Source organism: Nocardia wallacei (assembly GCF_029869545.1).
Taxonomy (GTDB): Bacteria; Actinomycetota; Actinomycetes; order Mycobacteriales; family Mycobacteriaceae; genus Nocardia; species Nocardia wallacei_A.
The window spans coordinates 1-43,123 of sequence record NZ_JARWQD010000309.1; the positions used below are offsets into that span (position 1 = coordinate 1).

The window sequence follows — 43,123 nt, forward strand, 5'->3', positions numbered from 1 at the left end:
CACCCCCCACCCCCCCCCCCCCCCCCACCCCCCCCCCCCCCCCCCGCCCCCGCCCCGCCCCCCCCGCCCCCCCCCCGGGGATCGGGTGAGGCCGCGGAGAGAGCCTGGGCCCCTAGTCCGGTCTCGAAGGTGCGCCGAACCATGTTGTCAGGGAATGCTCGAGTCCGGTGGGGGTGGTGGTGGAGGCCCAGGCGATGTAGCCGTCGGGGCGGATCAGGATTGCGGAGAGGTTGCGTGGTCGAACGGGTTTGGCGGTGAGCACCCGGACGCGGTCGGTCCATGGTGTCGCGAGCGATCGTAGTTGCGGGGAATCGGTGAGGTCCAGCAGGATCGGGCGGCCGTCGGTGCAGTGTTCGCCCAGCCGGGTGCCGTCGGACAGCTCGATATCGGGGGCGGTGGTACCGACCAGGTCGTGGCCGCCGCCGAGGTCGTAGCGGTGCAGCACGCCGGAGATCTTCTTGTACACCGCCGTCGCGCCGTCGCGGGTCTCCAGCAGTTCGGTGAGGACGGACCGCATCGCCCGGCTGCGCGGATCCGTGCGCATCACCGCCACCTGCGCCCGGGTCCATTCCAGCACCCACTCCCCGACCGGATGCCGTTCGGCGGTATAGGTATCCAGCAGCCCGGGCGGCGCCCAACCGGCCACCACGGCCGCGAGCTTCCAGCCGAGATTCATCGCGTCGCCCATGCCCAGATTCAGGCCCTGGCCGCCGAACGGCGAATGCACGTGGGCGGCGTCCCCGGCCAGCAGCACCCGGCCGCGCCGATACTCGGTGACCTGGCGGGTGTTGTCGGTGAACCGCGTCGCCGACCGCACCGCCGAGATCTCCACCGGCACACCGGATACCGCGCGCAGGCTGGCCTGCAGTTCGGCGGCGGTGATCGGGGCGTCGCGATCGGCGGGCGGCCCGTCGGGCTCGACGGTCAGGAAGCGACCCGGCATCGGCCCGTGGGTGTAGATGCCGGTGTCCGTGGTGTTCCAGCCGGGCCGCAGGGCCTCGGCACCGGTCATCTCCACCACCGCCTGATGCCCGGTGATCAGCGGATCGACGCCGGGGAAGTCGAATCCGGCCAGCTTCCGCACCAGGCTGCGGCCGCCGTCGCAGCCGACCAGCCAGCCCGCGCGGACCACGGTGTCGCCGAGCCAGATCGTCACGCAGTCGCCGTCGTCGGTGAATCCGGTCAGCTCCGCGCCGCGGCGCACGCGGACCCCGAGTTCGGCCGCGCGGTCGGCGAGTATCGTCTCCACGTCCTGCTGCGAGACGAACCACGCCTGGTCCACCGGGCCGACCTCGGCGAAGGCCGGGTCGTCGAGGTCGATATCGGCGCTGCGCAACCAGATCCCGGCGAAGTGGCCGACGACCAGGCGCCCGGCCTGCTCCTCCCCGTGCGCGGCACGGAAGGCGTCGAACTGCGCGATCCTCGATGCGTGCCGCTCGTTCAGCTGTGCCAGCATCCCCCGCCGGTAGAAGGCCTGGGCGGTAGGCACATTGATCGCGCCTGCCTTCACCGTCTGATCCATCTCGGGCAGCCGCTCCACCACGAGCACGTCCACCCCCGCCAGCCGCAGCTCGCACGCCAGCATCAGCCCCACCGGTCCGGCCCCCGCCACCACCACGTCGAATGTCTCGGTCATGCGCCCAGCGTGCCGACGGCCGATTGCACGGGCCTTGCGCCGTCCTTGCGCGCACTGCGCAACGAGCACACCGGCATTCGCCGCACAACCGCAGTGGATGCAAACCGGTCGGACGCATTTCGCCCGTGTTGTTTGCGGCCGGAATTTTCTGGCAGACTCCCCGACGGTTCATCGATTTTTCCCGGCAGCCGGTATTACGGTATGCCCCGAATCCACCCGAGCAGTTCCGGCGGAAGGCGGACACGATGACCGGGTCGTCCCCGTACGAGGTGCCCTCGCTCGCGCAGCGGTACGACGGCGCCGAACCGGTCGACGTCGGCGGTACGGCCGTCTACCCGCTGTATTCCGAACCGCTGGGCCAGGATCCGAGCATCATCACCCTCACCCTGCACGCGGCCGCTCCCCCGGCCGGACTGCTCGGGCTCGGAGTCGGGCTGTCGGTGCTGGGCGGTCACGTGACGCTGCGGGGCCGTCGACTACGCGGTGTCGACGTCTGGACCGACGCCATGACCGGCGGGGTCGCGCTGGAGGTGTGTGCCGCCGGACCGGAGGCGTCGTTCACCCTCACCCCGGTCTGGATGGACGCCGCGGGCGCGGTCGAGTCGTGGACCGGCAACTACGGCATCGTGGTGGACCGCACCGCAGCCGGAAATCCGCTGCTGCGCTGCAGCGCCGGCGTCGGTCCCCTGGATTTCACGAATCTGGTGGTCGAGGTGGCCGCCGTGGCCGCGCCGACGGATCAGAGCCGCTATCGCGGCGCGCTCTACGATCTCGGCGTGGCGATGCACGGGCGCGGCGACGTGGACCAGGCGTGCGCGCTGTGGTCGCAGGCCGCCGGTTTCGGACATGCGGGCGCCGCGTACGACCTCGGGGTGGTGCGGTTCCGGCGGGGCGAATTCGGCGAGGCCGAACGCTGGTGGCGCACCGCCGCCGACCACGGTGACGTGCGGGCCATGGCCGGACTGGCCGAGGTGCTCGACCGTCAGGGCAGCGCGAGCGAGGCGCGGGTGTGGCGCGCGTGCGCCAACGGCCTGTACGAACCGTGACAACGATCAGGCGAGGCCGATTTCCGGCAGCGGCCCGAGCAGCAGGCTGCCACCGGCGATGAGCGCCGCCAGCGCCGCGGCGCCGAACACCAGCACCCACAGCAGCGACGGCAGCCGGGTGAGGTGGGCGAGCTGATCGGCGTCGGAGCCGTCGCCACGCACCCGCACCCGCTGCAGTTCCACCACCGCGCGCATCCCCCCGAACAGCAGGAACCACGCCACCGCGTACCCGAAGATGCCCTGCCACACAACGGTTCCGTACCAGGAGACGCCCAGGGTGACCGCTCCCGTGACGACCACCGCCAGCAGTCCGAAGAGGTTGCGGATGAAGACCAGCAGCACCACCAGCGCGGCCACGCCCAGCCACAGCATCAGGGTCAGGCGACCGGCGCCCAACAGCGCCGCGCATCCCAGTCCCACCGCCGACGGCGCCGGATATCCGGCCAGCGTCGTGAGAATCATGCCCAGCCCGTAGGGTTTTCCGCGCGAGACCGTCACGCCCGAGGTGTCCGAGTGCAGCCGGATCCCGCTCAGCGTCCGCCCGGTGAGCACCGCCACGACCGCATGCCCGACCTCGTGCGCGATCGTGACGACGGTCCGCAGCACCCGCCACACCGGCGGATACATCACCAGCGCCAGCGCCACCGCCCCGGTCGCGACGACCACCCACAGCGGCGGATGCTCCGACACCACACTCAACCGGTCCGTCACCGACGACACCGAACTGGTCCACTCCGACAAATCCACCGCCGCAGACTAGCCGCGCCCCATCCGACCGCGCACCCCCTGCGTGTTCCCGCACGCCCTGCGAGCGCCTGCGGACGGGGCGGGAACACGCTGGGGGTGCGGAAACGGGTCAGCGCGGAGCGAGGGCCTCGGTGGCGGGCTCGTCTTGGAGGTTGTCGATGAACCAGTTGGGGTAGACGGGGGACGGGGGCATGGCGTCGTTCAGTTCGGTGAGTTCCTCGGGGGTCAGGCGGACGGACGCGGCGCCGAGATTGTCCTCGAGCTGGTGCAGTTTGGTGGCGCCGAGCAGCACGCTGGTCACCGCGGGCTGGGCCAGCAGCCAGGCGAGGGCGATCTGGGCGACGCTGGCGCTGTGCTTGTCGGCGATGATCCGCATGCGTTCGATCAGCGCGAAGCCGCGCTCCTTGTCGATGGGCAGCAGATCGAATCCGGACAGGCGGTTGTCCGGGTCCGTCAGCGTCTCCCGCGTGTACTTGCCGGAGAGAAAACCGCTGGCCAGCGGGCTCCACACCGTCATGCCCAGCCCGTAGCGGCGCATCATCGGGATCACGTCGCGCTCCACGTCGCGCCCGACCAGCGAATAGTTCATCTGCCCGTGGGTGAACGCCGCGAAGCCGTTCGCGCGCTGAATCTCCAAGGCCGCCGCCACTTTCCACGCCGACCAGTTGGAGAAGCCGAGATAGCGGGCCTTCCCCGAACGCACCACCTCGTCCAGCGCGGCGAGCGTCTCCTCCAGCGGCGTGAAGGGATCCTCCCGGTGCGCGATGTACACGTCCACCCAGTCGGTGTCCAGCCGCCGCAGGCTCTGATCGATCGACCACAGGATGTGCCGCCGCGACAGGCCGGACCGCGTGATCGGATCGCCGCTACGGAACCCCACCTTGGTCGCGATGACCACATCGTCGCGATGCGGCCGCAGCGCCTGCCCGAGCAGGACCTCCGACTCTCCCCCGGCGTAGCCGTCGGCGGTGTCGAAGAAATTGATCCCCGCCTCCAGTGCCCGCCCGACCAGTTCGCCGGCCAATTCCGCGCCGACCTTCGAAACGGCTTGCATATCGCGGTTGCCCGCGGTGAATGTCATGGCCCCGAACGCCATTCGGGAAACGATGAGACCGGTACTACCGAGCGTGCTGAACTCCATGGGCAAGACATTATCCGGCGCCCGAGGTCGCGGCCACAGATCAGGCGCCGGTCGTGCCGCACCAGCACGGGACCATCAGCGCGGCCGCGGACAGCAGTGTCACCGCGGCCATCCCCGCGATGACGCCCGGCGCCAGGACCGCGCGGCCGGAGCGGAGCCGTGCGGCGAGCGTCCGGCGCACCGAGTCCGAGACGACGCGGCTCGCGGACATCCCTCTGCGAATCGGTAGTGCGATGCGCCGGTTCCGGGTCGAGCCCTTGCCGAAGCGGCGGCGCAGCAGTGCCGTGAGCGCGACGACGAGAGTGGCGATCAACATGGGATGCTCCTCGCTCAGACGGCCGAGGCCGGTTGCGGACGCGGGCCGGTGGTGCCGCGGCGCGCCCGCGGCCGTCCTGGGTCGGCCACCACGCCGAGCCGCACGAGGCTCTCGGCGGTGTCGAGCAGGGTCTGTTCGATCGGCCGCATGGTCCAGCCCAGCTCCCGCCGCGCCTTGTCGGCGCTGACCGCCTCGCGCTTGCCGAGCCGGCTCGCCGCGAGCCGGGCCGTCGCGTCGAACCGGGCCGCCAGCCGCAGCAGCCAGGCGGGGATGGTGCGGGTCGGCACCCGGTACCGCGTCGCTATGATGCGCGCCATCTCGGTCATCGAAACATAGTCTCCCGCAACGATATAGCGGTTGCCCGCCGCCTCCGGGAGTTCCAGCGCCAGCCGATGCGCGACGGCGGCGTCGCGGACGTCGACGGTGGCGAAACCGATCGGCGGCACGGCGGGCATCGCCCGCGCCAGCAGGATGCGCAGCGCCTCCACGGAGGTCCCCACCGCCGCGCGCTGCACCGGGCCCAGGATCATGCCGGGATTGATCGCCACCAGCTCGATCCCGCGTTCGCGCGCGAAGTCCCAGACGGCGCGCTCGGCGAGGGTCTTGCTCTTCTCGTAGGCGTTGCACGCCCGCGGATCCGACCAGTCGGTCTCGGTGCACACCCGCTCGCGGTGCCCCATCCGCACCGCGGCGATCGACGAGGTCACCACCACCCGCCGCACCCCGGCCGCGGCGGCCGCGCGCAGCACCCGCAGCGTGCCGTCCACGGCGGGCCGGACCAGTTCGTCCTCGTCGTCGGGCTCGGTCGCCGGGAACGGCGATGCGGCGTGCACGACGTACCGGCAGTCCGCCGCGGCCTGCGCCCAGCCCGCCTCATCGGTGAGGTCGGCGGTCACGAGTTCGACGGCCGGGAGGTGCGCGGCGAGGTCCGCGGTCGCCGAGCGCACGGTGCCGCGCACCCGATAGCCGTGCGCGAGCAGTTCGGTGGCGATATGTCCGCCGAGGTAACCCGAAACTCCGGTCACCAGAACGCGATCCGACATGACCCGACTCCGATCTAATCATCGTTTAGAATGTAATCACTGTATAGATTGCGGGGCGCTCGAAGTCAACCCGTACGCTCACCCCCATGCCGTCGACGAAGGATCGCTATCACCACGGCGCGCTACGCGAGGAGCTACTGCGCACCTCCCTGCGGCTGATCGAGGCCGAGGGGCTGCCCGCGGTCAGCCTGCGGCGCGTGGCGCGGGAGGCGGGGGTGAGCCCGGGCGCGCCCTACCATCACTTCGCCGACCGCACCGCCCTGCTGGCCGCCCTGTCCACGCGGGGATTCGAACTGCTCCGCGCAGAACTGATCTCGGCCGTCGGCGCCGCCGCGAACCCCAGCGACCGGCTCACCGCGATCGCCGACACCTACATCCGTTTCGCGCGGGAGCAGCCCGCCTACTTCCGGCTGATGTTCCGCCCCGAACTGTCCCGGCCCGAGAAGCATCCGGATACGATGGCGGCCGGTGACGCGGCGTTCACGGTCCTGACCGACGCCGTCGCCGAGGCGACCCGGGCCGGTGTGCTGCCCGCCGCCGAGGCCGACACGCTCGCGATGGCGATCTGGGCTCTGTCGCACGGCCTGGCCGCACTCACGGTCGACGGCCAGCTCACCAAGCGCGCCGCCAAGATGCACACCGACCCGGCGGCCCTCTCCGATCGGATCACCCGGATGTTCACCGGGCTCATCGCCCCGTCGACACCCTGAACAGCGGCTATCGCTCTCACGCCCGGTGGCCGCAGGCGCGCCGGACCCTCTAGGCTGACTGCGACCGCCCCGTCCAGCCGGATCGATCCGGCACGACCCCCGCGAGGAGAACCCGGATGAAATCGCCGCGATGGCCCGCCGCAGGAATCGCCGGATTGGCCGTCGCCACAGCGCTTCTGACCGGCTGCAGCGATGTCGAGCGCGCCATCAACAAGGGCGGGGACACCAAGTGCAGCGACTACGTCAAGCAGGATCAGGACACCAAGCGCGTCACGATCACGAAGTTCGTCAAGCAGCAGACCGGCAGCGAGAACGAGCCGCCGGGCACCCAGGTCGACCTGACGATGACCGCGGTGGAGTTCCTGTGCGGCAATCAGCGCAACGCCGAGACGCCCATCAAGAACGCCGACGTGGCGGGAATCTTCTTCAACAAGTGAGGCGCGGCCGTCAGCGCAGCAGCTCGATCACCGGGGCGAACTTCTCCATGTTCTGTTCGAGCACGGTGAAGTAGTTGATGCCGTAGCGCTTGCGGCGCTCGCGCAGCTGGTCGGCCTGCTGCTGCGGGGAGCCGAGCAGCAGCACCGGGATGTCCTCCAGATTCTCGGCCGCTCCTTCGGGCAGGTGGGCCGCGTAGCGCTCCAGGATCTCCGGGCGTTCGGCGGCGCTGGCGACCCCCTGCAGCAGGAGATTGAACTCCACGCTGTCGGCGCGCTCGCCCAGCAGACCGCGCACGTAGTCGATCCGCTGCAGCGTCGCCTCCGGACCGGCCACCGTGATGTGCCCGCTGGCGGCGGCCGTGCCGCCGGTCAGCGCGATGATGTCGGCGTGTTCGGCGGCCACCCGCAGCAGCCGGTCGCCCCAGCCCGCGATCAGCAGCGTCGGACCGCCCGATTGCGCGGGGCGCGGGCGATATTCGGGATCGGCATAGAGCCGCCGCAGCGTCGCCGCCGCCTCGGCGACCTGGTCGACGCGGCGGCCCGGGCCGGGGAACGGCATCCCGGCGGCCTCGAACTCCGCCTGCACGTATCCGGCGCCCAGGCCCAGCTCGACCCGGCCCTCGCTGAGCAGGTCCACGGTGGCGACGTCGCGCGCCAGCAGCACCGGGTTGTAGAAGGGGACGTTGAGCACGAAGGTGTTCAGCCGCACCCGCTCGGTGGCGTCGGCGGCGACCAGCATCGCCGGGAACGGCGCGGGCAGCCCCAGATGGTCGGCGATGCCGATCACGTCGTAGCCGAGATCCTCTGCCCGGCGGCACTTTTCCGCCCACTCCGCGCGGGACTCGACCGAGATCATGTTCACACCGAACCGGAAGGGAGCGCTCATCGCTCCTGTCTACCAGCCCGGCGGCGACCGGCCCACACGCGTTCGCCGAGAGCGATCACGAGCTGGCGCATTCGGGCCGCGGGATTCCCGCCCGCGGTGCCGCCGCGTGCGCAATCATGGGGAGGGCGCAGGGACTCCCCGGGAGGCGTTGCGATGCCCGAGATTCGCACCCTGACCCAGCGGCGCGCCGCCCTGGAACAGGAATGGGCCCGCTGGGCACCGGCGCATGCGGTGCCGGCCGGGCAGACCGTGCTGCGCAGCGAGGTGGTGCAGTCGTGGCGCCGCTCGCTGCCCACCGTCGATCCGGCCTGCCTCGCCGCACCCGCCGACGACGCCGAGATCGGCTCGCGCTGGACCGCGTCACCGCTGCGCGAGCCGGTCGTCGAGCTGTCGGGCGAATTGCGCAGCATCGCCGACGATTCCGGATTCGTCGCCGCCGTCACCGACGAGCACGGCACCATCCTGTGGTCCTGCGGCGGCCGGGTGATGCGCCGCCGGGCCGAACAGGTCAACTTCGCCCCCGGCGGCCGCTGGGACGAGACCCATATGGGCACCAACGCATTATCGCTGGCGCTGCGCACCGGCGAGCCCAGCATCGTCTTCTCCGCCGAACATCTGGTGGCCGCCCTGCACGGCTGGGTCTGCTATTGCGCGCCGATCCACACCCCCGACGGGCGGCGCCTCGGGGTGCTGGATCTGTCCACCACCTGGGACCGCTCGCATCCACTGGCGATGTCGACCGTGCGGGCGCTGGTGTCGGCGATCGAATCGCGGCTGCCGCGGCAGTCCGGCACCGGACCCGACCGCTGCGAGATCCGGCTGCGGTGCCTCGGCGGCGCGGACCTGACCCGGGCGGGTTGCCCGGTCCGGTTGCGGCCCAGGCAGATCGAGATCCTGGCGCTGCTCGCGCTCGAGCCCGAGGGCTACACGCCGCAGCGGCTGCACGCGGCCGTCTACGGCGACCGCCCGGTGTCGGCGTCCACGCTCAAGGCCGACGTGTCACATCTGCGCAATGCCACCGGCGGCGACATCACCAGCCGCCGCTACATGCTGGCGCGCCCGATCTCCTGCGACGCCGTGGATCTGCTCGCGGCGATCGCGGCCGGTGACCTGCCCGCCGCATTGCGCCTGTATCGGGGGCCGCTGCTGCCCGGCTCGGACACCCCCGGCATCGCACAGTGGCGCGAATATCTGGCGGTGAGCCTGCGCACCGCGGTGCTCGACAGCGAATCACCCACGCACGCCGTGGAATTCGGGGCACGCTGCCCGGACGACGCGCAGATCCACGAGCACGCGCTGCGGCTGCTCGCGCCGTCCGACCCCCGCCGCGCCGTGGTCACCGCCCGCCTGCACGCCGCGCACGGCGGCTGACCGCGCGACCGCCAACCTCCCGCCAACCGCCGCGTTCCATAGTGACGCCGTCACATGGATCAGTCGGCGGGATGCCCGCGGGCGGCGGCCACGCGCAGGGCCCCTCGCTGACGTTGCCGGTAGAACAGGAAGCGAGCATCATGATCTACGCCAAGCCCGGTACCGACGGCAGCGTCGTCCACTTCGCCCGGCGCTACGAGAATTTCATCGGCGGCGACTGGAAGGCACCCGTCGAGGGGCGCTATTTCGAGAATCCCTCCCCCGTCGACGGCGAGACCTTCTGCGAGGTGGCCCGTTCCACGGCCGCCGATATCGACAGCGCGCTCGAGGCCGCGCACGCCGCGGCCGAAACCTGGGGCGCCACCTCGGTCACGCAGCGCGCCAATCTGCTCAACAAGATCGCCGACCGGATCGAGGAGCATCTGGAGCGGCTCGCCGTCGCCGAGACCTGGGAGAACGGCAAGCCGGTCCGCGAATCCCTGGCCGCCGACATCCCGCTGGCCGTCGACCATTTCCGGTATTTCGCGGGCGTCGTCCGGGCCCAGGAGGGTGGCATCTCCGAGGTCGACGCCGATACCGTCGCCTATCACTTCCACGAGCCGCTCGGCGTCGTCGGCCAGATCATCCCGTGGAACTTCCCGATTCTCATGGCGGCCTGGAAACTGGCTCCCGCGCTGGCGGCGGGCAACTGCGTGGTCATCAAACCGGCCGAGCAGACCCCGGCGTCGCTGCTGCTGGTGGTCGAGCTGATCGCCGATCTGCTGCCGCCGGGAGTGGTCAACGTGGTCAACGGATTCGGCGTCGAGGCGGGCAAGCCCCTGGCGTCCAGCCCGCGGGTGGCGAAGGTCGCGTTCACCGGGGAGACCACCACCGGGCGGCTGATCATGCAGTACGCCAGCGAGAACATCATTCCGGTCACCCTGGAACTCGGCGGGAAGAGTCCCAACATCTTCCTGCCCGACGTCGCCGCCGCCGACGACGACTTCCTGGACAAGGCGGTCGAGGGTTTCGTCATGTTCGCGCTCAATCAGGGCGAGGTGTGCACGTGTCCGTCGCGCGCGCTGATCCATTCCTCGATCTACGACGAGTTCCTGTCCCGCTGCCTCGAGCGCACCCGCAATATCAAGGGCGGCAACCCCCTCGACGACAGCACCATGATCGGCGCCCAGGCCAGCAACGACCAGTACGAGAAGATCCTGTCCTACATCGATATCGGCCGTAAGGAAGGCGCGAAGGTGCTGGCCGGGGGTGCGACGCGCAAGGTCGACGGGTTCCCCGGCGGCTACTACATCGAGCCGACGATCTTCGAGGGGCGCAACGACATGCGCATCTTCCAGGAGGAGATCTTCGGACCGGTGGTGGCGGTGACCAGGTACGACACCGTGGACGAGGCGATCACCCTCGCCAATGACACCCTGTACGGACTCGGCGCGGGTGTCTGGACCCGGGATATGAACACCGCCTATCGGATGGGCCGGGCCATCAAGGCGGGGCGGGTGTGGACCAACTGCTTCCACGCCTATCCGGCGCACGCCGCCTTCGGCGGATACAAGAAGTCCGGCATCGGCCGCGAGAACCACCGGATGATGCTCGACCACTACCAGCACACCAAGAATCTGCTGGTGAGCTACGCACCGCAGAAACTCGGGTTCTTCTGATGGCCGAGAAGGTTTCCCGCATCGGTATCACCGACGCGGCGGCCACGCTGCTCGCCGAACTCGGCGAGCGGAACGGTCCGGTGATGTTCCATCAGTCCGGTGGATGCTGTGACGGCAGCTCTCCGATGTGCTACCCCCGCAACGAATTTCGCGTCGGGTCCGCGGACGTGCTGCTCGGTCACCTGCCGGGCGGTACGCCGTTCTGGATGAGCGCCGACCAGTTCGAGTACTGGCGCCACACCCACCTCACCGTGGACGTGGTACCCGGTCGCGGCAGCGGGTTCTCCCTGGAGGCGCCGGACGGGGTGCGTTTCCTGATCCGCTCGCGGCTGCTGTCGGACGCGGAAGTCGAAGCGCTGGAGGCGGATCCGCCGATCACCGGGGCCGACCTGCTGCTGTGATCGGTGGGGATCAGGGACCGGGCGTCAGGGCTCCGCCGTGGTAGCGCACGGACGGATTCCACAGGAAGAAGCTGTCGATCCCGGTGGTCGCCGCGGCGTCGATCTGCGCCCGGACCTCGGCGTCGCCGTAGTTCACGCCCAGGCTGAAGTCCTGCAGCCACGGGATCACGGCGGCGCCGGTGCCCTGGGTCAGGTCGCGGAAGTCCCGCAGCGATCGCTGGACGATGTCGAACGGCTGGGCGTTCGGATCGGCCACCCCGTACTCGCCCGCGCCCCAGTGCGACGGATACACCATCGGCGCAACATAATCCACGTGCGGGGCCATGAGCCGGATGTCCTGGGCGATCTGTTCGGGCCGGTTCACCGCGATGCCGAACACCGCGGCACTCAGGCTCGCGCCCGCATCGCGCACGGGATCGCGGCTCTCGCGCAGGAATTCCGCGATGGAGACGGTCGGTGATTCGGTGATCCCGGCGAAATGCATTCCGCCCAGGGGACCGTCGGGCCGCCGGACATAGTCGTACATCACCCCGTCGAAGCCGAGCCGGGCCGCCTCCGCCGCGAGATCGATGTTGTACCGGCGCACCTCGGGATTGGCGAAGTTGGTGAAGGCGATGGCGCCGTATCCGCTGGCGTAGGGCCCGCCGCCGGGGGCCTGCACCACCCAGTCCGGGCGCCCGGCGCCCCACGCCCAGCCCGCCAGCGTCGGGTCCCGGAATGCCACGATCCGGCCCTCCACGCGTAAACCCATGTCGTGCAGCGTCTTCAGGGCGGCACGGGCGTCGTAGATACCGGCGGCGGCGCCGGTCTCCCGCGCGAGCGGCACCTCGGAGGCGTAGCCGACGACGCCGTCCTCGTCCTTGATGTCGAGTTCCACCGTATTGATCCGCCCCTCGCGGGCCAGCGCCAGGACGCCCTCGCGCAGGCCCTCGTCGGCCCAGCCGTACGCGGTGACATGGACGGCCTTGGTGCGGGGCATGGTGACCCGGGAATCGATCGGCCGCGTGGTCGCGTTGCCCGCGTCGTCCACGGCGACGACCGCGGCGCCCACCGGCGCCCGCGGCAGCGTCACCTCGAATCTGCCCTCGGAATCGGTTGCCACCGAGGTGGCTCCGACGGTGACCCGCTCGGCCCCGACCGCCGTGCCGCGCACGGTGACCGGCTGGCGGTACGAGGGCACCGTGCCCTGCTGCTCCACGGTCAGGTCCGGGGGCCGGGTGTCGACGGTGAACGTCCTCGACACCCCCGGGCCCGTTCGCATCCAGCCCAGCAGTCCGCCCGGCGGAATCTCGGCGGTGAACGTGTGCTCGCCGTCGGGCAGGCCGGTGGGCCGGTATCGCACAGTGTCCCCGGCGATTTCGCCGGAGACCTCCTTGCCGTCCAGCGTGAGCCGCACCGCCTGCGGATCGTGGCCGCGGGCATCCACCGACAGCTCCAGCGAATTCACCGCGGCCGCGCCGATCGGGCCGCCGGGCAGGCCGGTCAGGGGCAGGCCCGAGGGCTCCGAGACCGCCGAACCGATGATCGCGCCGGACACCACCACCACGGTGACGACCACGACCGACAACACGATCAGCCGCGGACGCCCCCGTGTCGGGACTCGCTTCAGCAACGCACACACCAGCTTTCGGTAAACGTCTCCCTAATATCCACACCGGCATGATGTTTCGTGCCGACTTTCCCGGTTTGTACCGAGAATCGTTGGCGGTACGTAATATTGACGTGATGGTGAGCAACCGTGGCACCCTCCTGTCCGCGCTGGCCCTCCTGGTCGCGGCCGCCTGCGGCGCGCCCCAGCAACCCGCCGCCGTCACCGCGCCCGCGCCCCCACCGGCGGCCCCGGCCCCCGATCCGGCGGCCGTCGGGGCGAACGAACTGGGCGCGGTCCCGATCTTGATGTACCACCAGCTGAGCCCGGCGCCCTCCGGCGAGTACGACCAGACGCCCGCGGAGTTCCGCGAGGAGCTCGAGCGCCTGTACCGCGAGGGCTACCGCCCGGTGACCGCCGCGAAATACATTGCGGGAGAGATCGATATCCCCGCGGGCACCCATCCGGTGGTGCTGACCTTCGACGATTCGACCGCCAGCCAGGTGGCCTTCACCCCCGACGGCACGCCCGCGCCCGACACCGCGGTCGGCATCCTCGCCGAATTCGCGGCCCGCCACCCGGACTTCCCCGCCGTCGCGACCTTCTACGTCAACGACGACCTGTTCGGCGACGACCCCCGCGCGCTACCGTGGCTGGCCGCCCACGGCTACGAGATCGGCGCGCACACCGCGAGCCACGCCGACCTCGGCACTCTCGACACCACGGGCGTCCGACGCGAACTCGCGCTCAACGTGCGCACCATCGCGGCCACGGCGCCCGGCACCGCCGTACGCACCATGGCCCTGCCCCTGGGCATCTCACCCGCCGACCCCGCCGCGGCGGTCGCGGGAACCTGGGAGGGGACGTCCTACGCGTTCGACGCGGTCATGCTGGTCGGATCGGAACCGGCCCCCTCCCCCTACGGCTCCGTCGACCCCGCGGCCGTTCCCCGGATCCGCTCGGGCGCAGGGCAGGTCCCCTTCGACTCGGCCTACTGGCTCGACCATCTCGCCGCCCATCCCGACCAGCGATTCACCTCCGACGGCGACCCGCACCGAATCGCCTTCCCCCGCGACCTCTCCGCCGACCTCACGGCCAAGTGGACCGCCCGGGCGCATCCGTTCTGACGGTCTCCCGAGCGAGCGGACGCAGTCGCCGTCAGGCGTTCGCACGTTCGACGGAGCGCTGCAACATCTTCCGTGTCACCGGAAGCCGCATGGCGCGCAGCATCAGGTTGTTCATCCACAGATGCGCCCGGGTGGGCGGCGCGAATTGGCTCGCGCCCCTGCGGGCCAGGGCCTGGCGCTTGCGAATATCGGGACGCAGCATCGTCTCCCATTCGGCCAGGGCGGCCGGAATGTCGTCGTGCTCGTCCAGTGCATCGCCGAGCCGTCCCGCCCCGGCCAGTGCGAGCGCCGCGCCGTATCCGGCGAAGGGCGTCACGCACCAGGCCGCATCGCCGAGCAGCACGACCCGGCCACTGCTCCATCGATCCATGACTATCTGACTCACCGAGTCGAAATACGCAGCGCCAGGCTCGTTTTCGAGCTGCCGCAAGGCATCGGGCACACTGCCCCCGAGATCACCGAACCGTGCGGACAGTGCCGCGGTCGCGCCCCGCGCCAGTTCGGCCGCGGGATCGTCGGCGCGGTAGGTGAAGAAGGCCGAGGATCGCCGCGGCCCCACATTGATCACGGCGGCGGTCCGCCCGAGGCCGATGAATGTCTTCGACGACGCGTCGGGCACTTCCTCCGGAACACGCGACAGCGGGAACGCTCCCACCATGTGCCGCAGGTCCACCAAGTGGTCCGCCTTCGGGCCGAAGGCGATCTCCCGGATGCCGGAGTGCAGCCCGTCGGCTCCGACGAGCAGATCCGCGCGCTCGCGGGTGCCGTCGCTCAACGTGATCTCGACGCCGCCGGAATGCTGGTCGACCGCGCGCACGGTGGTGCCGAACCGGAGGTCGACGGCCGCGTGCACCGCCTCGAACAACACGGTCTCGATATCGCCGCGGAACAGCGACAGCGCCCGCTGCGCCAGCGCGGCGCGCGCGACCTCGGCGGGAATCGTGATTCTGTCGCGTCCGTCCGCGCCGACGATGATCGAGGTGAACCATCCGATATCCCGGGCCGCGAGCGCGGGCAGCACGCCCATGCGTTCGGCGGCGTCGTACCCGTAGCCGAGGAGGTTCACCAGATATCCGCCGCTGCGCCGACCGGGCGCGCGCTCGACCACGAGCACCTCCCACCCCGATCGGTACAGGCGCAGCGCGGTGGCCAGGCCCGCGATGCCCGCACCCGACACCACCACCCGCCTGCCTCGCGTATCGCCTTGTCGCCGTTGGTCCTGCGGATCAGTCACAACCACTCCCGGGTTCGCCGAACAAAGTATGAGCAGACGCTCAAACTCAGTATGAGCATGTGCTCATACTCGCGGCAAGTCGAGGTTCCGGGTGCCCGAGCGCCTAAACTGTCCGATGTGCCCAGAGGTGTCGCGATTCCCGAGATCCGGCAGCAGCTGTTCGCGGCCGCCGAGCGAGTGATCGTCCGCGACGGTCCGGGCAAGCTGAGCGGCCGGGCCGTGACGGCGGAAGCCGGTGTCGCGACGGGATTGCTCTACTCCCACTTCGCCGACCTCGACGGCTTCCTGGCGGCCTTCGCCGTAGACCGCGCCTTCACGATCGCCGCCGACTGCGCGGGGCTGATCGAACGCGCGGGCGAGGGCACCCTCGCCGGGAATGTCTGCGACGCGATCCTGGCGGTCCCCCTGCACACCGTCCTCGCGTCCACGCGGCTGCTCGTCGCGCGCCCGGAACTCCTCGACCAGGTTCAGCAGGTACTCGGCGAGCGTTCCGCGGGGCTCGATGCGCTCGAAAGATCCGTCACCGCATACCTTTCCGCCGAACAGCGCCTGGCGCGGTTACCCGCGGCGGTGCGGCCGGAGGCGCTGGCCGCCGCGCTGGTCGGCATCGTGCACCATCGCGCACTGACCGACCGCGCGACATCCGAGACGCCCGACCGCATCCGCCGCGCGATCACCGCACTGATCGAAGGCATGGACCCCGCACCCCAGCGTTCCAGGCGCTGAGTCGCGCCCGGGACCTGGGACTACTGTCTCACCGCCCGGGCAGGAACCGGATCGCGCGGGCGATGCTCATGAGGAACGGCTGCCACTTGTCCTGCGGGACGCCCCACGGCGCATCGAGGTTCAGCAGGCGCGTCACCACGACGGTCTGCGGCTCGGTGAACTTCAGCAGCCCGTCGGGGCCGTGGCGGCGGCCGACGCCCGAGATGCCCATACCGCCCATCGGGGCGCCCGTGGTGCCCCAGGCGGGCGCGTATCCCTCGTCGACACAGACGGTTCCGGCGTGCAGGCGCTCGGCGATGCGCTCGCCGTCGGCCTTGGTGGCCGCCCACACGCTGGCGTTGAGGCCGTATTCGGTGTCGTTGGCCCGCACGATCGCCTCCTCCACGTCGTCGACGGGGTAGATCGACACCAGCGGGCCGAAGGTCTCGTTGCGGCCGCACTCCATCGCATCGGTCACGTCGGCGAGCACGGTCGGCTCGAAGAACAGCGGGCCGATATCGGGGCGGGCGATGCCACCGGCCAGCACCTTCGCGCCCTTGGAGGTGGCGTCGGCGACGTGCTTGGTGACGGTCTCGAGCTGCGCCTCGGAGATCAGCGAACCGATATCGGCCGAGAAGTCATAGGCCGCACCGAGTTTCGCGGCCTTGACCGCGGCCACGAACTTGTCGGTGAACTCCTCGGCCACGGCCCGTTCGACATACAGCCGCTCGATCGAGATGCACAGCTGGCCCGCGTTCGAGAAGCAGGCCCGCACCGCGGCCTTCGCAGCCTTGTCCAGATCGGCGCCGCGGGTGACGATCATCGGGTTCTTGCCGCCGAGCTCGGCGGAGAAGCCGATGAGGCGTTTGCCGCACTGCTGGGCCAGCGTGCTGCCGGTGGCCGAGGAGCCGGTGAACATCAGGTAGTCGCACGAATCGACGATCGCGGTGCCCACGACGGTGCCCGGGCCGGTCACCACCTGCAGCAGGTCGCGCGGCAGCCCCGCCCGCAGCAGCAGGTCCACATTCGCCAGCGAGGAGTACGGCGTCTGGCTGTCCGGCTTGACGATCACCGCGTTCCCGGCCAGCAGCGCCGGGATCGAGTCGCCGATCGACAGCAGCATCGGATAGTTCCACGGGGCGATCACCCCGACGACACCCTTGGGCTGGGTGCGCACCGACGCGCGGTTGAGGACCGGGAACGCGCCGGGCACGGAGTGCGGGGCGAGCGCGCTCGGGGCGATGCGGGCGAAGTACCGGGCCGCGAACATCAGGCCCATGATCTCTTCCTGCGCCGCCCACCGCGCCTTGCCGGTCTCGGCCTGGATCACGTCCATCAGATACTCGCGCTCGGCCACCACCAGCTCGCGGTAGCGCTCGAGCACCGCGGCGCGCTCCTTCGCCGGTCGCGCGGCCCAGCGCTGCTGCGCGGTGCGAGCCCGGCCGAACGCCGCCTGCACGTCCTCGGCCGTGCCGACCGGCACCTCACCGAGCGCGCGCCCGGTGAACACCTCCGTGATCGTGCGCGTCGCACGCTCGGCGGCGTCGTCGACGGCGGCGAACGCCCGCAGGCGGTCGAATACGGCGGCTTCCGGCACGGGCATCATCGTCTCCTACTTGTCAGTAACCACGCGGTACACACAATCTACCGCGCCCGGCGGGACGCGTGAACCGCCTCGGGACGGAGGGGACGGGCCGCTACCGAACGGCGAGGCGGTGAGGAACTGCGGCAGCAGGGCTGTGAAGACCCGGCCAGTCCAGGAGTCCGGCGACACGCGGGCGCCGGGGATCGAAAACGCGCCGCCCCGAACATGTTCGGCGGAGCAGGCCCGTGATCTGATGTCGGCCATAGAGAATGGGATCCGGCAGGGGCGGCAGGCCGGTGCGAACCCCGGCGCTACCCGGGACGAACAGGAAGGCGACGGTGACCTCTTCCAACGTAGGTGATCTGAACTGGCTGCTCGACGATCTCGTCGACCGCCTCGCCGGCGTGCGCTACGCGGTGGTGCACTCCACCGACGGGCTGCTGCTGGGCCGATCCACCACCATGGGCCGCGAGGACGCCGAGCACTTCGGCGCCATGTCGGCGACGCTGTACGGGCTGGCGCGCAGCGCCGGTAGCCGCTTCGACGGCGGCGGGGTGCGGCAGGCGGTCATCGAACTCGACCGGGCCGTCCTGTTCGTCACCGCCGCCGGCGACAACGCCTGTATCGCCCTGCAGGCCAACGAGAATGCCAACCTCGGTATGGTCGCCTACGAGATGAACCTGACCGTGCGGCGCGTCGGCGGCCACCTGTCCGCCGATGCGCGCGGCGGCCTGCACCGGGCGGAGCCCCGATTGCCATGACGCGGGTGGAGCCGGAGTACGCGGAAAATGTTCGGCTGTGCCGCATTCCACAGTCGGTCGCCGAGGTGTCGGCTACCTTGAGGCTGCCCCTTGCTGTTACGAAGATCCTGAATACCCTGCGCGCAGTACTCGACGGAATCCGAAAGCTGTAGAAACACACCGTGCCTGAAACGATGTCCGCGGCCCCGCTCGCCGCGTCGGTCAAGATCCTCGTCGCCGGCGGCTTCGGCGTCGGCAAGACCACGATGGTGTCCTCGATCAGCGAGATCGAGCCGCTACGCACCGAGGAGCTGATCACCGAACTGTCCACCGGCATCGACGATCTGTCGGGCGTGGAGAGTAAGCAGACCACCACCGTGGCGCTGGATTTCGGCCGCCTGACCATCGACCGGAACCTGGTGCTGTACCTGTTCGGCACGCCCGGACAGGACCGGTTCTGGTTCCTGTGGGACGAATTGTCCCGCGGCGCACTGGGTGCGATCGTCATCGCCGACACCCGCCGATTGGAGAACTCGTTCGCCGCGATCGATTACTTCGAGCGCCGCGGACTGCTGTTCACCGTGGCGGTGAACTGTTTCGACGCCGCCCCGGTCTACACCCCCCAGGAGGTCCGCGAGGCGCTCGACCTGGAGCCACACATCCCGGTGATCCCGTGCGACGCCCGCGACCGCGCCTCCTGCAAAACGGTCCTCATGACCCTGGTGGAGCACCTGATCAAGCGAGCGACCGCAACGCCGGTCTGAACACCTTCGGCGCACAGCGCAATCCGGCACGCGATGCAAGAGTGCACTGCGTGCCGCCCCGTCGGTCCGGGCGCTCACGCCTGCCGGGCGTCCTCGGCCGCGGTGAGGTAGGTGTCCAGGCGGGCGATGCCGCGGACGGCGGTGCGGCTGCGGGTGGACAGGCGGGTGCCCCAGTCGGTGAGCAGGGTGTGCAGGCGATCGGTGTTTCCGGCGCGGCGTAGTTCGCGGACGAAGGCGGCGATCTCCGGCAGGGCGATGCCGCCCTTGCGGAGGTACCAGGCCAGGTGGGCGTCGCGGATATCGGTGTCGCCGTAGATGCGATACCCGGTGGCGCGGTCGCGGCGCGGTTCGACGACGCCCGCCTTCTCCCATTCCCGCAGCGTCGCCGGGTGGACGCCGAGGCGGTGCGCCAGCTGTCCGACGGTGAGCGATTCGGGAGCACGCCGGGTCGGCGGGGCCTCGGTCAGGGCGCCGAGGGTGGCGGCGACCTCCGTGTGGGTCCGGCGCTCGTGCAGGAACTCCGCGTGCAGCTCGTCCAATCGGGTGTAGACGGCGACGAGGTCGCCGCGGTTGGCGCTGCGCATCAGGTCGAGGGCCGCCTGGTGGCCGTATCCGGCGCGCAGGGCAAGGAACGCATGCAGTGCCAGGGCGTGCAGGTCGGTGTAGCGGCGGTAGCCGCTGTCGGTGCGCGCGGCGGGCGGGAGCGCACCGAGATCCTCGTAGTTGCGGACCGCCTGGGTCGAGAGTCCGTGTTCGCGCGCCAGATCGACAGGGCGCAGCGTTCGCCGGTTCGAGGCCGTCACAACACGCACTCGATGCTGCCCTCCCCCCGGCCGGATGTGGTCGCCACCTACCGCTGGCCCGGATCCACTTCGGCGAACGAGCCGACCCAATGATGCGGGGCGCGAGGCGAATTCGGCTCCCCCGGCCTGGTCACGCCGAGCACCCGCCACCCGGCGGCCGCGGCGGCGTCGAGTTCGTCGGGGTGGTCGGACAGGAACAGAATCTGCCCGGCCGGTACCCCGATCATCCCGGCGATCTTCTCGTACGAGCTCGCCTCCCGCTTCGCTCCGGCGTTGGCCAGATCGAACCAGCCGCTGATCAGCGAGGCGAGGTCGCCGTCGCGGGCGAAGGCGAACCAGTCCTGCTGGTTGCGCACCGAGCCCGAGGAGTACACGTACAGCGCGATGCCCGCGGCATGCCAGTCGCGCAGCGCCGGGGGCGCGTCCGGGAAGAACTCGCCGTGCAGGGCGCCGGTGCGGAAGCCCTCCGCACAGATCAGGCCCTGCGCGGTCTTCAGCGGTGCGGCCTTCACATCCGAATCCAGCCAGCCGCGCAGGATTTCGGCGACCTCGGCCGCGTCGGCATCGGGCCGCCCGGACTGCTCGCGGGCGCCCGCCAGGACCGGATCGGCCGCGCCGCCGCGGTTGTCGCGCAGCCACTGCGGAAGCCGTTGCCGCGTATAGCCGTACAGGTCCTCCCGCACGGAGCCGGTCGGGCTGGTGGTGCCCTCGATATCGACGACGACGGCCGCGATCACGCGACGACCAGTTCGTCGAGGGTGGGGAACCGGGAGCCGATCGGGTCGCCGGTGAAGTCGCCGACCCAGCCGTCCTCCTCCTCGAAGAACCGCACGGCCACGAAATCGGGGCGGGTGCCCATATCGAACCAGTGCCTGGTCCCGGCGGGCACCGACACCAGGTCGCCGCCCTCGCACACCACCGCCACGACCTCCGGTTCCAGGTGCAGGTAGAAGCAGCCGCGACCGGCGGCGAAGAAGCGCACCTCGTCCTCGGCATGGCGATGCTCGGACAGGAACTTCCCGCGCGCCGCGTCGGCCTTGTCCTGCCAGTGCGGGTCGCTGTCGTCGGGCTGCAGCCGGGCCAGGTCGATGTGCTTGTACCGGCCGTCGGCATTGAGTTCGCCGATCCGGTCGTCGTAGTGGGCGAGGATGTCCTCGGTGGGGGTGGCGGCGTCCAGTCCCGCCATGGTGGGCCAGCGGTCGAAAACGATGCCGCGCTCGGCCAATTCGTCGCCGATGACCGCGGCGTCGACGGTGCGCAGCCGCACCTCGGCGGGTTCGCTGTCGGCCATGATCTGCAGCAGAGTCATTGCGGTTGCTCCTCGGAACTCGGGTGGGAGGTGGCGATCTCGCGGCGGCCGGTCAGCGTCACCAGCTCGCACATCGCCTCCAGGCATTCCGCGCGGTCGCGGGCCTGCGCGAGGGTGGCGCCCCAGGCGGTGATGCCGTGGCCGGAGATGAACAGCACCGGCGGCGCATCCGGGTGCTCGATCAGGTGGCGCTCGATGTCGGCACCGATGCGCGGAACGTCAGAGTGATTCGAAAATACGGGGATGTCAATGGTTTCCGCCGTGCCCAGGCCCTTGATGAGTTCGTAACCGGTGAACCTGAGCGATTCCCGGGCCCCGACCGACTGCGCGGTCGCATGCGGGGAATGGACGTGCACCACCGCGTCGGCACCGGTGGCCCGGTAGACGGCGGTATGGATCGCGGTCTCGGCCGATGGGCGCCGGGTTCCCGAAACGCGTTGGGAATCGGCGATGTTCACCGTCACTATGTCCGCGGCGGTCAGCTCACCCTTGGACAGGCCGCTGCCCGTGACGATCGCGGTCTCTCCCGCCCGTACCGAGAGGTTCCCGGCGGTTCCGGGCATCCATCCGCGGGCGTACAACCCGCGCGCGGTCGCCGCTATCGGTTCGGCCGGATTCGCCTGCCCGGCTTCCTCGTTCGCTCGAGTGGCGGCCACCACGCCGTTCTCGGTGACCACCGCGGTCACCAGATCGGGCGGGGTGACATCGAAGGCGGGATTGAAGACCTCGGTCCCCTCGGGCGCGGTGGCGATGCCGCCCACGTGGGTGACCTCCGTCGTGGCCCGCTCCTCCACGACGATGTCGGCGCCGGTCGCGGTCGCGAGGTCGCGGGTGGACTCCGGCGCGACGACCACGAACGGGATCCCGTGCCGCCGCGCGGCCACCGCCAGTCCGTAGGTACCGATCTTGTTGGCGACCGAGCCGTCCGCGGTGATGCGATCGGCGCCGACGATCACGCAGTCCACCAGGCCGGTCGCCATGGCCCAGGCGGCCGCGGAATCGATGGTCAGGCGGTGCGGGATCCCCGCCTCGGCCAGCTCCCACGCGGTCAGCCGGGCGCCTTGCAGCAGCGGCCGGGTCTCGTCGACGAGCACGTTCTCGACCGCGTCCCGCTCGGCCAGCACCCGCAGCGCACCGATCGCGGTCCCGAACGCGGTGGTCGCCAGGCGCCCGGTATTGCAATGGGTGAGGATGCGCAGCGGCCGGTCCGGGCACAGTCGCTGCACCAGATCCGCGGCGTGGGTCGCGGCCGCCCGGTTGACCCGGCCGTCCTCCTCCAGCATCGCCAGCGCCTCGTCGAGCACGGCCTGCGGGCCCTGCCGCAGCTTCGCGAGCGCCCGCCGCACACCCCAGGCCAGATTCACCGCGGTCGGCCGGGCCGCCGCGATGCGCGCGGCCTCCAGCTCCACCTTCTCGGGGTCCCCGGGGTAGGCGCGCGCGGCGAGTGCCACGCCGAACGCCCCCGAGACGCCGATCGCCGGGGCGCCGCGCACGGCGAGGGTCGCGATCGCCTCGATGACCTCGTCGACCGTCGTGATCCGGAGCTCCCGCAGTTCGTGCGGCAGCGCCCGCTGATCGATGGTCACCACCGCCCCATCGACCCACGCGATCGAACTCTCAGCCATCCCTGCAACCCTCACGCCTCGGCCCGACAACCTCCACCGAAACCGTATCGAACCACCAGCTCACCGCCCCCACCAGGTTTCGGCTCGACGCGATCCGCTCAGAGCGCCTGGGGCAGCATGATGACCGTGACGGCGAGCGCGAGGGTCGACACGAGCACCCCGGCGACGGCCAGGCCCGTGCCGCTACGCCCGCCGGTGCAGCCGATGATCCCGAGCACGAGTCCGCCCAGTGCGAACGGGAGGCCGAGGAAGGGCCGCACACCGGTCAGATCCATGGGCAGGAACGGGAGCACCAGCCCGAGGAGGCCCAGGGTCACGGCGCCCGCCGCGAGCCCCAGCCCCTGCCGCCGAGCGGTCGGCGGCGGACCGCCCTGCCAGCCCTGCCCGCCAGGGTGGGCCCAAGGTTGCTGCGGCCGAGCAGGATTCGGGCCCGGCGGCGCCGGACTCGAATACCCGGCGCCCGGGCCGGGATTCCACGTCGGATCGGTCGGCTCCGGCGGCGGACCATAAGACATCGATTGACCCCCGAGTTCCACTGTCGTTGCGAGCCACCATAGCCCGCGTCCTCGCGGCGCGAGATCGAATCTCGCGCGGGCGACGTTCTTGACCTCGAGGATTGTTGAGCTTCTAGCGTCGTCGGCAACGAGAGGAGTTCGACGATGACGACATTGGTTACCGGCGCTACCGGGAATACGGGCCGCCATGTGGTGGCAGAGCTGCTGCGCCGAGGTGAGCCGGTCCGGGCGCTGACGCGCAATCCCGTTGCGGCCGCGCAGGTTCTGGCGCCCGAGGCGGAGGTGGTGGTGGGTACCCACACCGAGCCGCACACCCTGTCGGCCGCCCTGGACGGCGTCGACCGCCTGCACATCACGGTGACGGCCGGGCTCGCCGAGGTCGGCCCGGAGCTGGTGCGGCACGCGGTCGACGCGGGCGTGCGGCGCATCACCGTGCTGTGGGGCGGCGCGGTCGGCCCGGTCGAGCAGGCGGTGGCGGACTCGGGCGTGGAATGGACGCGCCTGGAACCGCAGGAGTTCATGTCCAACACGCTGACCTGGGCCGCGTCGATCCGCACCGACGGCATCGTGCGCGAGCCCTACGACTACCCCAGTGCCCTCGTGCACGAGGCCGATATCGCCGCGGTGGCCGCCGTCGCGCTGCTCGACGACGGCCACGCGGGACGCGCGTACAACCTCACCGGCCCGGAATCGCTGACGCCGTCCGAGCGAATCGCCATCTTGTCCAAGACGATCGAACGCGATATCGCCTTCGTCCCGATCACCCACGAACAGGCCGTCGAACGACTGGTGGCCACCGGCGTCTCCCGAGCCGACGCCGACTACGTCATCGGCTGGTACTCCGCCCCCACCGAGGACTCCACCACCCCCGTCGACACCGTCGTGCGCACGACCGGCCACCCCGCCCGCACCTTCACCGACTGGGCCGCCGCCCACGCCGACCACTTCCGCTGACCCTGCCGGTCGGTGGTTGTCACGGGGTGGGCGGCAGGGACTGGGTGATGAGCAGGCGGGCGGCCTTGGAGACGCGGGTGTTGTCGCCGGTGACGAGGCGGTCCTGCAGCAGGCCGCGGATTCCCGAGACCAGCAGTGTGGCGGTCGATTCCGGGTCGGGAAGTTCGGGGTCCAGCCGCCGGAGCACCTCGGTCACCGCGCCGACGAGTTCGCGGACCGTGTCGTCGGCGTAGTCGCGGAAGGGGCTGCCCGGTACCGACGCGACCCCCAGCACCTGCAGCAGCACCCGGGTGCTGCTCACCCAGTCGGTGGTGGTGTTGACGCAGAACGATTCGATCAGCCGCCGTCGCAGCGCGGCGATATCGGGGACATCGGCGAACAGCGCGGCGATATCGGGGCGCTGGGTTTCCAAGGCGGCCACCAGCATCCGCTCCTTGGTGCCGAAGTAGTGGATCAGCATGCGCGAGCTGGTGCCGAGGTAGTCCGCCAGCGGGCGCAGCGACAACTCGGTCAGCCCGTACTCGCCGATATAGGCGATCACTCCGGACAGCAGTTCGGCGCGGCGCGCCTGGTCGAGGGGTCTGGGCACGAATTGACTGTAGCGGTCGCTACAGGTATTCATGACATCATGGGTGTACCAACTGCTACACAAACCGCGCGGAATGTCGTCGTCACCGGCATGGTCGCCACCACGTGCCTGGCCCCCGACCTCGACGGCACCTGGGCCGGGCTGCTCGACGGCGCCAGCGGCATCGGCCCGCTCGACGACGACTTCGTCGCCGAGTACGACCTGCCGGTCCGCATCGGCGGCAAGCTGAAGCAGCGTCCGGGCGAGCACCTCAGCCGCATCGAGCAGCGCCGCCACTCCTACGTGCAGCAGCTGGCACTGGTCCTGGGGCGGCAGGTCTGGGAGGAGGCGGGCAAGCCGGACGTGGACGGCGAGCGCCTCGGCGTGGCCGTGGGCACCGGGCTCGGTGGCGGCGACGCCTTCATCACGGCCGTGGACGCCATGCGCGCGGGCGGCTACCGCAAGGTCCCGCCGCTGACGGTGCCGATGGCCATGCCGAACGGATCCGCGGCCCGGGTCGGTCTCGAATTCGGCGCGAAGGCGGGCGTCTACGCGCCCACGTCGGCGTGCTCGTCAGGCGCCGAGGCCATCGCCCATGCCTGGCGGCTGATCGCCACCGGCGAGGCGGACGTCGTGATCGCCGGTGGCGTGGAGAACTACATCGAGGCCGTCCCGATCGCCAGCTTCGCCATGATGCGGGCGATGAGCACCCGCAACGACGAACCGGCCCGCGCCTCACGGCCTTTCGACCGCGACCGCGACGGATTCGTCTTCGGCGAGGCCGGGGCCCTGCTGGTGCTCGAGTCCGAGGAGTTCGCGCGGGCCCGCCGCGCGCGCACGCACGGCCGGATCCTGGGCGCCGGAATCACCTCCGACGGCTACCACATCACCGGCACCGAACCCGAGGGCGCGGGCGCGGCGCGGGCCATGCGCAAGGCCATCGACGCCGCCGGGCTCACCGCGGCCGATATCGATCACGTCGACGCGCACGCCACGTCGACACCGATCGGTGACGCCTCCGAGGCGAATGCCATTGCGGCCGTTGCCGGTGCCGCCTCGGTGTACGCGCCCAAGTCCGCGCTCGGACATTCCATCGGCGCCGTGGGCGCCCTGGAGGCCATCCTCACCCTGTGCACAGTGCGCGACCAGATCGTGCCGCCCACACTCAATTTCGAGCGCCCGGATCCGCGGACCGAGCTCGATATCGTGCACGGCGAGCCCCGGCGGCAGCGAATCTCGTACGCGCTCAGCAATTCCTTCGGCTTCGGAGGACACAACGTCACGCTCGCATTCGGCGCCGCCTGACCCGTTCGTCCCCAGCTTTGTCCCGAGTATGTGGAATAGCTGTTGTTCACGCTCATCCACCGAAAGTTGTGGATGGAAGCAGTAGCTGTTGATAAACCCGTGCGCCCCATGTGGATACGAGACCGCCGCTACCGGTCACGCATGGGTGCGCTGCAGATTCACCACCCGGCCCATGATGCCGTCGACGCCGAGATCCTCGAGGCAGCCGACGAACCTGCGCTCGGTATGGGCACCGAGTGCGGGCTCGAGCAGCACGGTCCAGTCGCCCTCGCGCTCGGTCGGCCCGTCCACGAGGCGGACATGGCCGACGATGCTGCGGCAGTGCTTCCACACCGTGAGCGCCGGATCCTCGGCGCGCGAGCCGAATCGGGCGCGCGCGTCGAAGGTCACGCTCGTGCGGCTGCCCGATGCGCCGCTGTCGGTGCGGAATTGCATCGCCTGCGCCAATGCAATCACTGCCACAGTGGCCGCGACGGCGAGCGCCGCGACCACGGCGACGATCCGCGGTCTCATGGCCTACCGCACCAGCGGTCCGCGCAACAGCCGGGTGCGGTCCTCGACCGGGGCGAGAAATCCCCGCGGCGGCAGCGCCAACCGATCCAGCCGGGCGGTAATGCTCCGGGTGGCAGCCGGTTTCGCGGTCGCGCGGGCCACTCGCTCCACCACCCAGGCGATTCCGGTCAGCAGCACTCCCCCGGCCAGCAGCACCGGCACGAACACGTTCAGGCACTCCGGCGGGGTCAGCCACGCGAAGCTCACGCGCGCCGGCGGTTCGGCGGCGTGCACGATCCGGGCGGTGCGGCGGCGCTCGGGTTCCGCGGCGATCCGGGATCCCAACGCCCGCAGCCGGTTGGTGATCAGCATCGCGACCAGCGCCACCTCGGCGGCCAGGAACAGCGTCGCCGACATGATCGCGCGATTCCACTCCCACCGATAGAGGTAGACGAAAACGTAGGCGCCGGTGGCGATCACGGTGACCACCGCCAGCAGCACCCCGAACTTGCGCATCATCACCGCACCTCCATCGATTCCGAGACGATCCGCACCGCGCCCGTGCGGCCGTCGAGTTCGACCTCGGCGCCGTCGGGTAGTCGCCGCGTCGCCTCGGGATAGCCGACGACCGCGGGCACGCCGTGTTCGCGGGCGAGGATCGCCAGATGGCTGAGCGGACTGCCGGTTTCGGCGATCAGCCCGGCCAGCCGCGGCACCACCGCCGCGAGTCGCGGGTCCAGGTGCCGGACCACCAGCACCGATCCGGGCGGGGGCCGGTGCCCGATATGCACGACCCCGCGGCCGGTGCCGCCGCCCGCGCCGATGCCGTGGGCGCGCGATCTCACCGTTCGCGTCACCGCGACCGGGACGCCGTCCGCGAAGCGGAATTCCGTGGGTACGGGGGCGGATTCCGGTGCCGCGCGCTCGGCCAGATCCGCGGGCAGCACGCGATGGGTCACGGCCCGGTGCAGTTCGTCGAATCGCAGCGCGGTCACCGCCTCGGCCTCGTCGAGCAGGCCACCGACCGCCAGACGCCGCCCCAGTTCGGCGGCGACCCGGGCGCCGAGTTCTTGAATCCAGCGCGCCCGCAGGCGCAATGCCTCCCGCGCCACCGGCAGGTCGCCGAATTCGCCGTCGGGAATCGGGGATTCGAGCACCTGCTGCGGCAGTGCGCCGGGTGCACCGATGCGTGGCGGGGTCAACGCCAGCACCACCGGATACTCCTCGATCGCCTGCTCGTCGGACAGTCCGGCCGCGCGGGCCTCGGCCACCGCGGCCAACGCCATGGCCGCCGCGGTCGGCCCCGGGCGGCGATCGCGGGTGAGCATGCCCGCCAGCGCCTCGTAGCCGTGCACCGCCCGCAGCGCGGTGCGGGTGTGCTGCAGGATATCCAGCAGTTCCCCGTTGCCGAGCGCCTGCGGCGACGGAACCTCGGCCAGGTCGCCGTCGACCCGTTCGCAGATGCTGCGCGCCAAGTCCGGCAGCGCGGCCGCCAGTCGCCCCACCCGCACGGCCGCCGCCACCCTGCGCGCGCCGGGCCGCGGATCCAGCAGCCGCAGCAGCGAGTGCCGCGGCGGGATCGCCCCCAGCAGTTCGAGATCGGCCACCGCGATACCACCGACGGCGGTCGCCACCTGGGAGGTGCGCAGCCGGCGCGCCGAGACGGTTCCGGTCATGTCCAGCGCCACCCGCAGCCCCTCGGCCAGCGGCGTCAGCCACAGATCCTGCTCCAGCGGGCGCAGCGGGTCCGGAAAGGTCTCGGCGAGGGGGCCCGGGCCGAAGATCGGGCCCTCGCCGGGGCCGTGCAGCGCGGTGATGGGCCGCGCCTGCAGCAGCACCGCGCGGCCGGATTCGTCGACGGCCCATTCGATGTCCAGCGGCGCGCCGAAGATCGATTCGGCGCGGGAGGCCAGCCGGATCACCTTGCGCCGCACCATGACCGGCAGTTCGGGGCCGTCGGCGGTGAGCACCGCGCGCACCTGGCCTCGCCGCGTGAGCGAGGCGGTCCACCCCGCCGCACTGCCGTCCACCACCTCGCTGGGGCCGCCCCGCACCGCCGTCAGCACCATGCGATCGCGGCGGCCGCTCATCGGGTCGGCGGTGAACAGGACTCCGCCCCAGGCCGCGCGGAGGAACGGCTGTACGAGCACCGCCATGGCGGCCCCGGTGGTGCCGTCCGAGGTCGCCGCGACCGCCTCGCCCGAGGCCCGCACCCGGCCGACGGCCTCGGTGAAGGCCGCCCAATCTTCCACGCCGAGAACGGAGGTGAACAGGCCCGCCATGGACTGCTCGGCGCCGTCCTCGGCGACCGACGACGACCGCACCACCAGCGGGCGCCGCCCGCCGACGGTCAGCCGCCGCCATTCGATCTCGGGCAACCGGCCCCCGTCGGGCCACGCGGTGGTGAGGACGAATCCGTCGAGCACGGGCAGTCCGCGGTGGGCGGCCTGGGCCAGGGTTGCGGCCTTGGCGCCCGACAGCGCCGGATGCTGCGCCCGCGGATCACGCAGCGAGACGATGGCGGGCGGATGGGCCACGGCGACCTCCTAAGAGGAGATGATCACTCCACTTAACAATTCTCAGTGTTCACCCGGCGTTCCCGGCTTGTCAAGAATGACCGTTCGTTTTGCGAGACTGTTATGCCACACCGGTGTGCCGGAATAGAACCGGTTTCAGTATTGTCGTGCCATGGCCTTCGTGATCGACGACAGCGTGGACATCGACGCACCCGCCGCGGTGGTGTGGAAGGTGCTCACCGACTTCGCGGCATACGGCGAGTGGAATCCGTTCGTCACCGGATGCCGCACCACCCTGGAGCCCGGCGCTCCGATCGATATGCGGGTGCGGCTGGTCGGTCCGCGCGCGAAGGCGCAGCGGGAATGGATCCGGTCGCACACGCCCGGAACCGAATTCAGCTACGCGATGAAGCCGGTGCCCCTGGGCGCGCTGCACAGCATGCGCTCACACACGCTGACGCCGCTCGACGCCGGTCGCTGCCGCTACGCCTCGCACTTCGAACTCGCCGGATGGTTGCAGCCGGTGGTGACGGCGGCCCTGGGATCCGCGCTGCGGCGTGGGTTCGGCGAGATGACCGAGGCGGTGCGAGGGCGGGCCGAGCGGTCGGCGTGACGGCTACGCCTCGAACGGGACGACGTTTCCGGCCGCGTCGCGTTCCCCGATTCCCGCGACGATCGCGGCCGCCAGGTCGGTGACCGCGATCCAGGTGCGGGGCGGGTCGGCCTCCAGATTGCCGATGGTGTACCAGGTGTCGGTGCCGCGGTAGCGGACCATTCCCCTGCCCGAATCGTCCAGGCAGACATCGAGCTCTCCGGACACCGTCCCTTCCTCCTCGGTCATGACGGCGGCCTTCTCGGCGATCTCGACGACTTCGCTTATTTGAACTCTCCTCGCGCCACGCAGTCGCCCACCGCGGTGCGCAGGGCGGCCTGCTCGTCCGGATCGATCGTCAACGCGTATTTTATCTTGACCTTGACGTATCGATCGAGATAGGCACACCGGAAGGTGCCCGGCGGGAGATAGTCCGACGGATCCTGGTCGCCCTTGGACCGGTTGGCCGACGGGTCGGCGGCCACCAGGTTGATCGCGTCGTTGGCGATGCGACGGCGGGTGTCCTCGTCCTTGCTCGCCGCGCCCGAGCGCCAGGCCTCGGCGAGGGCGACGATGTGCTCGGCGTCGACGCCGGACGGGTCGGTGATCCACTTGTAGTCCTTGACCTGACCCGACTTCCGGTCCAGCACGCCGTATTGATCGCGCCAGCCGCCGTCCTTGCCTACCGTCAGCTTGCAGGTCTTCGGGTCGAGCGTCACCGTGCCGGTGGCGTCGCGCAGCAGCATCACGTCACGGGTTTCGCAGCGTTCGTACCGGGTGAACTCGGCACCGAAACCGTGTTCGGCCTTGTTGGTGTCCCAGTGCGGGAACTTCTCGCGGGTGTAGCCGGTCATCGCGGCCTCCGGCGCCACCACCAGTTTGGCGAGCTGTTCGGGAACGTCCTTGCCCGCCACCGCGATCGGGTCCTTACCGTCGTTCCTCGAGCCCAGCTCGTCGATGAGCACATACCCCCCGGCCAGCACGACCGCGAGGAGAACCGGTGCGACCAAGGTGATTCCGCGGCGCAGCGGGCTCGATGTGCGGGAGCCCCGTTTCATGATGACGCCCCTGCGACTCGCACGACGTCTTCGTCTCTGTTGCCGCTCACCACGCACCGTCCCGAAAATTGCTGTACCGCTGCGGAAATCATGCGCCATCCCCCTGACTCGCGCACCGGGTTCCGGCGACGTGAACGGCGCGCGACCACTCAGCAACGTCGTTCACGCCGAGTGTCGGTCGCGGTGTCGGATACGCAACGGCCAAGGCCGGGATCGCTTTTCGGCCGCTCGGCGACGGCCCGTCGTATGCACTTCTCATCTCGGGACACCACAGTGTCAACGGTGCGAGCAAACAGCAAGCCCGACAGTGGATTCAGTAATCGGAGTCACAGACGGCCGCCTGTCGGACCTCCGCCGCGGACCGCGCGGGCCCCGATACTGTGGACACCAGCGAACGGTCCGTACCGGAGGAGGTCGGCGAGAAGTGTTCCGAAACAGCATCGTCGCGGCGGCCGCGCTGGCCGTGGGCTGCGCGCTCACGGCGTGCGGATCGTCCACCGAGCCGAGCCCGGCACCCCGCGAATCGGCCCGCCAGCAGCTTCCCCGGGCGCGCTGCGGTGTCGACCTCGCCTCGCCGGTGGTGCGCGACGCGATCGCACGGCTGCCGGTCGAGCCCGTGACGGCCACGCCCTGGAGCGCCGACCCCGCCACCCTCGCGGGCAACTTCGACCCCTGTGTCACCCTGTCCACCGCGATCGTCACGATCGAGGGCGCGACGGGTAGCTCGCCGCAGCACGCGCTGCTGTTCCATCGCGGTGAATATGTCGGAACGGCCACCGAAAAGGCCTACGGATTCACCACTTTGGCCGCCTCGGCGAGCACGGACGACACCGTCGTCCTCGACTACAAGACCCCCGGCAGCTGCAATGCCTGTGACGACGGAGCCCACACCCAGGTCGGATTCCACTGGGACGGACAGCGTGTCGTCATGAACGGCACGCCACCCGGCTGACCGCGGGGCGGTGCCGGTCCGGAACTCGTTGTCCCGGACCGGCGGTCGCTCCGATCAGGCGTTGTTGAGCTTGTTCAGCCGCTCGCAGGATTCGAGGTACTCCTCGATGAGCCGCTGCATGACATCGGCGGAGCGTTCGACCTTGTTCATCATCCCGACCACCTGGCCGACCGGATTGAAGTTCACATCCTTCGCGGCCTCCGGATAGCGGTGACCGCGCTTGACGCCGTCGAGGGCGACCATCATCTGCAGCGGCATGCCCAGCGGGTTCGGCGTATCGGGCCGCTCCCATGCCTCGGTCCAGTCGTTCTTCAACATCCGGCACGGCTTGCCGGTCCACGAGCGCGAGCGCACCGTGTCGAGGCTGGTGGCATCGATGTAGGTCTGCATCTGCGCGGGCGGCACATTGGCCTCCTCGACCGTCAGCCACAGCGATCCCGTCCACGCACCCGCCGCCCCCATGGCCAACGCGGCGGCCACCTGGCGACCGTTGCCGATACCGCCCGCGGCGAGCGCCGGCATATCCCCGATCGCGTCGATGACCTGCGGCCACAGCACCACCGAGGAGATCTCGCCACAGTGGCCGCCGCCCTCGGTGCCCTGCATGACCACGAAGTCCAGCCCGGCCCGCTTGTGGTTGAGCGCGTGCTTGACCGAGCCGCACAGCGCGCCGATCAGGCGCCCGGAGTCCTGGATCTGCTTGACGACATCGTCGGGCGGGGTACCCAGCGCATTGGCGACCAGCTTCGCCTTGGGGTGCTGGAGGATGACCTCGATCTGCGGGGCGACCGTGGTGGCGGTCCAGCCCAGCAGCTGATTGTGGTGCTCCTCCGGCGGCAGGTGCGGCACGCCGTGATCGGTCAGGATCTTCTCCGCGAAATCGCGGTGCTCCTGCGGAACCAGCTTGGCCAGTTGGGCTTCCAGCTCCTGTGGGGTCAGGCCCTCGACACCCTTGCCCTCGTACTTGGACGGAATCACCAGGTCCACGCCGTACACGCCGTGCACGTGCTCGTCGAGCCAGGCCAGCTCGACCTCGAGCTCCTCGGCGGTGAAACCGACCGCGCCCAGAACGCCGAGGCCGCCGGCATTGCTCACCGCGGCGGCGACGTCGCGGCAGTGGGTGAAGGCGAAGATGGGAACGTCGATACCCAGTCGTTCGCAGATCTCGGTACGCATGGCCTGGTGGACTCCTCTTGTCTTCCGGCGCTGGAAAGGTCTTCGCCGACACACTAGAACACGTTGCAGATTCAGCCTAGCGCCTGGGTGCCGTCAAATCGAGAGTGAGAGGAGAACAGGGCCGGGGCGATGTCGCCCGCGGCCCCGTATAGCGAGAAACTCGTTCTAGTTACCCCGCCGTGAGCTTCGCGAAGTCGGGCGCGTAGACGGTCATCCACTGCGGGCGCAGACGGTAGAAGACCACCTCCCGGTCCCAGTCGAAGCCGTCCTCGCCGTAGAAGTCCTTGAAGTAGGCCAGCAGTTCGGGCCACTGCGCGTCGGGCGCACCGTGCTCGGGATTGAGGATGTCGACATGTCCGTGCGTGAACACACCCAGGTCCTCGCCTCGCATGTACGCCGCGCTCGCGGCGGGCCGGGCGGCGAGATGGCGGGCCTTGGCCGCGGTGCGCGCGGTGCCGAAATGCCAGCTGCCGTGCAGAAAATGACCGTCCGCACCGCTGATCCGCGGTTCGCCCGTGGCCGTCACGGTGGACAGGGCGAGGGTGCACATGCCCGTGAGGACCTCGGTGAGCTGCGCCGCGGTCAGGGTGCGTTCGCTATTGATGATCGAGCGCAGATGTGTGGACGAACGCGACAGAGACGCGTCCAGCAGGGCCTGCAGGTGCTCGAGTTCTTCCGGAGTTTCGCGCATCGGCCCACTGTAAGCGCGCCCCACGACGCCGCGTTTGACCGAAATTGCTCAGTCGCGACGGGATGTCAGCCGAGGGTCGCCTTCTTCTTCTGACCCGCGACGACGGTGTCGGTGGCATCGACCAGGGCGGCGTTCACGAGCACCTCCTGCCCCCTCGACAAGGGCGTACCCGTCAGCACGACCACGGTGGTCTGCTGTGTTCCGTCGCAGGTGACGGCGTTCTGCGCACCCTGGGCGGACGGGGCGTCCGCCTGGGGCGCACCCACCATCGCCTTGATACCGACGACTCCGGCGGTGGCCTGGCAGTTGTACACGATCTCCAGGTTCTCCGGCCCGATGCGATTGACGTCGATGGTATTGGGGTTGTCGGCGAAGGCGGGCGTCGTGGTCGACATCGCGCCCAGCCCGATCGCGGCGAGGGCGGTGACGATGAGAGCGGGACGCCGGTGGTTCCGAACGGTTGCCATTGATCCTCGTCCTCCTGCGTAGCGGAAGTAGATCGCGGAACATTCGCAGAACACCGCGGTGCGCGTCGCACCACAGGTCCATGGTCCCCCACCGCCGGGTCGTGGGAAAGCACCGCCCGATAAAGAATCGGACCAGTCGGTCTTCGTAGCTGGCGAGGTGGGTGATCGGCGCGGCGGCTGCGTACGCTGATTCGCGGGCCGACCGGCCACCGGATTCTTCGAGGAGAGCTTCTGTGACCAGTGTGCAGTTCCCGTCCCCGCTTCGCGATTTCGAGCAGCAGGTGCTCGACCGCGTCCACGAGCTGGCGGGCGGATTCGCCGCGGCGGCAGCGGAATTCGACGAGCGGGCCGAGATCGCCGTGGGTCACCTGGAGGCGCTGCACGCCGCGCAGGTCGACCGCGCGGTACTGCCCGAGCGGGTCGGTGGGTTCGGCGCGAGCTACGTGACCTTCGGGCAGATCGTGCGCACGCTGGCCGAGGCCGATCCCTCCACCGCCACGATCTGGGTGATGCACGCCGGGGCCGGGGTGGCGCTGGCCGAGATCACCGCCGAGTCGCTGGGTTCCTTCTTCGCCGACGAATTCCTGGCGGGTAAGCGGTTCGCGAACGCGCTGTCCGAGCCCGCCAGCGGCAACCGCTTCCTCAATCCGCAGCAGGAGGCGGTCGCGGTGGCGGGCGGCTGGTCGCTCACGGGCGCGAAGCGGTTCGTATCGGGCGCCGAGATCGCCGACTACCTGCTGGTGAACGCCCGGGTCGACGATGAGCCGACGTTCTTCGGCGTGGTGCCCGACGAGACGGTCACCGTCGTGCCGATCTGGGACACGCTGGGACTGCGCGCCACCCGCAGCCAGCTGCTCTCCTTCGACCACACGGTCCTGCGCGCCGAATACCGCGGGCGCAGGCCGGGTTTCGCCGATTTCGCGATCATCCCCGCGGGTCTGCCCGCGCTGTCGCTCGGCATCGCCGACGCCGCGCTGGAGGCCCTGGTCGCACATGCCCGGTCCCGCGAGATTCTCGGCAGACCGCTGTCGCATCAGCAGTGGGTGCAGCACGAGGTCGCGGATGTGCAGACGCGGCTGGCGGCGGCCCACGCGCTCTACGACCGCGCGCTGTGGGAGGCGGACAACGCCGTCCCGGCCTTCTTCGGAAACCTCTCGCGCGCAAAGTATCTGGCGAACAAGCTCGCCGTCGAGGTGGCGCAGCTCGGGGTGCGGATCGGCGGGGCGTCAGGCTACCTCAAGCGGTCGCCGATCCAGCGGCATCTGCGCGACGCCGAGGCGGGCCAGCTGATGGCGTATTCGACCGAAGTGGTCGCCGGGGTCGTGGGCCGCGAGGTGCTCGGGGTGCCCGAGGAGTAACGCGGCGCCCCCGGCATTTGCTGTCGGTGCCTGCTGCAAGACTCGGCGCATGCGATGGGCGGTGGCGGACACGGGCGACGGCGGTGCGCGCCTGTGCCCGCTCGACCGGGACGGCAGGCCCGCCGGGCCGGTGCTGAGCGAGCCCTCGCTCGTCGAGGCGGTGCGCACCCGCCCCGGGGTCGAGCGATGGGTCTGGCGGTCCACGGCCGAGATCTACCGCCCGCTGCTGGCCGCCGGTGTACGGGTCGAGCGCTGCTACGACGTGGAGGCCGCCGAATCGCTGTTGATCGGCCACGAGGAGGGCCAGTCGGGGCAGGCGCGCTCCCTGGCCGCCGCGTGGGCCAGGCTGCACCGGCTGCCCGTCCCGCCGGACTCCCCCGCCCGGGCCGCCCAGACCCAGCCATCGCTGTTCGACTCGGGTCCGGTGCCGCTGCCGCCGGGCACCGACGACTTCACCGCCCTGCTGGAGGTCTACGCGGGCCAGCTCGCCCGCACGGCGAGGGCCGAACACCCGGATCGCATGCGGCTGCTGCTGGCCGCCGAATCGGCGGGCATGCTGGTGGCCGCGGAGATGTCACGCGCCGGGATCCCCTGGCGCGCCGACGTCCACCGCGAACTGCTGGACACGCTGCTCGGTGAGCGATTCCCGGGCGGGTCGGAACCGCGGCGGATGGCCGAACTGGCCGACGAGGTGTCGCGCGCCTTCGGCGACCGGACACGGGTCCGCCCCGACCTGCCCAACGACATCATCAGGGCCTTCGCCCGCGCGGGCATCTCGCTGTCCTCCACCCGGAAATGGGAGCTCGAGCGGATCGACCACCCCGCGGTGGCGCCGCTGCTGGCCTACAAATCGCTGTATCGCCTGTACACGGCCCACGGCTGGGCGTGGCTCGAGCAGTGGGTGCACGGCGGCCGCTTCCGCCCCGAATATCTGCCCGGCGGAACGGTTTCCGGCCGCTGGACCACCAACGGCGGTGGCGCCCTGCAAATTCCGAAGGTCATCCGGCAGGCGATCCGCGCCGACCCGGGGTGGCGCCTGGTGGTCGCCGACGCCGACCAGATGGAACCGCGCGTGCTCGCCGCGATCTCGCGCGACCCGGGCCTGATGGAGGTGGCGGGTCGCGGCGAGGATCTGTACGCGGACCTGGCGGCCCGCGCCTTCGGCGGCGACCGCGCCCAGGCCAAGATCGCGCTGCTGGGCGCCATCTACGGCCAGACCTCCGGCGACGCCCTCACCCACATGGCCGAACTGCGGCGCCGCTATCCGGACGCGGTGGGATATGTCGACGACGCGGCCCGCGCCGGTGAGCAGGGTCTGCTGGTGCGCACGTGGCTGGGCCGCACCTGCCCGCCGCTGTCCGCGCTCGCCGACCAGGCGGACCTCCCCGAGGGTTCCGACGGGTACGGCAGCACCTCCGCGGCGCGCGCCCGCGGGCGCTTCACCCGCAATTTCGTGGTGCAGGGCAGCGCCGCGGATTGGGCCCTGCTGATGCTGGCGGGTGTGCGGCATGCGCTGGCGCACCACGGGCTCCGCGCCGAGCTGGTGTTCTTCCAGCACGACGAGGTGATCGTGCACTGCCCGGCGGAGGAGGCCGCGACGGTCGCCGCGGCGATCGGCACCGCGGCCGAGGAGGCGGGGCGGATCGTCTTCGGCCGGACTCCGGTGCGATTCCCGTTCACCACGGCGGTGGTGGAGTGTTACGGGGAGGCCGAATGAGCGGGAGGCTGTCCCGGCATGCGGCCGAATATCCGATGGAACACATCCGCGGCGTGGCTGGTCGGCTCGGGTGGCGCGGGGGCGAAACGGAAGGTTCGGGTGCCGTCGGGGTGATGACCGGCGCGCAGGAACAGATCGGCCGGATGCGCGGAATGGTAACGCTGCCGGGCGAATTCGTAGAGGTGGGTGACGAAGAGGACCCGGACCCCGGCCGCGACGAGGGCATCGATGAGCGGCCCGGCGATGCGGGTGGCGTCGTGCTCACCGGTGGAGGAGAACGACTCGTTGCACAGCAGCAGGGAATGCGGGCGGATGCGGTCGACGATGCGGCTCATCCGCGCGAGTTCGTCGACCAGTTTGCCGTGCGACATCGTGCGGTCCTCGTCGGAGACGAAGTGAGTGAACACACCGTCGCGGACATCGGCCTCGAAGGCGTCGGCCACGACGAACATCCCCGCCTGCATCATCAACTGGGCGGCGCCCACGCTGCGCAGCAAGGTCGATTTGCCGCCGCTGTTGGCACCGGTGACGACCACCAGCGAACGCCCGATCGCGTCGATATCGTTGCCTACCAACGGAATACGGCCGGGTTCCGGTGCCGATTTCCGGTGCGCGGACCACTCGGAGGCCAGCGCGATATCGCACAGCCCGGTGCAGCGCAATCGCGGCGTTCCGGCCGGGTGCGGTGTCGGCAGGCACACCGGCAGCCCGGCGGCGGTCAAGCGGTCGTGCAGCGTCAGGCAGCCGAGGTAGAAGGCCAACTCCGTGCGCAGGCGCCGGAAGAAGTCCTGCACGTGATCGGCCGCATCGCTCACGACCTCCGCGATCCCGGACAGCGCCCGGCCGCGCAACTGCATGACGGGATCGAATTCGGGCTCGGGCTCCTCGATGACGCGGAAGGCGTCGCCCGCGCGACGATCGAATCCGAAGCGGCGACGGCGGATCGGCTCGTGCAGCACGATGTCCGCGACGGCGCTGCCCGCACCCAGTCCGGCGCTGAGATGTACGCCGTGCTCGAAATCCATTGCGGTGAGCTGTGTCTCGATGCTGTCGAGGTAGCCGTCGTCGAGTTCGGCGGCCACGCAGGCGACCAGATCGGTGAATCCGGCCGATCGGAACACCCCGCCGGTGCGGTCGCAGTGGGCGCGCAGCCGCCGCAGGGATGCCACCAGCTCCAGCAGCGGTTGCAGCGCGAGGAGCAGTTTGCCGTTGGCGTGGTGCGCCGGTCCGACCATCCAGCGCTTGACCTCCGTTGCCTCGATGGCTATCCGGTAGAGCGCGCGCACCGCCGCCGGATGCGCGCGACAGTCGGCCAGCACGGCATGTCGGTAGCGAATCACCTCGGGGTCGGTCACCGGTGCCGCCAGCACGGCCCGGACCGCCTCGAGGATGATCGGATCATCGGCGGCCATTGCGCCGCACAGTATGTCGATCCCGAGATCGCCGAGCGTCGAGTCCCCGACCGGCGCCGGTCGAGCACGGTGCCCGCTGGGATGGAGGAGGTTCACCCGCACGATGCGATCCTGGCGGTGACGAGGTCGCGGGTCAGGCCGAAGCGTTCGGCGAGAACCGTGGCGTGCGCATTCCCGTCGGCCGGGCGGCGCTCGATCCGGTACGTCCGCCGCGACGGATCCCCCGGCTCGGTGGCGGCGACCATGCTGACCGTCGCCGGGCCGGTGCGGGCGAGTTCGTCGAAGAAGGTGACCCACACGGCGATCGACCCGCGGGTGACGATCCGGTCGAGGACGTCGCGGCCGATCGCCACGGCGTCGGCGGTACCGGTCGCGCTGAAGCTCTCGTTGAGGATGATCACGCTGTCGGCCGTGGCCGTGTCCAGCGTGTGCCGGATGCGCACGAGTTCGTCGGCGAGCCGGCCGTCCGGATCGGTCGCCTGTTCCGCGCGGTCGAAATGCGTGCACACCCGGTCCGGTAGCGGCAGGCACGCGGAGCGGGCGGGGACCGGGCAGCCGAGCGCGGCGAAGTAGACCAGCAGGCCGACCGTGCGGGCGAAGGTCGTCTTCCCGCCCTGGTTCGGGCCCGTCACCACCAGCACCCGCTCCGGTCCCGACAGCCGGAAGTCGTTGCACACCACCGCGGCATCGCGGTCGCGGCGGGTGAGCAGGGCGAGGTCGAAGGCGTCCGCGGCGTGGATCCGGTCGCCTCGCGATGCCACCCGCGGCAGGCACATGGCCCGCGTCGTGCCGGTGACCCGCTCGGCGAATGTGCGGTAGGTCAGGTAGAACTGGATCTCCCGGTCGAAGGCCGTCACGTCGGGATGCGCGAAATGCTCGTATCGGCGGGCGAATTCGCCGAGTTGCTCGAACACCGGCGGATGCAGCGCGGCGACCCGATCGAGGATCTGCTCCTCCATCTGGTTCAGGTCGTCCCATTCCGAGCGCTCGCGCGGTGCCCGCGGTTCCCCACCTCCGAAGCGCGAGAACAGATCCGCGATCGCCGCACTGTAGTCCGCCGCGCCCTCGGCGGGAGTCACCTCGAGGGTCCGCCCGACGAGCCGCAGACCGTAGCGCACCTCCCCCAGCGCCCGCCGCGCCCGGCGCACGTCGGCGGCGAGGCCGTCGAAGTCCGGCCCGGCGACGTAGCCGGTGACGAACTCGCGCCATCGGGTCAGTGCCCGGGAGGTCAGCGGCAGCGCGGCGAGGGCCTCGACCAACCGCGCGACGGTCTCGAGGTAGTCCGCCGCGGCGGCGAGCTGCCCTCGCTGCCGCTGAATCGGGTGCGGCAACCGATCCCGCCAGGCCAGTCGTTCGCGCATCCTCCGCATCCCCGCCGCGAAGTCGGTGCACGCCGCCCGCACCGATTCGCCGGTGAGGTCGGCGAACACCTCCTGGCGGTATCGGACCGTGCCGGGGTCGCGCACCGGCCGGGCGAACCAGGGGCGCAGGTCGTATTCGTCCCGGCCCACGATCGCGGTGATGATCCGATCTATATGGAGATCGGTCACCGCGGCCGCGTCCACGACCATCGGTTCCGCAGGTTCCGGCCACAGCACGCTGATCCCCGGCATATCCCCGCCCTCCGTCGTCCGTACCGGCCCTCGCAGGGTAGGAGCATTGCTTACCGGCCGTCAAGTAATCATTTGCCTCACCGGAATGCCGCGGCATTGCGACGTGCCCAGTCGGCAAAGGTGCCCGGGGCCCGGCCCAGGACCTTCTCCACGTCGGGACTGACGGCCTGCTCGCGGGTCGTCGGGCTGCCGAGAATGTCGAGGGTGGTGTCGGCGACCGCGGCGGGCATGAACGCGAGCATCTCGGCGCGCGCCTGTTCGCGGGTCTGATCAATGAAGGTGACGGGCTCGCCGACGGCCGCGCCGAGCGCGGCCGCGCGCTCGCGCGGGGTGGTGAGCGCGGGCCCGGTCAACTCGTAGTCCGCCCCCGCGTGACCCGGCTGCGTCAGCGCGACAGCGGCGACGGCGGCGATATCGTCGGGATCGACGACGGGCAGGCCGATCTCGCCGAAGGGCGCGGCGACGGTGCGGGTCGCACTGATGGACGGCGCCCAGGCGAAGGCATTGGAGGCGATACCGCCGGAACGCAGCAGGGTCCACTCGCTCCCGGAATCCATGACCGCCTCCTCGTAGGCGGCGAACGCCCGGCCGTGCGACGCCGAATCCGGGCGGGTGACCACCCCCTGCGAGGAGAGCAGCACGATCCTGCCGTACTTCGCGAACGGCGCGACGACGCGCGCGGGGTCGCCCGTCATCATCAGATCCCCGCCGATCACCAGGAACACCGCATCCGCCGCGGCCGGTATCTCGGCGGGCGGTTGCGCCAGGTCGGCGGCGACCGCGCGCACCCCGGGCGGGACATCGGTGGCCGTGATGCGGCGGGATACGGCCGTCACCCGCTCTCCTCGGTCGGCGAGGGCGCGAACGAGCGCGCGGCCGACGTTTCCGGTGGCACCGGTGACAACGATCATTAGACTTCCTTAGTTAGTTGACTGACTTACTTCGATCACGCTAGCACACCCCGCGCGCGTATAGTTAGTCAGGTGACTGACTTGAAGCAATCCGCTCGGCGCCGGGCCGCCGGAGCCAAGCGCCAGCGGCTGATGCGGGCCGCTGCCGAGGTCATCCATCGGCAGGGCGCCGAGCGCACCACGATCGCCGATATCGCGCGGGCCGCCGAGGTCCCCGTGGGCAACGTGTACTACTACTTCAAGACCAAGGACGAGCTCGTCACCGCCGCGCTGTCCGAGCACGCGCGGCAGCTGGAACTGCTCACCGGCGAACTGGATGCGCTCGCCGATCCCCGGGCCCGCCTCACGGGTCTGGTGGAGGCATGGGTGAGTCGGAGCGACCTCACCGCCCAATATGGTTGCCCCACCGGCACTCTCGCCGTCGAGCTGGACAAACGCGCCGACGACCGCCTGGATGCCGAAGTGGGGCAGGTCATTCGGACGCTACTGGCCTGGGTGGAGCATCAGTTCCGCGAGCTGGGCCGCCCGGATCCGGACGGATCGGCTCTCACCCTCGTGAGCGCCTACCAGGGCATGTCGCTGATGGCCAACGCCCTGCGGGACCCGAGCGTGATGGAACGCGAGGGTGCCCGGCTGCTCGCCTGGCTCGAAACCGTGTGAGCCGATACGGCGGGGTCGTCGAGGTGGGCCACCGACGTCGCCGACGTGAACCCGTGGTGATCTTCGACCACGCCGCAGCGGGGCGGTCGCGTCATCGCCAGTGCAGGTCGCCGAGCAGAGCGGACTCCGAACCGCCGTCGGCGAAAATGACCTGACCGGTCACGAACCGATTGTCCGGGCTCGTCAGCCAGCAGAGCAGCTCGGCTATCCACTCCGGCCGCCCCGGGAAACCCCCGAACGGTTGTGGCGCAGTGGTTTCGACGGCTGTGCGCACCTCGTCGTCGGCGAGGATCCAGGCCGCCGCGGGAGTGTCGACGACACCCGGTGCGACGATATTGAGGGCGATGCCGGATCCGGCCCATTCGGCGGTCGGGGCGGCCCGGCGCACCCAGCGGTTCAGCGCTCGCTTGGCGATCCCGTATCCGCCGGTATCGCCACCGGCGGACGGATCGGCCGCGAGCAGGGCGACCGCCGCGGCCTCGTCGCCGTCCAGACAGGCCCGCATGATGCGGTCGTCCGCCGGCGCCAGCGCGGAGGTGGACGACACCGCCACCGCGCGCGGTGCGGGGCTCTGGGCGAGCAAGGGCCGAAGGCCCTGCAGCGTCGCGACCGCGCCGAAGTAGTTCGTCTCGAGCAGGCCCGTCCTGCCTCCCCCGGCGATTGCCAGCACCGCGTCGATCGGCCCGAACCCGTTCACCTGATCGACCAGCGACCGCCGACCCTCGGGCGTGGACAGGTCGGCGGCGACCTCGGCGTTGTCGATATCGCATCCGATGACACGGGCGCCGCGGGCGCGCAGCAATGCGGTCGTCGCGGCGCCGATGCCGGACGCCGAACCGGTGACCACATACGTCCGATCGGTGAGATCCACGACACCACCCTAGCCGGGTCGCCCTGCGGCCCTTCGTATCCGAGGCGCAAGGCGTGCTGCACATTCATGGCATTCCGGTCGTCGTCCACGAGGCCGAGTCCGCTACCCGACGGCCCCGTGCGGCAAGGGCGCCGATCTGGCCATGCTCGACGGCGCCGAACTCGGCGAGGCCCTCGCCGCTCATCGCGACACGGCACCCCGAGGACCTGGTCGCGATATTAAAAGGAAACCCGGCCCCCCGGGGGGCGGCCCCCGGGGGGGGGGGCGCGAGGGGGGGCGCCGCCCCGAGCGGGGGGATGACCGGCGGCGGCGCCGCGGGCGGGGGGACGAACGGCGGCGGAGTCCCCGGCGAGCGGATGTACCGCACCGGCGACCTCGTGGTGTGGCGTGACGGTGGCGTGCTGGAGTACATCGGTCGTACCG

The 43,123-nt window shown here is 70.6% G+C and carries 44 protein-coding genes and 1 pseudogene; 18 read left to right on the top strand and 27 right to left on the bottom strand.

Going from position 1 to position 43,123, the window contains the following annotated elements; translation table 11 throughout:
• Positions 1-112: 112 nt before the first annotated feature.
• Positions 113-1,636 (bottom strand): FAD-dependent oxidoreductase, encoded by a 1,524-nt coding sequence (locus tag QH290_RS27465; RefSeq protein ID WP_280386054.1) that lies wholly within the window; start codon positions 1,634-1,636, stop codon positions 113-115.
• A 245-nt stretch (positions 1,637-1,881) separates the two neighbouring features.
• On the opposite strand from QH290_RS27465, the gene QH290_RS27470 reads away from it, so the two are divergent.
• Positions 1,882-2,682, top strand: coding sequence for a tetratricopeptide repeat protein (locus QH290_RS27470; RefSeq protein ID WP_280262100.1), 801 nt, complete (start codon positions 1,882-1,884; stop codon positions 2,680-2,682).
• A 6-nt stretch (positions 2,683-2,688) separates the two neighbouring features.
• Here the strand turns inward: QH290_RS27470 and QH290_RS27475 are convergent, their stop codons facing one another.
• The 4 genes from QH290_RS27475 to QH290_RS27490 all read right to left on the bottom strand — a co-directional run bounded on the left by QH290_RS27475 (position 2,689) and on the right by QH290_RS27490 (position 5,929).
• Positions 2,689-3,429 (bottom strand): M50 family metallopeptidase, encoded by a 741-nt coding sequence (locus QH290_RS27475; RefSeq protein ID WP_280262102.1) that lies wholly within the window; start codon positions 3,427-3,429, stop codon positions 2,689-2,691.
• A gap of 109 nt (positions 3,430-3,538) precedes the next feature.
• Positions 3,539-4,570 carry an aldo/keto reductase gene (locus QH290_RS27480; RefSeq protein ID WP_280386056.1) on the bottom strand — a complete coding sequence of 344 codons (1,032 nt, stop codon included), beginning with the start codon at positions 4,568-4,570 and terminating at the stop codon, positions 3,539-3,541.
• A gap of 40 nt (positions 4,571-4,610) precedes the next feature.
• Positions 4,611-4,886 (bottom strand): hypothetical protein, encoded by a 276-nt coding sequence (locus tag QH290_RS27485; protein ID WP_280386058.1) that lies wholly within the window; start codon positions 4,884-4,886, stop codon positions 4,611-4,613.
• Between the two features lie 14 nt (positions 4,887-4,900).
• Complete coding sequence (locus QH290_RS27490; protein ID WP_280386060.1) at positions 4,901-5,929, bottom strand: NAD-dependent epimerase/dehydratase family protein; 1,029 nt, start codon at positions 5,927-5,929, stop codon at positions 4,901-4,903.
• Positions 5,930-6,015: 86 nt separating this feature from the next.
• Between QH290_RS27490 and QH290_RS27495 the strand changes: the two genes are divergently transcribed.
• Both QH290_RS27495 and QH290_RS27500 read left to right on the top strand, forming a co-directional pair.
• Entirely contained in the window at positions 6,016-6,639 is a 624-nt protein-coding gene (locus tag QH290_RS27495) for a TetR/AcrR family transcriptional regulator (protein ID WP_280386061.1), read from the top strand.
• Between the two features lie 116 nt (positions 6,640-6,755).
• On the top strand, positions 6,756-7,076 hold the full coding sequence (locus QH290_RS27500) for a hypothetical protein (RefSeq protein ID WP_280265512.1): 321 nt from the start codon (positions 6,756-6,758) through the stop codon (positions 7,074-7,076).
• A 10-nt stretch (positions 7,077-7,086) separates the two neighbouring features.
• On the opposite strand, the gene QH290_RS27505 is transcribed toward QH290_RS27500, so the two are convergent.
• The gene (locus tag QH290_RS27505; RefSeq protein ID WP_280265511.1) at positions 7,087-7,962 is read right to left on the bottom strand and encodes an LLM class F420-dependent oxidoreductase; all 876 of its coding nucleotides are present in this window, start codon (positions 7,960-7,962) and stop codon (positions 7,087-7,089) included.
• Between the two features lie 153 nt (positions 7,963-8,115).
• Between QH290_RS27505 and QH290_RS27510 the strand changes: the two genes are divergently transcribed.
• The 3 genes from QH290_RS27510 to QH290_RS27520 all read left to right on the top strand — a co-directional run bounded on the left by QH290_RS27510 (position 8,116) and on the right by QH290_RS27520 (position 11,392).
• Entirely contained in the window at positions 8,116-9,333 is a 1,218-nt protein-coding gene (locus QH290_RS27510) for an AfsR/SARP family transcriptional regulator (protein WP_280265510.1), read from the top strand.
• 137 nt (positions 9,334-9,470) lie between these two features.
• Positions 9,471-10,991, top strand: a complete 1,521-nt coding sequence (exaC, locus tag QH290_RS27515; RefSeq protein WP_280386093.1) for an acetaldehyde dehydrogenase ExaC — start codon at positions 9,471-9,473, stop codon at positions 10,989-10,991.
• Entirely contained in the window at positions 10,991-11,392 is a 402-nt protein-coding gene (locus tag QH290_RS27520) for a DUF779 domain-containing protein (protein ID WP_280265509.1), read from the top strand. Before exaC ends, QH290_RS27520 begins: the two co-directional genes overlap by 1 nt.
• Positions 11,393-11,402: 10 nt before the next feature.
• On the opposite strand, the gene QH290_RS27525 is transcribed toward QH290_RS27520, so the two are convergent.
• Positions 11,403-13,004, bottom strand: coding sequence for a putative glycoside hydrolase (locus QH290_RS27525; RefSeq protein WP_280386063.1), 1,602 nt, complete (start codon positions 13,002-13,004; stop codon positions 11,403-11,405).
• A gap of 113 nt (positions 13,005-13,117) precedes the next feature.
• Between QH290_RS27525 and QH290_RS27530 the strand changes: the two genes are divergently transcribed.
• Positions 13,118-14,107, top strand: coding sequence for a polysaccharide deacetylase family protein (locus tag QH290_RS27530; RefSeq protein ID WP_280265507.1), 990 nt, complete (start codon positions 13,118-13,120; stop codon positions 14,105-14,107).
• 31 nt (positions 14,108-14,138) lie between these two features.
• Here QH290_RS27530 and QH290_RS27535 read toward each other — a convergent pair whose 3' ends face one another.
• Entirely contained in the window at positions 14,139-15,341 is a 1,203-nt protein-coding gene (locus tag QH290_RS27535) for an FAD-dependent oxidoreductase (RefSeq protein WP_280386065.1), read from the bottom strand.
• A 117-nt stretch (positions 15,342-15,458) separates the two neighbouring features.
• Between QH290_RS27535 and QH290_RS27540 the strand changes: the two genes are divergently transcribed.
• Positions 15,459-16,067: a TetR/AcrR family transcriptional regulator gene (locus tag QH290_RS27540; RefSeq protein WP_280265505.1), complete on the top strand. Its 609-nt coding sequence runs from the start codon at positions 15,459-15,461 to the stop codon at positions 16,065-16,067.
• Positions 16,068-16,095: 28 nt separating this feature from the next.
• On the opposite strand, the gene QH290_RS27545 is transcribed toward QH290_RS27540, so the two are convergent.
• The gene (locus QH290_RS27545; RefSeq protein WP_280386095.1) at positions 16,096-17,649 is read right to left on the bottom strand and encodes a succinic semialdehyde dehydrogenase; all 1,554 of its coding nucleotides are present in this window, start codon (positions 17,647-17,649) and stop codon (positions 16,096-16,098) included.
• Between the two features lie 320 nt (positions 17,650-17,969).
• Here QH290_RS27545 and QH290_RS27550 point away from each other — a divergent pair, with 320 nt between their 5' ends.
• The 3 genes and pseudogenes from QH290_RS27550 to QH290_RS27560 all read left to right on the top strand — a co-directional run bounded on the left by QH290_RS27550 (position 17,970) and on the right by QH290_RS27560 (position 19,135).
• Positions 17,970-18,392, top strand: a complete 423-nt coding sequence (locus QH290_RS27550; RefSeq protein WP_280386067.1) for a roadblock/LC7 domain-containing protein — start codon at positions 17,970-17,972, stop codon at positions 18,390-18,392.
• A pseudogene (locus tag QH290_RS27555) lies at positions 18,389-18,544 on the top strand (DUF742 domain-containing protein); the annotation flags it as partial. The gene QH290_RS27550 and the pseudogene QH290_RS27555, both read left to right, overlap by 4 nt.
• Before the next feature lie 21 nt (positions 18,545-18,565).
• Entirely contained in the window at positions 18,566-19,135 is a 570-nt protein-coding gene (locus QH290_RS27560) for a GTP-binding protein (RefSeq protein WP_280265517.1), read from the top strand.
• 74 nt (positions 19,136-19,209) lie between these two features.
• Here QH290_RS27560 and QH290_RS27565 read toward each other — a convergent pair whose 3' ends face one another.
• The 5 genes from QH290_RS27565 to QH290_RS27585 form a co-directional block, all read right to left on the bottom strand.
• Positions 19,210-19,938: a MerR family transcriptional regulator gene (locus QH290_RS27565; protein WP_280265503.1), complete on the bottom strand. Its 729-nt coding sequence runs from the start codon at positions 19,936-19,938 to the stop codon at positions 19,210-19,212.
• Positions 19,939-19,985: 47 nt separating this feature from the next.
• A complete protein-coding gene (gene mtnC, locus QH290_RS27570) occupies positions 19,986-20,675 on the bottom strand; it encodes an acireductone synthase (RefSeq protein ID WP_280265502.1) in 690 nt (229 codons plus the stop codon).
• Complete coding sequence (locus tag QH290_RS27575) at positions 20,672-21,247, bottom strand: 1,2-dihydroxy-3-keto-5-methylthiopentene dioxygenase (RefSeq protein WP_280386069.1); 576 nt, start codon at positions 21,245-21,247, stop codon at positions 20,672-20,674. Before QH290_RS27575 ends, mtnC begins: the two co-directional genes overlap by 4 nt.
• Positions 21,244-22,872: an S-methyl-5-thioribose-1-phosphate isomerase gene (gene mtnA, locus QH290_RS27580; protein ID WP_280386071.1), complete on the bottom strand. Its 1,629-nt coding sequence runs from the start codon at positions 22,870-22,872 to the stop codon at positions 21,244-21,246. Before mtnA ends, QH290_RS27575 begins: the two co-directional genes overlap by 4 nt.
• 98 nt (positions 22,873-22,970) lie before the next feature.
• Positions 22,971-23,387 (bottom strand): hypothetical protein, encoded by a 417-nt coding sequence (locus QH290_RS27585; RefSeq protein ID WP_280386073.1) that lies wholly within the window; start codon positions 23,385-23,387, stop codon positions 22,971-22,973.
• A 144-nt stretch (positions 23,388-23,531) separates the two neighbouring features.
• On the opposite strand from QH290_RS27585, the gene QH290_RS27590 reads away from it, so the two are divergent.
• The gene (locus QH290_RS27590) at positions 23,532-24,341 is read left to right on the top strand and encodes an NmrA family NAD(P)-binding protein (RefSeq protein ID WP_280265498.1); all 810 of its coding nucleotides are present in this window, start codon (positions 23,532-23,534) and stop codon (positions 24,339-24,341) included.
• Between the two features lie 19 nt (positions 24,342-24,360).
• Here QH290_RS27590 and QH290_RS27595 read toward each other — a convergent pair whose 3' ends face one another.
• A complete protein-coding gene (locus QH290_RS27595) occupies positions 24,361-24,930 on the bottom strand; it encodes a TetR/AcrR family transcriptional regulator (RefSeq protein WP_280265497.1) in 570 nt (189 codons plus the stop codon).
• Between the two features lie 39 nt (positions 24,931-24,969).
• On the opposite strand from QH290_RS27595, the gene QH290_RS27600 reads away from it, so the two are divergent.
• A complete protein-coding gene (locus tag QH290_RS27600; protein ID WP_280386074.1) occupies positions 24,970-26,214 on the top strand; it encodes a KasA/KasB family beta-ketoacyl-ACP synthase in 1,245 nt (414 codons plus the stop codon).
• Between the two features lie 135 nt (positions 26,215-26,349).
• Here the strand turns inward: QH290_RS27600 and QH290_RS27605 are convergent, their stop codons facing one another.
• The 3 genes from QH290_RS27605 to QH290_RS27615 are packed head-to-tail and all read right to left on the bottom strand — an operon-like array spanning position 26,350 to position 29,243.
• Positions 26,350-26,727, bottom strand: coding sequence for a hypothetical protein (locus QH290_RS27605; RefSeq protein WP_280265495.1), 378 nt, complete (start codon positions 26,725-26,727; stop codon positions 26,350-26,352).
• Positions 26,728-26,730: 3 nt separating this feature from the next.
• Positions 26,731-27,225, bottom strand: a complete 495-nt coding sequence (locus QH290_RS27610; protein WP_280386076.1) for a hypothetical protein — start codon at positions 27,223-27,225, stop codon at positions 26,731-26,733.
• A complete protein-coding gene (locus tag QH290_RS27615) occupies positions 27,225-29,243 on the bottom strand; it encodes a PEP/pyruvate-binding domain-containing protein (RefSeq protein ID WP_280265493.1) in 2,019 nt (672 codons plus the stop codon). Before QH290_RS27615 ends, QH290_RS27610 begins: the two co-directional genes overlap by 1 nt.
• 151 nt (positions 29,244-29,394) lie before the next feature.
• On the opposite strand from QH290_RS27615, the gene QH290_RS27620 reads away from it, so the two are divergent.
• The gene (locus QH290_RS27620; RefSeq protein ID WP_280265492.1) at positions 29,395-29,835 is read left to right on the top strand and encodes an SRPBCC family protein; all 441 of its coding nucleotides are present in this window, start codon (positions 29,395-29,397) and stop codon (positions 29,833-29,835) included.
• 3 nt (positions 29,836-29,838) lie between these two features.
• Here QH290_RS27620 and QH290_RS27625 read toward each other — a convergent pair whose 3' ends face one another.
• Both QH290_RS27625 and QH290_RS27630 read right to left on the bottom strand, forming a co-directional pair.
• Positions 29,839-30,063 (bottom strand): hypothetical protein, encoded by a 225-nt coding sequence (locus QH290_RS27625; RefSeq protein ID WP_280265491.1) that lies wholly within the window; start codon positions 30,061-30,063, stop codon positions 29,839-29,841.
• Positions 30,064-30,098: 35 nt separating this feature from the next.
• Positions 30,099-30,872, bottom strand: a complete 774-nt coding sequence (locus QH290_RS27630; RefSeq protein WP_280386078.1) for an HNH endonuclease family protein — start codon at positions 30,870-30,872, stop codon at positions 30,099-30,101.
• Positions 30,873-31,296: 424 nt separating this feature from the next.
• Between QH290_RS27630 and QH290_RS27635 the strand changes: the two genes are divergently transcribed.
• Positions 31,297-31,824 carry an LppP/LprE family lipoprotein gene (locus QH290_RS27635; RefSeq protein ID WP_280386080.1) on the top strand — a complete coding sequence of 176 codons (528 nt, stop codon included), beginning with the start codon at positions 31,297-31,299 and terminating at the stop codon, positions 31,822-31,824.
• Positions 31,825-31,878: 54 nt separating this feature from the next.
• Here QH290_RS27635 and QH290_RS27640 read toward each other — a convergent pair whose 3' ends face one another.
• The 3 genes from QH290_RS27640 to QH290_RS27650 all read right to left on the bottom strand — a co-directional run bounded on the left by QH290_RS27640 (position 31,879) and on the right by QH290_RS27650 (position 34,158).
• A complete protein-coding gene (locus QH290_RS27640; RefSeq protein WP_280265488.1) occupies positions 31,879-33,000 on the bottom strand; it encodes an NAD(P)H-dependent flavin oxidoreductase in 1,122 nt (373 codons plus the stop codon).
• 169 nt (positions 33,001-33,169) lie between these two features.
• Positions 33,170-33,691 carry a pyridoxamine 5'-phosphate oxidase family protein gene (locus tag QH290_RS27645; protein WP_280386082.1) on the bottom strand — a complete coding sequence of 174 codons (522 nt, stop codon included), beginning with the start codon at positions 33,689-33,691 and terminating at the stop codon, positions 33,170-33,172.
• A 65-nt stretch (positions 33,692-33,756) separates the two neighbouring features.
• Positions 33,757-34,158 carry a hypothetical protein gene (locus QH290_RS27650; protein ID WP_280265486.1) on the bottom strand — a complete coding sequence of 134 codons (402 nt, stop codon included), beginning with the start codon at positions 34,156-34,158 and terminating at the stop codon, positions 33,757-33,759.
• Positions 34,159-34,391: 233 nt separating this feature from the next.
• On the opposite strand from QH290_RS27650, the gene QH290_RS27655 reads away from it, so the two are divergent.
• Positions 34,392-35,516, top strand: coding sequence for an acyl-CoA dehydrogenase family protein (locus QH290_RS27655; protein WP_280265485.1), 1,125 nt, complete (start codon positions 34,392-34,394; stop codon positions 35,514-35,516).
• A 49-nt stretch (positions 35,517-35,565) separates the two neighbouring features.
• Complete coding sequence (locus QH290_RS27660) at positions 35,566-37,233, top strand: bifunctional 3'-5' exonuclease/DNA polymerase (protein WP_280386084.1); 1,668 nt, start codon at positions 35,566-35,568, stop codon at positions 37,231-37,233.
• On the opposite strand, the gene QH290_RS27665 is transcribed toward QH290_RS27660, so the two are convergent.
• The 3 genes from QH290_RS27665 to QH290_RS27675 form a co-directional block, all read right to left on the bottom strand.
• Complete coding sequence (locus tag QH290_RS27665) at positions 37,215-38,645, bottom strand: MutS-related protein (RefSeq protein WP_280265483.1); 1,431 nt, start codon at positions 38,643-38,645, stop codon at positions 37,215-37,217. The two genes, QH290_RS27660 and QH290_RS27665, sit on opposite strands and share 19 nt — an antisense overlap.
• 92 nt (positions 38,646-38,737) lie before the next feature.
• Positions 38,738-40,258, bottom strand: coding sequence for a MutS-related protein (locus QH290_RS27670; RefSeq protein ID WP_280386086.1), 1,521 nt, complete (start codon positions 40,256-40,258; stop codon positions 38,738-38,740).
• Positions 40,259-40,335: 77 nt separating this feature from the next.
• Positions 40,336-41,169, bottom strand: coding sequence for an NAD(P)H-binding protein (locus tag QH290_RS27675; RefSeq protein ID WP_280386088.1), 834 nt, complete (start codon positions 41,167-41,169; stop codon positions 40,336-40,338).
• Between the two features lie 72 nt (positions 41,170-41,241).
• On the opposite strand from QH290_RS27675, the gene QH290_RS27680 reads away from it, so the two are divergent.
• Positions 41,242-41,829, top strand: a complete 588-nt coding sequence (locus tag QH290_RS27680) for a TetR/AcrR family transcriptional regulator (protein ID WP_280386090.1) — start codon at positions 41,242-41,244, stop codon at positions 41,827-41,829.
• 91 nt (positions 41,830-41,920) lie between these two features.
• Here the strand turns inward: QH290_RS27680 and QH290_RS27685 are convergent, their stop codons facing one another.
• Positions 41,921-42,700 (bottom strand): SDR family oxidoreductase, encoded by a 780-nt coding sequence (locus tag QH290_RS27685; protein ID WP_280386092.1) that lies wholly within the window; start codon positions 42,698-42,700, stop codon positions 41,921-41,923.
• Positions 42,701-43,123: the final 423 nt, after the last annotated feature.

Coding starts and splice junctions, on each gene's coding strand:
- QH290_RS27650 (WP_280265486.1), bottom strand. CDS start 34,158: ATGGCAACCGTTCGGAACCACCGGCGTCCCGCTCTCATCGTCACCGCC.
- QH290_RS27645 (WP_280386082.1), bottom strand. CDS start 33,691: ATGCGCGAAACTCCGGAAGAACTCGAGCACCTGCAGGCCCTGCTGGAC.
- QH290_RS27625 (WP_280265491.1), bottom strand. CDS start 30,063: ATGACCGAGGAGGAAGGGACGGTGTCCGGAGAGCTCGATGTCTGCCTG.
- QH290_RS27620 (WP_280265492.1), top strand. CDS start 29,395: ATGGCCTTCGTGATCGACGACAGCGTGGACATCGACGCACCCGCCGCG.
- QH290_RS27590 (WP_280265498.1), top strand. CDS start 23,532: ATGACGACATTGGTTACCGGCGCTACCGGGAATACGGGCCGCCATGTG.
- QH290_RS27630 (WP_280386078.1), bottom strand. CDS start 30,872: ATGAAACGGGGCTCCCGCACATCGAGCCCGCTGCGCCGCGGAATCACC.
- QH290_RS27480 (WP_280386056.1), bottom strand. CDS start 4,570: ATGGAGTTCAGCACGCTCGGTAGTACCGGTCTCATCGTTTCCCGAATG.
- mtnA (WP_280386071.1), bottom strand. CDS start 22,872: ATGGCTGAGAGTTCGATCGCGTGGGTCGATGGGGCGGTGGTGACCATC.
- QH290_RS27660 (WP_280386084.1), top strand. CDS start 35,566: ATGCGATGGGCGGTGGCGGACACGGGCGACGGCGGTGCGCGCCTGTGC.
- QH290_RS27560 (WP_280265517.1), top strand. CDS start 18,566: ATGTCCGCGGCCCCGCTCGCCGCGTCGGTCAAGATCCTCGTCGCCGGC.
- QH290_RS27605 (WP_280265495.1), bottom strand. CDS start 26,727: ATGAGACCGCGGATCGTCGCCGTGGTCGCGGCGCTCGCCGTCGCGGCC.
- QH290_RS27505 (WP_280265511.1), bottom strand. CDS start 7,962: ATGAGCGCTCCCTTCCGGTTCGGTGTGAACATGATCTCGGTCGAGTCC.
- QH290_RS27545 (WP_280386095.1), bottom strand. CDS start 17,649: ATGCCCGTGCCGGAAGCCGCCGTATTCGACCGCCTGCGGGCGTTCGCC.
- QH290_RS27530 (WP_280265507.1), top strand. CDS start 13,118: ATGGTGAGCAACCGTGGCACCCTCCTGTCCGCGCTGGCCCTCCTGGTC.
- QH290_RS27500 (WP_280265512.1), top strand. CDS start 6,756: ATGAAATCGCCGCGATGGCCCGCCGCAGGAATCGCCGGATTGGCCGTC.
- QH290_RS27575 (WP_280386069.1), bottom strand. CDS start 21,247: ATGACTCTGCTGCAGATCATGGCCGACAGCGAACCCGCCGAGGTGCGG.
- QH290_RS27490 (WP_280386060.1), bottom strand. CDS start 5,929: ATGTCGGATCGCGTTCTGGTGACCGGAGTTTCGGGTTACCTCGGCGGA.
- QH290_RS27510 (WP_280265510.1), top strand. CDS start 8,116: ATGCCCGAGATTCGCACCCTGACCCAGCGGCGCGCCGCCCTGGAACAG.
- QH290_RS27670 (WP_280386086.1), bottom strand. CDS start 40,258: ATGCCGGGGATCAGCGTGCTGTGGCCGGAACCTGCGGAACCGATGGTC.
- QH290_RS27495 (WP_280386061.1), top strand. CDS start 6,016: ATGCCGTCGACGAAGGATCGCTATCACCACGGCGCGCTACGCGAGGAG.
- QH290_RS27585 (WP_280386073.1), bottom strand. CDS start 23,387: ATGTCTTATGGTCCGCCGCCGGAGCCGACCGATCCGACGTGGAATCCC.
- QH290_RS27640 (WP_280265488.1), bottom strand. CDS start 33,000: ATGCGTACCGAGATCTGCGAACGACTGGGTATCGACGTTCCCATCTTC.
- QH290_RS27465 (WP_280386054.1), bottom strand. CDS start 1,636: ATGACCGAGACATTCGACGTGGTGGTGGCGGGGGCCGGACCGGTGGGG.
- QH290_RS27665 (WP_280265483.1), bottom strand. CDS start 38,645: ATGGCCGCCGATGATCCGATCATCCTCGAGGCGGTCCGGGCCGTGCTG.
- QH290_RS27600 (WP_280386074.1), top strand. CDS start 24,970: ATGGGTGTACCAACTGCTACACAAACCGCGCGGAATGTCGTCGTCACC.
- QH290_RS27485 (WP_280386058.1), bottom strand. CDS start 4,886: ATGTTGATCGCCACTCTCGTCGTCGCGCTCACGGCACTGCTGCGCCGC.
- QH290_RS27470 (WP_280262100.1), top strand. CDS start 1,882: ATGACCGGGTCGTCCCCGTACGAGGTGCCCTCGCTCGCGCAGCGGTAC.
- QH290_RS27675 (WP_280386088.1), bottom strand. CDS start 41,169: ATGATCGTTGTCACCGGTGCCACCGGAAACGTCGGCCGCGCGCTCGTT.
- QH290_RS27610 (WP_280386076.1), bottom strand. CDS start 27,225: ATGATGCGCAAGTTCGGGGTGCTGCTGGCGGTGGTCACCGTGATCGCC.
- QH290_RS27520 (WP_280265509.1), top strand. CDS start 10,991: ATGGCCGAGAAGGTTTCCCGCATCGGTATCACCGACGCGGCGGCCACG.